48 protein-coding genes (1 of these 48 running past the window's edge) are annotated in these 57,671 nt (G+C 60.2%); 17 read left to right on the forward strand and 31 right to left on the reverse strand.

The window, feature by feature from the left end; genetic code table 11:
- The first annotated feature begins 548 nt into the window (after nucleotides 1–548).
- A complete protein-coding gene (locus tag OPC11_RS16875) occupies nucleotides 549–2,144 on the forward strand; it encodes a hypothetical protein (RefSeq protein WP_264782689.1) in 1,596 nt (531 codons plus the stop codon).
- An 826-nt stretch (nucleotides 2,145–2,970) separates the two neighbouring features.
- Here the strand turns inward: OPC11_RS16875 and OPC11_RS16880 are convergent.
- The 12 genes from OPC11_RS16880 to OPC11_RS16935 form a co-directional block, all read right to left on the reverse strand.
- Nucleotides 2,971–3,201, reverse strand: coding sequence for a hypothetical protein (locus OPC11_RS16880; RefSeq protein WP_007981321.1), 231 nt, complete (start codon nucleotides 3,199–3,201; stop codon nucleotides 2,971–2,973).
- A gap of 263 nt (nucleotides 3,202–3,464) precedes the next feature.
- A complete protein-coding gene (locus OPC11_RS16885) occupies nucleotides 3,465–4,598 on the reverse strand; it encodes an acyltransferase (RefSeq protein ID WP_264782690.1) in 1,134 nt (377 codons plus the stop codon).
- Between the two features lie 228 nt (nucleotides 4,599–4,826).
- The gene (locus OPC11_RS16890; RefSeq protein WP_306421028.1) at nucleotides 4,827–5,609 is read right to left on the reverse strand and encodes a serine protease; all 783 of its coding nucleotides are present in this window, start codon (nucleotides 5,607–5,609) and stop codon (nucleotides 4,827–4,829) included.
- Between the two features lie 345 nt (nucleotides 5,610–5,954).
- Nucleotides 5,955–7,253 carry a glutamate dehydrogenase GdhB gene (gdhB, locus tag OPC11_RS16895; protein WP_264782691.1) on the reverse strand — a complete coding sequence of 433 codons (1,299 nt, stop codon included), beginning with the start codon at nucleotides 7,251–7,253 and terminating at the stop codon, nucleotides 5,955–5,957.
- A complete protein-coding gene (locus OPC11_RS16900; RefSeq protein ID WP_007981314.1) occupies nucleotides 7,253–8,608 on the reverse strand; it encodes an aspartate aminotransferase family protein in 1,356 nt (451 codons plus the stop codon). The genes gdhB and OPC11_RS16900 overlap by 1 nt, the downstream gene beginning before the upstream one ends.
- 165 nt (nucleotides 8,609–8,773) lie before the next feature.
- A complete protein-coding gene (locus OPC11_RS16905; protein WP_264782692.1) occupies nucleotides 8,774–10,300 on the reverse strand; it encodes an aldehyde dehydrogenase family protein in 1,527 nt (508 codons plus the stop codon).
- A gap of 198 nt (nucleotides 10,301–10,498) precedes the next feature.
- Complete coding sequence (locus OPC11_RS16910) at nucleotides 10,499–10,918, reverse strand: Zn-ribbon domain-containing OB-fold protein (RefSeq protein WP_264782693.1); 420 nt, start codon at nucleotides 10,916–10,918, stop codon at nucleotides 10,499–10,501.
- Nucleotides 10,918–11,895, reverse strand: coding sequence for a 3-oxoacyl-[acyl-carrier-protein] synthase III C-terminal domain-containing protein (locus tag OPC11_RS16915; RefSeq protein ID WP_264782694.1), 978 nt, complete (start codon nucleotides 11,893–11,895; stop codon nucleotides 10,918–10,920). The genes OPC11_RS16910 and OPC11_RS16915 overlap by 1 nt, the downstream gene beginning before the upstream one ends.
- Nucleotides 11,892–13,055, reverse strand: coding sequence for a thiolase domain-containing protein (locus tag OPC11_RS16920; protein ID WP_264782695.1), 1,164 nt, complete (start codon nucleotides 13,053–13,055; stop codon nucleotides 11,892–11,894). Before OPC11_RS16920 ends, OPC11_RS16915 begins: the two co-directional genes overlap by 4 nt.
- The gene (locus OPC11_RS16925; protein ID WP_264782696.1) at nucleotides 13,055–13,828 is read right to left on the reverse strand and encodes a CoA-transferase; all 774 of its coding nucleotides are present in this window, start codon (nucleotides 13,826–13,828) and stop codon (nucleotides 13,055–13,057) included. The genes OPC11_RS16920 and OPC11_RS16925 overlap by 1 nt, the downstream gene beginning before the upstream one ends.
- Nucleotides 13,825–14,742 carry a CoA-transferase gene (locus tag OPC11_RS16930; RefSeq protein ID WP_007981303.1) on the reverse strand — a complete coding sequence of 306 codons (918 nt, stop codon included), beginning with the start codon at nucleotides 14,740–14,742 and terminating at the stop codon, nucleotides 13,825–13,827. Before OPC11_RS16930 ends, OPC11_RS16925 begins: the two co-directional genes overlap by 4 nt.
- 271 nt (nucleotides 14,743–15,013) lie before the next feature.
- Nucleotides 15,014–15,514, reverse strand: coding sequence for an Lrp/AsnC family transcriptional regulator (locus OPC11_RS16935; protein WP_007981301.1), 501 nt, complete (start codon nucleotides 15,512–15,514; stop codon nucleotides 15,014–15,016).
- A gap of 249 nt (nucleotides 15,515–15,763) precedes the next feature.
- On the opposite strand from OPC11_RS16935, the gene OPC11_RS16940 reads away from it, so the two are divergent.
- Both OPC11_RS16940 and OPC11_RS16945 read left to right on the forward strand, forming a co-directional pair.
- On the forward strand, nucleotides 15,764–17,101 hold the full coding sequence (locus tag OPC11_RS16940; RefSeq protein WP_264782697.1) for an acetyl ornithine aminotransferase family protein: 1,338 nt from the start codon (nucleotides 15,764–15,766) through the stop codon (nucleotides 17,099–17,101).
- Nucleotides 17,102–17,113: 12 nt separating this feature from the next.
- Nucleotides 17,114–18,343: a M20 family metallopeptidase gene (locus OPC11_RS16945; protein WP_264782698.1), complete on the forward strand. Its 1,230-nt coding sequence runs from the start codon at nucleotides 17,114–17,116 to the stop codon at nucleotides 18,341–18,343.
- 39 nt (nucleotides 18,344–18,382) lie between these two features.
- Here the strand turns inward: OPC11_RS16945 and OPC11_RS16950 are convergent, their stop codons facing one another.
- Complete coding sequence (locus OPC11_RS16950) at nucleotides 18,383–19,549, reverse strand: FAD-binding oxidoreductase (protein WP_007981295.1); 1,167 nt, start codon at nucleotides 19,547–19,549, stop codon at nucleotides 18,383–18,385.
- Between the two features lie 364 nt (nucleotides 19,550–19,913).
- Here OPC11_RS16950 and OPC11_RS16955 point away from each other — a divergent pair, with 364 nt between their 5' ends.
- From OPC11_RS16955 to OPC11_RS16975, 5 genes are all read left to right on the forward strand, one after another.
- Nucleotides 19,914–21,053, forward strand: a complete 1,140-nt coding sequence (locus tag OPC11_RS16955) for a PotD/PotF family extracellular solute-binding protein (RefSeq protein ID WP_264782699.1) — start codon at nucleotides 19,914–19,916, stop codon at nucleotides 21,051–21,053.
- 53 nt (nucleotides 21,054–21,106) lie between these two features.
- On the forward strand, nucleotides 21,107–22,195 hold the full coding sequence (locus tag OPC11_RS16960) for an ABC transporter ATP-binding protein (protein ID WP_007981293.1): 1,089 nt from the start codon (nucleotides 21,107–21,109) through the stop codon (nucleotides 22,193–22,195).
- A complete protein-coding gene (locus OPC11_RS16965) occupies nucleotides 22,192–23,217 on the forward strand; it encodes an ABC transporter permease (protein ID WP_007981292.1) in 1,026 nt (341 codons plus the stop codon). The genes OPC11_RS16960 and OPC11_RS16965 overlap by 4 nt, the downstream gene beginning before the upstream one ends.
- Entirely contained in the window at nucleotides 23,214–24,020 is an 807-nt protein-coding gene (locus OPC11_RS16970) for an ABC transporter permease (RefSeq protein WP_007981291.1), read from the forward strand. The genes OPC11_RS16965 and OPC11_RS16970 overlap by 4 nt, the downstream gene beginning before the upstream one ends.
- 471 nt (nucleotides 24,021–24,491) lie before the next feature.
- On the forward strand, nucleotides 24,492–25,508 hold the full coding sequence (locus OPC11_RS16975) for a MoxR family ATPase (protein ID WP_264782700.1): 1,017 nt from the start codon (nucleotides 24,492–24,494) through the stop codon (nucleotides 25,506–25,508).
- Between the two features lie 618 nt (nucleotides 25,509–26,126).
- On the opposite strand, the gene OPC11_RS16980 is transcribed toward OPC11_RS16975, so the two are convergent.
- From OPC11_RS16980 to OPC11_RS17000, 5 genes are all read right to left on the reverse strand, one after another.
- On the reverse strand, nucleotides 26,127–26,543 hold the full coding sequence (locus tag OPC11_RS16980; protein ID WP_007981289.1) for a hypothetical protein: 417 nt from the start codon (nucleotides 26,541–26,543) through the stop codon (nucleotides 26,127–26,129).
- The gene (locus OPC11_RS16985; RefSeq protein WP_264782701.1) at nucleotides 26,540–27,382 is read right to left on the reverse strand and encodes a ParA family protein; all 843 of its coding nucleotides are present in this window, start codon (nucleotides 27,380–27,382) and stop codon (nucleotides 26,540–26,542) included. The genes OPC11_RS16980 and OPC11_RS16985 overlap by 4 nt, the downstream gene beginning before the upstream one ends.
- An 808-nt stretch (nucleotides 27,383–28,190) precedes the next feature.
- The gene (locus OPC11_RS16990; RefSeq protein WP_007981287.1) at nucleotides 28,191–28,508 is read right to left on the reverse strand and encodes a hypothetical protein; all 318 of its coding nucleotides are present in this window, start codon (nucleotides 28,506–28,508) and stop codon (nucleotides 28,191–28,193) included.
- Nucleotides 28,509–29,830: 1,322 nt separating this feature from the next.
- Nucleotides 29,831–31,210 carry an orc1/cdc6 family replication initiation protein gene (locus OPC11_RS16995; protein ID WP_264782740.1) on the reverse strand — a complete coding sequence of 460 codons (1,380 nt, stop codon included), beginning with the start codon at nucleotides 31,208–31,210 and terminating at the stop codon, nucleotides 29,831–29,833.
- Between the two features lie 182 nt (nucleotides 31,211–31,392).
- A complete protein-coding gene (locus tag OPC11_RS17000) occupies nucleotides 31,393–31,581 on the reverse strand; it encodes a hypothetical protein (RefSeq protein WP_264782702.1) in 189 nt (62 codons plus the stop codon).
- 606 nt (nucleotides 31,582–32,187) lie between these two features.
- On the opposite strand from OPC11_RS17000, the gene OPC11_RS17005 reads away from it, so the two are divergent.
- Nucleotides 32,188–33,366 (forward strand): M24 family metallopeptidase, encoded by a 1,179-nt coding sequence (locus tag OPC11_RS17005; RefSeq protein ID WP_264782703.1) that lies wholly within the window; start codon nucleotides 32,188–32,190, stop codon nucleotides 33,364–33,366.
- Nucleotides 33,367–33,451: 85 nt separating this feature from the next.
- Here OPC11_RS17005 and OPC11_RS17010 read toward each other — a convergent pair whose 3' ends face one another.
- The gene (locus OPC11_RS17010; protein ID WP_264782704.1) at nucleotides 33,452–34,423 is read right to left on the reverse strand and encodes a D-2-hydroxyacid dehydrogenase; all 972 of its coding nucleotides are present in this window, start codon (nucleotides 34,421–34,423) and stop codon (nucleotides 33,452–33,454) included.
- A 129-nt stretch (nucleotides 34,424–34,552) separates the two neighbouring features.
- On the opposite strand from OPC11_RS17010, the gene OPC11_RS17015 reads away from it, so the two are divergent.
- Together OPC11_RS17015 and ilvA are read left to right on the forward strand one after the other, a co-directional pair.
- A complete protein-coding gene (locus OPC11_RS17015; RefSeq protein ID WP_264782705.1) occupies nucleotides 34,553–35,833 on the forward strand; it encodes an amidohydrolase in 1,281 nt (426 codons plus the stop codon).
- Nucleotides 35,830–37,104, forward strand: coding sequence for a threonine ammonia-lyase (gene ilvA, locus OPC11_RS17020; RefSeq protein ID WP_264782706.1), 1,275 nt, complete (start codon nucleotides 35,830–35,832; stop codon nucleotides 37,102–37,104). The genes OPC11_RS17015 and ilvA overlap by 4 nt, the downstream gene beginning before the upstream one ends.
- Nucleotides 37,105–37,163: 59 nt before the next feature.
- On the opposite strand, the gene OPC11_RS17025 is transcribed toward ilvA, so the two are convergent.
- Together OPC11_RS17025 and OPC11_RS17030 are read right to left on the reverse strand one after the other, a co-directional pair.
- The gene (locus OPC11_RS17025; protein WP_264782707.1) at nucleotides 37,164–38,528 is read right to left on the reverse strand and encodes an aminotransferase class III-fold pyridoxal phosphate-dependent enzyme; all 1,365 of its coding nucleotides are present in this window, start codon (nucleotides 38,526–38,528) and stop codon (nucleotides 37,164–37,166) included.
- Nucleotides 38,529–38,606: 78 nt separating this feature from the next.
- Nucleotides 38,607–40,241, reverse strand: a complete 1,635-nt coding sequence (locus OPC11_RS17030; protein WP_264782708.1) for a BCCT family transporter — start codon at nucleotides 40,239–40,241, stop codon at nucleotides 38,607–38,609.
- A gap of 527 nt (nucleotides 40,242–40,768) precedes the next feature.
- Between OPC11_RS17030 and OPC11_RS17035 the strand changes: the two genes are divergently transcribed.
- Entirely contained in the window at nucleotides 40,769–41,422 is a 654-nt protein-coding gene (locus tag OPC11_RS17035) for a hypothetical protein (RefSeq protein WP_007980825.1), read from the forward strand.
- Between the two features lie 10 nt (nucleotides 41,423–41,432).
- On the opposite strand, the gene OPC11_RS17040 is transcribed toward OPC11_RS17035, so the two are convergent.
- From OPC11_RS17040 to OPC11_RS17055, 4 genes are all read right to left on the reverse strand, one after another.
- Complete coding sequence (locus OPC11_RS17040) at nucleotides 41,433–41,822, reverse strand: Rid family detoxifying hydrolase (protein WP_069452758.1); 390 nt, start codon at nucleotides 41,820–41,822, stop codon at nucleotides 41,433–41,435.
- Between the two features lie 49 nt (nucleotides 41,823–41,871).
- Complete coding sequence (locus OPC11_RS17045; RefSeq protein ID WP_264782709.1) at nucleotides 41,872–43,254, reverse strand: aspartate aminotransferase family protein; 1,383 nt, start codon at nucleotides 43,252–43,254, stop codon at nucleotides 41,872–41,874.
- 252 nt (nucleotides 43,255–43,506) lie between these two features.
- Nucleotides 43,507–44,868 (reverse strand): NAD-dependent succinate-semialdehyde dehydrogenase, encoded by a 1,362-nt coding sequence (locus OPC11_RS17050; protein WP_007980819.1) that lies wholly within the window; start codon nucleotides 44,866–44,868, stop codon nucleotides 43,507–43,509.
- Between the two features lie 197 nt (nucleotides 44,869–45,065).
- Complete coding sequence (locus tag OPC11_RS17055) at nucleotides 45,066–45,479, reverse strand: winged helix-turn-helix domain-containing protein (protein WP_264782710.1); 414 nt, start codon at nucleotides 45,477–45,479, stop codon at nucleotides 45,066–45,068.
- A gap of 127 nt (nucleotides 45,480–45,606) precedes the next feature.
- Between OPC11_RS17055 and OPC11_RS17060 the strand changes: the two genes are divergently transcribed.
- Complete coding sequence (locus OPC11_RS17060; protein WP_264782711.1) at nucleotides 45,607–46,155, forward strand: hypothetical protein; 549 nt, start codon at nucleotides 45,607–45,609, stop codon at nucleotides 46,153–46,155.
- A 21-nt stretch (nucleotides 46,156–46,176) separates the two neighbouring features.
- Here the strand turns inward: OPC11_RS17060 and OPC11_RS17065 are convergent, their stop codons facing one another.
- Entirely contained in the window at nucleotides 46,177–46,749 is a 573-nt protein-coding gene (locus OPC11_RS17065) for a hypothetical protein (protein ID WP_264782712.1), read from the reverse strand.
- Between the two features lie 412 nt (nucleotides 46,750–47,161).
- On the reverse strand, nucleotides 47,162–47,527 hold the full coding sequence (locus OPC11_RS17070) for an SHOCT domain-containing protein (RefSeq protein WP_232423893.1): 366 nt from the start codon (nucleotides 47,525–47,527) through the stop codon (nucleotides 47,162–47,164).
- A 613-nt stretch (nucleotides 47,528–48,140) separates the two neighbouring features.
- Between OPC11_RS17070 and OPC11_RS17075 the strand changes: the two genes are divergently transcribed.
- Nucleotides 48,141–48,737: a hypothetical protein gene (locus OPC11_RS17075; RefSeq protein WP_264782713.1), complete on the forward strand. Its 597-nt coding sequence runs from the start codon at nucleotides 48,141–48,143 to the stop codon at nucleotides 48,735–48,737.
- Nucleotides 48,734–49,396 (forward strand): hypothetical protein, encoded by a 663-nt coding sequence (locus OPC11_RS17080; RefSeq protein ID WP_007980805.1) that lies wholly within the window; start codon nucleotides 48,734–48,736, stop codon nucleotides 49,394–49,396. The genes OPC11_RS17075 and OPC11_RS17080 overlap by 4 nt, the downstream gene beginning before the upstream one ends.
- 221 nt (nucleotides 49,397–49,617) lie before the next feature.
- On the opposite strand, the gene OPC11_RS17085 is transcribed toward OPC11_RS17080, so the two are convergent.
- The gene (locus OPC11_RS17085; protein WP_264782714.1) at nucleotides 49,618–50,475 is read right to left on the reverse strand and encodes a hypothetical protein; all 858 of its coding nucleotides are present in this window, start codon (nucleotides 50,473–50,475) and stop codon (nucleotides 49,618–49,620) included.
- 106 nt (nucleotides 50,476–50,581) lie between these two features.
- The gene (locus OPC11_RS17090; protein ID WP_007980799.1) at nucleotides 50,582–50,899 is read right to left on the reverse strand and encodes a thiamine-binding protein; all 318 of its coding nucleotides are present in this window, start codon (nucleotides 50,897–50,899) and stop codon (nucleotides 50,582–50,584) included.
- Nucleotides 50,900–51,053: 154 nt separating this feature from the next.
- On the opposite strand from OPC11_RS17090, the gene OPC11_RS17095 reads away from it, so the two are divergent.
- Nucleotides 51,054–51,476 (forward strand): GtrA family protein, encoded by a 423-nt coding sequence (locus OPC11_RS17095; RefSeq protein WP_264782715.1) that lies wholly within the window; start codon nucleotides 51,054–51,056, stop codon nucleotides 51,474–51,476.
- 512 nt (nucleotides 51,477–51,988) lie between these two features.
- Here OPC11_RS17095 and OPC11_RS17100 read toward each other — a convergent pair.
- Nucleotides 51,989–53,317: a PQQ-dependent sugar dehydrogenase gene (locus OPC11_RS17100; RefSeq protein WP_264782716.1), complete on the reverse strand. Its 1,329-nt coding sequence runs from the start codon at nucleotides 53,315–53,317 to the stop codon at nucleotides 51,989–51,991.
- 294 nt (nucleotides 53,318–53,611) lie between these two features.
- On the opposite strand from OPC11_RS17100, the gene OPC11_RS17105 reads away from it, so the two are divergent.
- Nucleotides 53,612–56,143, forward strand: coding sequence for a glycoside hydrolase family 3 N-terminal domain-containing protein (locus tag OPC11_RS17105; protein WP_264782717.1), 2,532 nt, complete (start codon nucleotides 53,612–53,614; stop codon nucleotides 56,141–56,143).
- A 230-nt stretch (nucleotides 56,144–56,373) separates the two neighbouring features.
- Here the strand turns inward: OPC11_RS17105 and OPC11_RS17110 are convergent, their stop codons facing one another.
- Nucleotides 56,374–57,671 carry the 3' portion of a sugar porter family MFS transporter gene (locus OPC11_RS17110; RefSeq protein WP_264782718.1) on the reverse strand. 121 nt of this gene lie beyond the right edge of the window, so 1,298 of the gene's 1,419 nt are visible here — the last part of the coding sequence; its start codon lies off the right edge, out of view — the gene reads right to left on this strand; the stop codon is at nucleotides 56,374–56,376.

Consider the following 57,671-nt stretch of genomic DNA (forward strand, 5'->3'; position numbering starts at 1 on the left):
AAGGAACGGGGTGAGGTCTATCCGACGTGGAAGTGCAAAGACTGCGGGACGCCGGTTCCTGGACAAATCGCCGAGAAAATAAAACACCAACATCCATCGTGACGCGGTTCAATCGTTCCCGTCAGGTCGATAAATCGTGGCGATTCCATTCGTTGACTACTCCGATGGTAATCGCCGCCCTGTTTAAGTCGTTCTCGCGATGACGAGTAGATACGAGGAGGATTTTCGCGGACTGTTGTCCTTCGTGCGATGAGAAAACGATACCGTCGGTGGGACAACCACGTCTGGGTTGTAAATAGTCGGGGGAAAAAAGTGCACCAGTGCGTACTATTTTCCTTCTGAATGAGAGATCGACAACAGCGAAGAGATGAGCCGAAAATAGCTGATTAAGGTGGCTATTGTACCTATTCCTTGGACCCACCACACCCCACGGAGCCATATCCTCCGCTCTCCCCGAAAGCGATGAAAAGAAACAGTGAGACGATGTCTCCACGGATAGGCCGCGATACCAGTAGACCCAATACCGGTCGTTGCAATCGACCAGACGAATGTCTCTCAAGGGCCGCGTCCGTGCGTCCTTCAGCACTGGGTGGGTGGAACGTGACGGTGTCTGGCTTTCTGTCGCTGTTACCGTCGGCACGCTGGTGTATCTGACATATCTTGCCATCTATCCATATCCGGCACACGGTGCGGGATTGTATCTCGCAATCGCAGAACAGATTAGCATGCACGGGTATCGGCTACCGGAAACGATTCCACACTACACTGCAGGAGGAGTTCCGTTCGCGTATCCACCGCTGATGTTTTACGTGATCGCGGTTCTTCACGATGCGCTCGGTCTCGATCCGATATCACTCACGCGATATCTCCCGGGACTCTTCACGGTCGTGTATCTGATTCCCTATTATTACCTCGCGAAAGAACTCCTCGAATCACCGGCGCAAGCAGGAAGTGCCACCGTCGTACTGGCTATAACACCGGTCGTCCTCAAATGGCACCTCGCGGCGGGCGGCATCGTCCGCGCGGCGGCGTTTCTCTTCGTTCTCACTGGCCTTTACACTGGCATACGAACGTTCAAAGCGAAGGATCGACGATGGCTTTTTCCGTCGATCGTATTGTTCACCCTTACGATTCTCACTCACCCCGTGTACACAGCGTTCTTTGGTCTTAGCTACCTCCTCATGGTCGGCTTTTTCGACCGATCGTGGAGCGGGATAGGACTCGGTGCATCGGTCGCAATTGGGGGAATCATACTAGCGGCTCCGTGGTGGTGGCACGTCGTTTCGATGCACGGGATATCGATTTTCACCGCTGCAGCCGGGACACACGACGGACTCGGCGGCGGAATCGCTCGTCTTTTCGACTCGTTCGTCAAACCGTTGTTATCACAGTCTCAATGGCTCTTCTATGCCCTCTCGGTCGCCGGGAGTTTGGCCCTCGTCCGACAGCGGAAATTGTTCGTACCGACTTGGATGCTACTGACGGGATATCTCCTTACGCAGGATCGACTGCTGTACGTCGCGGGGGCGATGGCGGCGGCAGTATTCATCTGCGAAGTTTGTCTGCCGATCGCCAAGAGGCAGCTGGGAGGTGAACTCCGGGAACGATACATTTCACTACTTCTGCTCGCACTGATCGGCAGTTCGATAGTCGCTGGCGGTGTCCTGATGACGACCGATAGTGCCACCGAGAATCGAATAGAAACACTCCTTCCCGCATCGTACATGGACCGACACGACGAACGCGCCATGGGGTGGGTAAAACGTCACACCCTCCCCTCGTCACGGTTCGTCGTACTCGGTGATGCTGCAGAACTATTTCCGTTCCTGACACACCGTACGAGCCTCATGAGTCCGTGGGGTGTCGAGTGGAAAGGAAATCCCCAGTTCGAGCGTCAAAAGAGGTTATACGACTCGACATCGGCTTGCAAGAGCGCTGGTTGTCTCACACAGTCGTTTCAGAACGCGGACCGACAGCCGGAGTACGTGTATGTTCCAAAAGGAGAATATACGATACGACGAGACGACCACGTCCAGTCGATTCGAATGCGCCGGTCGCTCGTGCGGTCGCCGGAGTACACGCTCGTATTCGAAAACCGGGGCGTGATGATTTACCGGGTGAGTCGTGTCACAGCGCGGACGTAACTTTCCCTACTCTACTCCCCCCACTTTAATCAGCGAGGGAATCCCGGCCTTGAGGCCGGGCGGAAATCGCGTAAGCGACACTGCACAGTCCACCGGGAGACGAGTGCGAAACCCGCACAGATGACGCTTTCGGCGTATTCGGACTGAAACCGACAGTATTGCCAGAATCCTACTGTTGTGGGAAGCTCCGCCGTTTCCCGCCGGGAAAATGTCACCGATGAATACTGATTTAAACAGTTTCGGCTTCGATTCCGAGATGCTGCCGTAAATCAATTCATGCGTGGTCTGACACCCATCTATGGAAGAACACCCTCCGATATCCATCCTCCTCCCGACTACAGTTGCTGTCGAACACTTGCGTTCGGAAGGAATCACTAATTAGTGCGTGTATATTTTCATGGCGGGAGGACTGCGGGAGCTAACGCCGTCACGCTTCAACCGTCGTTCACTGTGCCGTCTATGACTCTCGTCGATTCTCGGTTACCGCGTACCAGTAGAACCGTATTTGCCATCAGATGAAGATTCCGCTCGACCATCGGGGGGTTGATTTTGCAATGAAACGACGAGTGGTCGGTCACAGTAGAAGTATTCCATCTGGCGTACTAATTTTCACCTCAGTTAGCATACAATGTCATTCCTAACGGAGAAGTTGCCATCAAACACGGTGTCTTCCCTCGGATTTTGACGCTGTTTTCGGCTTGGTCGGATGATTTCTGACCCTTTTTCTGCCCGCTTTTCGACTTCGCTTTCCACGGAGATACCAATCACTCGATCAGAACTGGATGATACGGAGTGATGAACTGGAACGGTGATGGAATGCAGGAGGTTATCGCTCCGAATACCACGCCTGCTTTTGTTCGTCATCCAGGCTACGTCCGTTTTTCTCGATACCTTCCTCCAACTCCGCGACGCGCTGTTGAAGTTCCTCGATCTCCGTGCCAAGCGTGTTAATTGTTTCGCTGAGAATTCCGATTACTTTTCGCGTGTCGGGGTCGATACCGGATGCTGCCTGCATCTCGTTCACCTGCTGTAGCAGTTCACCGTGTGAGTCCGTCATAGAACGGGTATAGAATGGAACTACTACAAATCCTTTGGCACGTATCTAATATGACAGACTTTATATAAGGTGTAACTGAGTGTTGTGATTCTCAGCATCGAATGGGCCTCGTTCGTTGAATCGATCGCGGCGATGAAAAACTCCATTCGGAATGGCTGGCATTTAACACGGTATCAGCTGTGTATTTGGATTCGTCTGCAACTCGGCCAAGTCAATATCCCTCGTTCACTCCCCTCAAGCCAATCGGCATGGTCGACACGGCATCAGTTGTCATCTGGATGCTTATCGCGCACCAGAATCCGGCCACGTGACCGGAAACGGTTTAACCACGGGGTATGGCTTCCCCCGAGTTCTATGATGTGCACCTTCGCCAAGAAGAGATAGACCGCCAGCGAAAGAACGTATACCACCGGCGTTATCGCCAGTTGCCAGAGAATCGTCGACGTGAGGTCGACCCCGATAATCGGATGCCAAACTCTGTTCATCGTCCGGAAGAGACGAATCAATGGGACGTGGAGCAGATATATCCCGAGGGCGTGTCGCCCCACTTTCGGGAGAATCGTATTCTTTCCCAACTGTGGGTTCGAGAGCACGTATGCGAAGAGAGCGAGAACGAAGAATATCGTCGAGATGGTGTACTCCGTCAAGTATATCTCTTGGCGAAGAACGTTATTGCGAATGATGTAGCCGATAGCGTACTGCTCGACGAGTTGGACTCCCGCGAGAAGGCCGACCGCTCCGAGATAGATGTGGCGACGGTTCTCGTTCGGCGTCCAGTCGGACGAGTTGATGTGGTATCCGAGAGCGACGTAGAAGAAGCCGAAGAAGAGGGCGTCCCGCGTTCGGAACGGTACGTTCGCGATCATTTGATAATTCGTTCCGACGAGGCCAACGATGTGAACGAGCGCAGCGATGGGCAACAGATAACGGGTTTTTCGGAACTTGACGAAGCAAGCGACGAAACCGAGGGAGAAGATCAATGCCGTCAGAAACCACAGCGGAACGGCGAGTGCGTTTCCATAGTACAGTAGGTCGATGGTGGAGATGTCACCGAGGCCGTGAGCGATGAGAGCATTCGCTACGGGAACGCCTTGGAATAACGCGAGACCGATCACTGCCGTTATAGAGAGGAGTCTCCCGAACAGATAGATCGACCCGAGTTTCTGGACGGAGCCACTCACGGTAGATTTGACGTTGTTGACATTCACCGTCTCCGCGAGGAAGTATCCGGACGTTACGAAAAAGAACGGAACGTCGAACTGGCCGATAGTGTCCAGTACGAAGTAGACGTAATTCCCGCCCGTTCCGAAGCCCCGGAACGGTTGAACGTGTGCGATGACAATGAAGAATATAGCGATTGCTCGCAGCGTATCTATGCTGTGAATTCGATCACTCATCGTATCTCAAATATCCATTGAGAAGTCACTCCCTCCTATTTAAAACGCCTCCGATTATGACGGGAACGCAGAAATCAATCAGCGCCGTGCTCACAAATTATTTCTTCGCCCGTCTCACCGTTGTGTTGGAAATAGAAGCGATGCATAACGTCGGGATTCGCGGATTGGCGCACCATGTCCATCGCGTGACCTCCGCTTGAAAACAGAAGTGTGAGCTATCGGTCTATTTCATCGCCACCTCGACACCCATTTCGCGATGGTATCCGCTGGTATTGCAGTGGCGACCGTGAGTCGTCTCGGATACGTGGTGTACACGGTTTTCGGTCGATTTTTACGCGCTATCGTGTGTGTCTCCCGAGTCGTTCCATTGACACAGCCGATGACGCCCCCGTCCATCAGCAACAGCGGCGAGCCGCTGTTACCATCTCCGGTCGGAATCGTCGCTTCTATCCAATCCGAATGTGGGTTGTAGCGGTCGTACCGGCCCAAGGATGTCACCCAGTCACCCACCATTTTTGGATGTCCGACCGCGAGCACGACATCGTTCCGAGAGGGGTGTGCATTCGTCGCCAGTGAAAGCGGAGGCGGGGTTTCGAGGTCCGTCTTGAGCAAGGCGATGTCCGGAAAGAGGTCCCGGTGAAATCCGACGCGAGTAGCCGTTCCCGTTCGGTTATCGAACGTTTCGAACGCTACCGACGTCGCTTCTCGAACGATATGAGAATTCGTAAGGATGTATCCACTATCGACGACCCACCCGGTCCCACCCCCGGAATCGGTCGATAGTCGGACAACCGACCGTTGTACCGTTTCTCCGAGCGTACGGGCTCGGTCGCGGATTTCCTCGGAAAACGGCTCGGAATCACCGACAGCAGTGGTCCGATACTCGGACGTGAACGATTCGGCGCGCCGACAACTTCCGAAGCCGCCGACGAAAGGGGAGACGGAAGCGAGACCAGTCACGCGAAGAATCCCTCTTCGTGAATAGGAGGGCGTCATCCGCCCGAACTCCATCGTACAGCATCGGCCGTAACGGATGAATTCAGCCCCCCCGGATGTCTTTTGGCTCGTTTCGAGCGCATTCTCATCCGCTAGAACTAGACGGATTCATCCCAAAGGGTTGTGGCTGTGAGTGCTTTTCGTGACCGGAGGGCCGCTTCGTCCATCGGATGAACTGCATACGAAATTTTTTATCGCATATCTTCGAGAGCGTCGTACTCCCTGTCGGCGGTTCGCTCGTTCTCGTCGTGAGTACGCTCATCCCGACGACCGGTATTGTTCGAGCAACCAACCGTGTTCGTCGTGCTGGAAGGACTGAGACGGCCCTTCGACAGTTTTGTTTGACGCGGCGGTGCTGACTCAGGGCCACAGTCCGCGGGATTCTTTGGCCTCGGCGATTCGAGAGAGGGCGACCACGTAGGCGGCATCGCGCCACGTCACGTCGAATTCCGCTTTGGCATCGGACACGTCGTCCCACGCGCGGAGCATCGCCGTCTCCAGTTCGTCGTTCACGCGTTTGAGCGACCACGACCGACGGTTGATGTTCTGGAGCCACTCGAAGTACGAGACGGTCACACCGCCCGCGTTGGCGAGGATGTCGGGAACGACGGCGACATCATTCGATTCGAGGATTTCCGCGGCTGCGAACGTTGTCGGCCCGTTGGCACCCTCGATCACGATGTCGGCTCGGACGTCTTCCGCGTTCTCCGCGGTGATGACGTCGCCGATGGCGGCGGGAATGAGAACGTCCACGTCGAGTTCGAGGAGGTCCTCGTTCGAAATCTCCGCGGGCGAATCGTACTTCATAACGCCTTCTGGCTGTTCCTCGTGGGTCGGTACGGCGTGGGTATCGAGGCCATCGGGGTCGTATATGCCACCGTTCACGTCCGAGACGGCGACGATGGTCGCGCCGTAATCGTCGAGGATACGGGCGGCGTTCGCACCGACGGAACCGAATCCTTGGACCGCGACGGTCGTCTCTTCGATGTCCATCTCGTAGTGGTCGATGACCTCACGAGCGATGATAGCAACCGACCGGCCGGGTGCGGCCGCGCGACCGTAACTTCCGCCGAGAACGGGCGGCTTGCCGGTGACGACGCCGGGTTGGGTTTCTCCTTCCTGCATCGAGTAGGCGTCCATGAACCACGCCATCGTCTGCGCGTCGGTCCCCATGTCCGGTGCGGGGATGTCCTTCTCCGGGCCGACGAAATCGCGCACCTCTTCGGCGAACCGACGGGTGAGCCGTTCTTTCTCGCCGAGCGAGAGGTCCTTCGGGTCCACGACGATGCCGCCCTTCCCGCCGCCGAAGGGGAGGTCCATCACGGCGCACTTCCACGTCATCCACATCGAAAGACCGACGCACTCGTCTTCGGTGACGTTCGGGTGGTAGCGAAGGCCGCCCTTGTACGGCCCGCGAACGTCGTCGTGCTGGGAGCGGTAGCCGGTGTAGACTGTAACGGTGCCGTCGTCGCGCTTCAGCGGGACCGCCACCCGTTGGACCTTCGTCGGATGTTTCAACCGTTCGATGATACCCGGGTTCACGTCCACGAGTCCCGCGGCGCGCTCCAGTTGCCGCCGGGCCGTTTCGAGCGCCGTCTCGGATTCGGGTTCCGCGTTCGACTCCTCGGCCGCGACCGCGTTCTCCTCGCTCTGCGCCATCAGGTGGTCACCTCCGGCTTGATGCGGCGGTAGACCGTTTCAACCGAATCGATGACGGCGTCGGCGATTCGAGAGGCCGAGGCCTCACTGAGTGTCAGCGGCGGAGCGAGCATCAGGTGGTCGCCCGCCAACCCATCGACCGACCCCTTTCCGGGGTACGTATAGACGCCGCGGTCGAGTGCGGCGTCGTAGACCCGCTTGTAGACCTTCGAGGAGGGGTCGAAGGGCTCTTTCGTCGCCCTATCGGCGACGAACTCCAGTCCGACCATCGGCCCCATCGCGCGGAAATCGCCGACCATCGGGTGGTCTCGGAGCGCGTCGAGTTCGGAGACGAGTTGGCGGCCGCGAGCGCGACCCTGTTCGAGCACGTCGTCCGTGTACCGGTCCACGACGAAGTTCGCCACGGCCGCGGACAGCGGATTTCCGGCGAACGTGTGGCCGTGGGCGAACGAGGCACCGTCGTGGGTGAACTCCTCGGCCACGTGGTCACGAACGAGCACGGCACTCATCGGCGTGTAGCCGCTCGTGAGACCCTTTCCGAGCGTCATCATGTCGGGAACGACGCCGTAGTGTTCCATGGCGAACAGCGGTCCGGTTCGGCCGAATCCGGTCATCACCTCGTCCGCGATAAAGAGCACGTCGTACTCGTCACAGATGTCGCGGACTTCCTCGTAGTAAGCGGGGTGCGGTGCGGTCGCGGGGATGCTGGCGCCGCCGACCGGTTCGGCGATGAAGGCTGCGACCGTCTCGGGACCGCGTTGGCGAATCGTCGTTTCGAGTTCACGCGCGGCGGCGCGGGCCTGCTCCTCGGGCGTTCCCTCGAACGACCACCGGTACGGATACGCCGGCGAAATGTGCTCCCAATCGGCCAGGAACGATTCGTAGCCCCGCCGTCGAAGCGTGTTCCCGGTCGCGGACAGTGCACCGAACGTTGCGCCGTGATACGACTGCCAACGGGAGATCACGACGGACTTCTCGGTCTTCCCACGCGAACGAAAGTACTCGCGTGCGAGCTTGAACGCCGCCTCGTTTGCCTCGCTCCCCGAGTTCGTATAAAACACTTTGGAGAGATCACCGGGAGAACGCGTTGCGAGCGTGCGCGCGAGTTCCTCGGGTGCGTCGTGGGAGAAGTGAGACAGACTGAGATACGAGACGTTCGACGACTGTGACTCGAATATCTGGTCGATGCCCGGAACCGAGTGGCCGAGATTAGTCACGGCAGCGCCCGACGCGGCGTCGATGAGTTGCTCGCCGTCTTCGGTCACGAGAAACTCGTCTGTGGCGTGGTCTATCCTCGGTAGGTCGGGCTCGATTCCCCCTCCCCACTTGTAGAAGATGTGGTTCTGATGTGCCATCTATCACGATTGACTGCACCCCATAATAAAATAAGTCTTACTAAGAAATCCGAATTTTGTAGAGGTTCCAAAACACACCGGAGTAATCTAAACCAGTACCAGACAGACTCGCGTCACGGGATCGGTGTGAACGGAATAGGTAGGAGGCCAGAATCGACGGTGAATTCAGAGTGTCGGGTCCTGGTCGATGGGGACGTGGACCGTCTTCTCTTGGGTGTAGGCGTTGAGCGTATCGCGGGAGCACTCGCGGCCCATGCCGGAGCGTTTGAACCCGCCGAACGGGCTACCGGTGACGGTGCGTCCGTAGAACTTGTTGACCCAGACGCTTCCCGCGTCGATGTCGGCGGCCGCGCGGTGGGCGAGCGAACCGTTCTCCGTTGCCACGCCCGCGGCGAGGCCGAACTCCACGTCGTTAGCGAGTTCGATGGCCTCGTCGTAGTCGCTGAAGGTGATGACCGTCTCGACCGGGCCGAATATCTCCTCTTGCGCGATTCGCATGTCGTTGTCGGCGTCCACGAAGACTGCGGGTTCGACGAACCACCCGTCGTCGGTGCCCTCGGCTTCGACGGCGTTTCTGCCGGTCGCGAGGGTGGCACCTTCTTCGACGCCGAGTTCGAGGTACGAGGTCACCTTCTCGTACTGCGCTTCGGAGACGAGCGGGCCGAAGGTGGTCCCCTCGGCGAGCGTGTCGCCGATTGTGTGAGACTCCATCTCCTCGACCAACTTCTCGACGAACTCGTCACGAACGTCCTCGTGGACGAGCGCGCGTGAACAGGCGTCGCACGACTGGCCGGTGTTGTACGTGATGCTCCCGGCGACGGTCTCGGCGGCCTGTTCGATATCCGCGTCGGGAAAGACGACGAACGGCGATTTGCCACCGAGTTCCAGCGTGACGGGCGTGATGTTCGAGGCGGCCGACTTCATCACTTCCTCGCCGGTCACGTCCTCGCCGGTGAACGAAACCTTCTGCACGTCGGAGTGACCCGTGAGGGGCGCGCCCGCCTCTTGGCCGAAGCCGGGGACGACGTTGAAAACGCCATCGGGCAGGACGCCCTCGGAGAGTTCGGCGATTCGGAGCGCCGTGAGCGGACTCTGCTCGGCGGGTTTCAGGACGACGGCGTTGCCAGCGGCGAGCGCCGGGCCGATCTTCCACGAGGTGAGGACGAGGGGGTAGTTCCACGGCGTGACGCAGCCGACGACGCCGTAGGGCTCACGACGGGTGTAGATGTGCGCGTCGTTCGCCGCCGCAATCTCCTTGCCGCCCTCGGCGCGGCAGATGTTCGCGTAGTACTCGATGAAGTCGATGCCCTTGTTGACCTCGCCCTTGGCGTACGACAGCGGCTTGCCCACGTCGAGGCTCTCGAGAAGCGCGAGTTCTTCGATGTTGTCGCGGAGGACGGAGACCCATTCGAGGAGGGCTTCCGACCGCTCCGCGGGCGTCGCATTGCCCCACTCGTTCTCGAAGGCGTCCTGTGCGGCCTCGACGGCCGCGTCCACGTCAACCTCGTCGCAGCGAGGTACCGAGAGAATGGGTTCGTCTACGACGGGGTCTCGCGTCTCGAACGTCTCGCCGCTTTCCGCTGGGTGAGACGACCCACCGATCCACGCTTCGAACGTCCCGAATGACTGTGCCTCCTCGCTCGCTTGCTGATGGTTCTCCTGAACCGAGCCGGTGTAGTGTTCTAGTTCCATGGTTACTGTGCTCGTTCGTCATGCACCTCGAATCGGGCGCTAATAAAACTAACTAGATAACAAAATGGAAGTGGATATATTGTGATGATTCTAATTTAGGATGCGCTTGTTAGCTCAGAGATGAATCAGTGGGTGGTGGCGTGGTTCGGGACGGGCAATCGACGACCCGATTATCGCGCCCTCATCGCGGGGCGAGACTCACTCCGTCGCGGGGACGAACTTGAACCCGTATCTGACGATTCCCTCCTCCTCGTAGATGCGACGAATGCGACCCGAAACGGGCATACCGACCGCCACCTCGGTCGGGTCGACATCCGTGACCTGTGCGGTGATTCGCGGTCCTTCGTCGAGTTCGACGATGGCGACGACGTACCGCCCCTCCGCCTGCGCCTGCCCGGCGAACTCCGGCGGCGCACCACCCGGCGAGAGAACGGTATAGGAGTAGATGGTGCCCTCTTCCGAGAGGTCGACCGTCTCGAACTCGTCGTTTCGGCAGTCGGGACACGCCCCCTTCGGAGGGAACGCGATGGTCCCGCAGTCGGTACAGCGTTCGCCCTCGAACGCCAATCGTTGCCCCACGGTTCGCTCGTACATCGGAATCGAGATGTGTGCACCCATCAGTTCGACACCTCCTGCAATCGCGCGTACTCGGCGTAACTCAACTCCTCGGCCGCGTCGAGTGCGGCACCGACGCCAGCCGACGCGCCCTCGTCTTCGACTCTATCGGTCGTCTCGAAGACGAACGCGCTAGCGCCGTGGCCGTACCCGTATCCGGCGACGAGGATTGTAGAACCCGACTCCGCGGCGTCGAGAGCCGCGGCGAGACCAACGAGGGGCGAGGCGACGCCCGCGAATCCCATGCGCTTGACGACGAACCCGGCACTCATCTGGTCGGCGTCGAATCCGAGTCGAGCGCCGCCGCGCCACGACATCTTCACGTCGTCCTGCGGGAACACCGCGTGGTCGATATCCTCGACAGCGCAGTTCGCTTCCTCGAGGGCGTCGTCCACGACGGCCGAGAGCGCTTCCACGAAGCCTTCGGTCGTGTATCCGCCGAGCGAGAGGTCGGTCACCTGCCCGTCCGTTCGGAACTTCGCCGGGAGGTAGGCGTCCACGTAGTGGGCGCTTCCGACGCGGACCGCGAGCGGGTCGTCGCCGACGACGAACGCCGCGGACCCGGCACCGAGGACGTGCTCTGCGTCCTCATCTCGGGGGGCGTCGGGCGCATCGGATGCGACCACGAGGGACGACCCGAACGAGAGTCCGACGTCGAGTGCTTCGAGACCCGCCTTCCACGAGTTGCCGAACTCCAGCGTCCGGCGTGCCCCGTCGATACCGAGCGCACGCGAGAGCGGTCCACTCGCCAACGACCCCGACTGCGGGTTCGACGTGGTGGCGAACGCGAGCGTCTCCGTGCCGTCTCCATCGACTGCCCGCCCCGACTCCGTGGCCATCGTGATGGCGTCCTCGTCGTAGGCGAGGACGGTCTTGCGGTCGATTCTCGCGGCGAATCGACCCCAAACCTCCTCGTACGCCTCGGCGGTGACGTGGTAGGACGGAAGCGAGACGGCGTAGTCGGTTATGCCGACGCTCATGCGTCCACCTCGTAGATGAAGACGGTCGCCGCACCGCCGGACCCGCCGACGTTGTGCGAGAGTGCGACGCTGCCATCGACCTGTCGTTCGCCCGCGTCGCCGCGGAGTTGGTCGAACACTTCCACGACCTGTCCGATACCGGTCGCTCCCAGCGGGTGACCCTTCGACTTCAACCCGCCGCTCGTGTTGACGGGCAGGTCGCCGTCTCGTCGCGTCCGACCCTCGTCGATGAGTCGCCACCCCTCGCCGCGGTCGGCGAATCCGAGGTCCTCGTAGGCGAGGAGTTCCGCGATGGTGAAACAATCGTGGACCTCCGCGAAGTCGATGTCGTCGGCGGTTCTCCCCGCACGGTCGTAGGCGTCGTTCGCGGCCTCGCGGACCGCCGAGAGCGACGTGATGGTGTCCCGGTCGTGGAGCGCGAGGTGGTCGCTGCCGCCGCCGAATCCGGTGATGTACACCGGGTCGTCGGTGTACTCGTGCGCTTCGTCGGCCGGGACGACCATCGCACAGGCCGCGCCGTCGGTCGTCGGGCAGGCGTCGTAGAGGTTCAGCGGATCGGCGATCTCCGGCGCACCCTGTGCCTTCTCCAGCGAGACTTCGCGCTGGAACTGGGCTTTGGGATTCACCGCGCCGTTCTCGTGGTTCTTGACGGCGACCTTCGAGAGGTGCTCGTGTTCGGCATCGGTCTCGTGGAGATATCGCTGGGCGGCGATGGCGTAGACGCCCGCGAACGTCATACCCGCGAGACGCTCGTACTCGGTGTCGCCGCTGACGCCCAACCAGTACTTCGACCGGTCGCCGCTGAGGTCCAGCATCTTCTCGACCCCGCCCGCGAGGACGGCCTCGCTCGCGCCCGCCCCGACGGCGTGAACCGCGTCGAGCAGGGCGAAGCCGCCGGAGGCGCAGGCGTTTTCGACGCGCTGGACCGGCAGACCGGTCAGTCCGAGGTGCGACGTGAGCGATGCGCCCGTGATGCCGAGTTGGTAACCGCCGACGCCGAGACTGCCGACGTAGGCTCCGTCGAGGTCGTCCGCGTCGAATCTGCGGTCGACCGACTCGACCATCGCGTCGTAGGCCGACTCGAACAGTTCCTTGATGCCAGCGTCGGGGTGTTCCCCGTAGGGACTTTGGCCCGCGCCGACGAGTGCCACGTCGCGCACTAGTCGCCACCACCCGTGTAGATGCCGTCGGGGTCGAGTTCCTCGCGGATGAGTCGAATCTCCTCGTCGTCGGGGGTCGGCGTCTCGGTCACGTCGTCGGCGAACTGGACCTCCCAGCCGGTGGCCTCCTGTACTTCGTCGCGGGTGACGCCGACGTGAAGCGTGTCCACGTACATCTCCCCGTTGTCGTCGAATTTCATCACTGCCTTATCGGTGATGACCGCCTCGGGGCCGCCGCGGAGTCCCATCTCCTCGCGGCCCTCGCGTCCTTCGACGTACCCCGGCGAGGTGATGAAATCGACCTCCTCGGGGAATCGGCGCTTCTGATGGGGCGTGATGATGAGCGTCCGGTGGGCGTTACTGGAGATTTCGCAGGCTCCACCGCTCCCCGGAAGCCGCACCTTCGGGTCGTCGTAGTCGCCGATGACGGTCGAGTTGATGTTACCGCGTTTGTCGATCTGTGCGCCGCCGAGGAAGCCCACGTCGATGCGGCCGGACTGCAGATAGCGACTGAAACCTTCGTACATCGGAACGATGCTTCGCGCCCCCGTTGCGAGGACCGGGTCACCGATGGAGAGCGGGAGCGCGTCGGGGTTCGAATCGACGGTCCCCGATTCGTATATCATCTGGAGATCCGGCGCGTGCGTCCGCTTGGCGAGGTTACACGCGAGGTTGGGGACGCCGACGCCGACGAGAACGGTGTCGTCGTTCCGCAGTTCGAGCGCCGCGCGCGTTATCATCAGCTCCGTGTCGGTGTAGTCGAGGTCGCTCATGCGTATCGCCCCATGTCGATGGGTTCGGCGTAGTCGTGGGTCGGTTCGAGGTCCAGCAGGCGCTCGGCACCGAGTTTCTCGACGTACTCGCGGCGGTCTTCGACGCCGTAGACCCACTCGTCGAGCCACTCTTGGGTTGACTCGTGCGTCTTCGACATCTCGTCCCATTCGAGATACGCGGCGTTGTCGCGGCCGTAGTAGCCCTGCGTATAGGACGGATGCGACCCGTAGGGCGCTTCGACCACGTAATCGACGACGGTCCCCGGAATTTCGGTCCGGTTGGGGTCGCTGCGGAGCGTCTCGGTGTCCACGATTTCCTCGACGCAGAGGACGACGGTATCGGCGGCAAAGGCCGCGTCGACTACATCGCCGGTGATACCCCAGAGGTGCGCGTCGCCCTCGGGACTCGCGCGCTGCCCCCGGACGATTGAAACGTCGGGATTCAACGGCGGGACGACGCAGACCTGCTCGTCGGGGGCGAACGGATTCTTGACGGTTCGGATACTGTCGTTGTGCTCCGGGAGACTCGACCCGACGAGGCTCCGAAGGGGAACGAACGGCATGTCCCGCGCGCCAGCGAAGAGGCGCGAGACGAGGCCGAAGTGCGAATACTCGTCGATAGTTATCTCGTTCGGAACGCCGTCTTCGACGGCGCGCCGGAAGGCCCGAAGACTCCCGACGCCGGGGTTGCCCGCCCACGAGAAGGTGACCGCCGAGGCGCATCCGGCGGCAATCATCTGGTCGAAGACGAGATCCGGTGTCGCCCGCATGAGGTGGAGATCCTCGTACTCCTGTCTGATTATCTCGTGGCCCGCGGCGAAGGGAATGAGATGCGTGAACCCACCGAGGTAGACGCTATCCCCGTCGTCGACGGCACCCGATATCGCGTTCGCCAAGTCTGTTACCTTCGTCATCGTTGCCCAGGTTTGTAGTAGTCCTATATTTACCTTCCCCTCACAAGAGTAGTTACAAATCAAGACCAGATATTTTGATTCTATAGCAATGCACGAGACCTGTTGACAGTCGTCTTGACGGTGGTGCGCATGCGGGATAGGGAAGGAAAGCAATGCGAGAGAAAAGGGGGAGAGCAATGCGAGAGAAGAGGAAACGAAAGTGTGGGGAGAAGAAAGGAAAGGGATACGAGGTCGTTTCGAATGACGGTTCGTCGAGAACGAACTTCGAGGCTCAGGAACGAAGCGCTTCGAGGTCCTCGTCGTCGTAGTTGACGAGGAGACGAGGTTCATCCTTGAACGTCTTGAGGACGATGTTCGTGGCCGAGTGAGCGACGCCATCGGTGTGGATGATGTCGTCGATGAACTGCTGGAGGTGGTCGTGGTCGCGGAGGTGGGCGATGAGGATGAACGACTTCTCACCGACCATGAAGTACGCCGTCTGGACGCCGGAGATGTTCGAGAGACGCTCGCCGATGTCGTCGTATCCGGGACCGTACTCACTCTTGATTTCGCTGATGACGGTGAGGTTCAGTCCGAGTTCCTTCCGGTCCAATTGCGGCACCTTCCCCGTGACGATGCCCTGCTCGCGGTACTTCTCAATGCGGTAGTAGACCGTCGAGGGACTGATTCCGAGTTTGTCGCTCAGTTCGTCGACGCCCAAGTCCACGTCGCCTTCTCGGTCCAACCAGCGGAGTATCTCGAAATCTTTCTCATCGAGGTTTACGTCGGCCATGATTGTAGTAAGTCGAATAGAGTACATAAATGCTTTCCAATTTGTTGAGTTTCCTTCGGTGTTTGTCGAGCAGTGGTCGCGGACGGCGGTCGTATCCGGGACTCATTCACGCTACGGCGCGAGAACCGTCGCCGCTACCCGCGCGCAGTCCCGCCATACGACAAAATAGACCAATAATATCCACCCATATTTCCAACTGGTGCAATCTTTTCCCAATAATTTAATACCCACCACAACACACCCCGTGCCATGAGCAAGCAAGACGGTCGGTCAGTAGAGGGACCAAACATCGTGACGGACCTGCCGGGCACGAAGGCGAAGCAACTCGTCGAGGCGGACGGCGAAGTCGTCTCGCCGAGTTCGCCGCGGGCGTACCCGCTCGCCGTCGAGAGTGCGCAGGGACTGAACGTGACCGACGTGGACGGCAACCGCTTTTGGGACTTCGCCAGCGGTATCGCGGTGACGAACGTCGGCCACCGCCACCCGAAGGTCGTGGAGGCGGCGAAGGACCAACTCGACGTGCTGGTCCACCCGGCGTTCTGCGACTACTACTCGCCGGAGCCGACGCGACTGGCCGAACGACTCGAAGCGATTGCCCCCGGCGACTCCCCGAAGAAGGTGTTCTTCGGCAACAGCGGCGCGGAGGCGGTCGAAGCGGGAATGAAACTCGCGCGGCACCACACGGGCCGCCACCGATTCATCGCCTTCGAAGGCGGGTTCCACGGACGGACGATGGGCGCGCTTTCGCTCACCGCGAGCAAGACGAAGTACAAGCGCGGGTTCGGCCCGCTCGTTCCCGGCGTGGACCACATTCCGTACCCGAAGCCCAGGAAGTACGGTAGCGACGAGGCCGCGATGGAAGCGACGTTCGACGCCTTCGAGGACCTGATTCGAACGCGCGTTCCCGTGGACGAAATCGCGGGTATCGTCGTCGAACCCGTACAGGGAGAGGGAGGCTACGTCGTGCCACCGGAGGGATTCCACCAACGCCTCCGCGAGTTCGCGGATGACCACGGTATCCTCCTCATCGCCGACGAGGTGCAGGCCGGATTCGGCCGCACCGGCGAGTGGTTCGGGATGGACAACTGGGCCGTCGAACCCGACATCACCCTGATGGGCAAGGGCATCGCCAACGGCCTCCCGATGTCCGCGATGGTCGCCAAAGAATCGGTGATGACGTGGGGAGCGGGAACGCACGCGAGCACGTACCACGGAAATCCCGTGGCCGCCGCCGCCGCGAACGCCGTCATCGACGTCATCGAAGAGGAGAACCTCCTGGACAACGCGACCGATGTCGGCGCGCACCTGATGGACGAACTCGACGCGCTCGCGGAGGAGTTCCCGCAAATCGCGGAGGTGCGCGGCCTCGGCTTGATGATCGGTGCCGAATTCGTCGACCCCGAGACGGGCGAACCCGACGGCGACCTCTCCGAGGCGGTCATGCACACCGCGTGGGAACACGGCCTGATGATTCTCCCGTGCGGCCAGAGCACGGTCAGATTCGCGCCGCCGCTCACCATCACGAAAGAACAAGCCACGGTCGGTGTCGAACTCTTCGGCGAGGCGCTCGCGGAGGCGCTGGAGTAACCCACCCCATCTATGTCTTCCGACATCTCATCCGACACAGCCGACGGTATCGAAACCGAGATAGACCCCGACGAGACGGTCGAGTTGCTCCAGGACGTGGTTCGGATTCCGAGCCCGTTCTTCGAGGAAGAAGCGGTCGCCGCGTACATCTTCGACTGGTTGGACCAACGCGACCTCGACCCTGAGTATCACGCGGTCTCCGAACCGGCCATCACCGGCTTCGAGGGAAACAACGTCGTCGCCCGCCTCGAAGGCTCCGACCCCGACGCGCCGACCGTCCTCCTGAACGGGCACATGGACACCGTGCAGCACGTCGACGGTTGGGAAGAAGACCCCTGTTCGGGCCGCATCGAGGACGGCAAACTGTACGGACAGGGTTCGTGCGACATGAAAGGCGGCCTCGCCTCGCTCCTCGTCGCCTTCGAGGCCCTCTCGAAGCGCGACCTCCGCGGCGACGTGATTCTCACGGCGGTCGTGGACGAAGAGGGGCCGTTCGGCCTCGGGACCGACGCGACGATTCGAGACGGTCTCACCGACGACTGCGACCTCGCCGTCGTCACCGAACCTGCGCCGACCATCACCCAACAGACCATCGAAAACCCGGCAATCGTCCTCGGCGCGCGCGGCCGCTTCCTCTACGAGGTAACTGTTACCGGAACGGCCGCACACGGGTCGCAACCGGACATGGGCGTGAACGCTGCACTCGACGCCGCGCGTCTCGCAGCGGCCTTCGAAGGGATGGAACTCGGCCAGCACCCGAAACTCGGGTCCGGTTCCGTCTGCCTGCTCTCCATCGAGGGGGGAGGAGAACCGCTCTCGGTCCCCGACCGCTGTGAGATGGAGATAGACCGCCACGTTGTGCCCGGCGAGACGGCCGAATCCGTCCTCGCGGACGCGGAGCAACTCGTCGCCAGCCTCGACTTGGAGAGCGACGTGGACGTTTCACTTCGGGAGACGCCGGAGCCGGGCATGTACTTTCAGCCCTACGTGACCGACGAGGACGACCCGCTCGTGCGGCCGTTCTTCGAGAGCATCCGCACGCTGTTCGACACCGACCCCGACGTGGGCTACTTCTCCAGCATCGGTGATTTCAACCACCTCGGCGGCCGCGCCGGGATTCCGACCGTCATCGTCGGACCCAGCGGCGCGAACGTCCACGGGACGGGCGAGTACGTCCAACTGGACGAAGTAGTCGAGACCGCACAGGTCGTCGCCGACGCAGTGAATCGGTTGGTCGAGTGAGCGTCTGGAACAATCAGGGAGTTCGAGGTGACTGACGCCTCATGCCTCCCGCTCACGAAACACGTCGGAGAAGCCATCGAACCGCGAGAGACGAACCGCGTCGTAGTAATCCGTCGGATTTCCGCGAAGGAGCTGTTCTGCGACGACGTGTCCGATGACCGGCGCGAGTTGGATACCGGCGGCGTTGAAGCCCGTGACGTAGAATCCGTCTACCTCGGTCCACCCGGCAATCGCGCCCGCGTCCGGCGTCAGCGAACGCACGCCGACCCACTCGTCCGCGACGCGCGCGCCCTCGGTCCACGGAAAGTACGTTTCGACCACGCGCCGAATCTTCTCGCGGAGGTCCGCGGGGACCGCAGTCGGCGCGTCGTCGGGGTCGATGTCGCGTCCGGCCTCGTCGTAGCCGCCGGGGTAGTGTCCCGCGAAGACGGTTCCGTCGGGTTGCTGGCGGAAATAGACGCCGCTCTCGGCGTGTTTGACGCTGAACGTGTCGTACGGGACGCCAGCGGGCGGGTCGAAGATGAGAATCGGGCCGAGGGTGTGTCGAATCGGGAGGTCGAGGCCGACCAATCCCGCGATACGGGTGTTCCACGGTCCGGCCGCGGCGACGACGGCGTCGAACTCGCGGTGTTCGCCGTCGGCGACGAGACCCGTAACGGAGCCGTCAGCCGTCGTCACGTCCTCGACTCTGGTGTCTATCTCGAAGGTCACACCTCGATTCCGCGCTCGTGTGACGAACTCCGCGGCGAGTTCGGTCGCGTCGAGAAATCCGATGTTCGGACGGTAAAGTGCACCCTCGACGGTGGACGTGTCCACTCCCGGATGGAGGAGTTCCGCGTCGAGTCTGTCGCCGGGAACGTACTCGACCGGTCCGTGGGCGCACTCGCGGGCCTCGGCTCGCAGTTTTCGGGCTTCCTCCGGTGTTGAAGCGATTCCGAGTCGGGGCGCGAGCGTGTACGGCGAGTTCATCCGCGGGGCCTCGAAGAACTCGTTGTAGAGGCGAACGCCGTACGCTTTGAGGCGGCGATACGCCGGCGGTTCATCGCCCCAGAGGCCGCAGAACGCTCCCGAGGCGGCCGTCGTCTCACCCGCGAGTTCACCCTGTTCGAAGACAGTCACGTCCGCGTCGGCCGTCTCGCCGAGGTGGTACGCGACGCTCGAACCGACGATTCCGCCACCGATTACCGCGGTTCGTGTCGTTTGCATGGAAATGGTCGCTACGCCGACCCGGATGGTCGCGCGGCAGTCTCGTAGTCGTAGATGGTGAGGTATTAACAATGCTTCCGATTATTCGGCACGAGATAGGAGAGTCTATAGACTGAGCTACTAATTCTATAAGCAAGCAGCAACAATCGCGGTCGCACTCGGATGCCCTCGTCGGCGAGGAGGCGGCGAATCTCTGGGGCATACTCGGATTCGGCGAGCGATTTGTGGGACAGCCTTGATTCAACCCACTCCATTAATCGGCACTCCATTTTAGAATTTGGACGAAAGAACCATCCAAATGTTCTACTGTGACCACCATGACACGAAAAATTTAAGTATTAGTAATGGGATTGCCCGATAGAGTATGATAGAGAAACTCAACCGCCGTTCGTTCCTGAAATCCACCGGGACGACGGCGGCAATCGGTTCTTTGGCTCTGGCAGGGTGCACGGAGAACGGAGGGACGAAAGACGGCTCGTCCTCCGGCGATGAGGAGATGACCGATACGCTGAAGTTCTACTCGTGGGGAGGGTCGACCCAAGAGGCCCTCAACAAGCACGTCATCGAACCGTTCGAAGAGGAGTACGACGTCACGGTCAAGCAGTCGAGCTTCGGCGGGCAGGACAAGATGCTGGCCAACGTCCGGTCGAGTCCGGAGGGCTCCTACGACATCATCATGCCCTCGACCGCGAGTTCCTACGCGGCGGCGAAGCAGGGCCTCGTCGAACCGCTCCGTCTCGACAACATCGAGACGTGGTCGAACCTCATGCCGGTGTTCAAGGACTTCATCGTCGACCCCGGCGAGGAGATCCACACCGCACCGCTGTACTACGGCACCATCGGGATGGCATACAACACCGACCACATCGACGATTCCAACGGCCTCTCGTGGGACATGACCTTCGACCAGCAGTTCAAAGGCAACGTCGCCATGGAGGGCGTCCCGTACATCCGGACGTTCACCACGGCGCTCAAACTCGGCATGGACCCGAACAAGATGGCGGGCGACGCCGGGTCCTACGAGGACGGCGTACAGAATGTGTACGACGCGATGGCCGAACAGCACAAACTCGTCAAGAAGTACTGGACGAGCGGACAGGAACTGACGTCGCTGTTCTCCAACGAGACCGCCTACGTCGGCGAGGCGTGGGGCGGTCGCATCCTCTCGCTTCAGGACGAGGGGTACGACAACCTCAAGTACGGTATCCCGAAGGAAGGAGCCATGGGCTGGACGGACACGCTCGCCATCGCCAAGGGTTCGAAGAACCGGTACACCGCAGAGAAGTTCATCGAATTCGCCTACCGCGACGACGTCATCAAGAACCTCGCGCCCGAAATCGGGTATCCGCCAGCGACGAAAGTCACCTCAAGCGACATCAAGGCGCTCCCGGACTTCGACTCGTCCGGCGGTGAGAACCTGAAATTCCAGGATATGAAGTTCAAGAACGAACACCAACAAGAGTGGTCCCAAACGTTCGAGCAGATCAAGCTTGGGAACTACTGAGCCGTCGCAGACAGCCCCGATTATATTCAAATACACGATTACCCCGAAATAACATGAGCTACGTACAAATCTCCGGTGTTACGAAGCGGTTTGGTGACGTACGTGCGGTCAATGACGTCAGTTTCGAGGCCGAGCGCGGTGAGTTCGTCTCGCTTCTCGGTCCGTCAGGGTGCGGCAAGACGACGACGCTCCGTATGATTGCCGGACTCGAAACGCCGACGTCGGGAACCATCGAAATCGGTGGTGAGGTGGTGACCGAACAACCCCCTTACGAGCGCGACATCGGCATGGTGTTCCAGCACTACGCGCTCTTCCCGCACAAGACCGTCGGCGAGAACGTCGGGTTCCCGCTGAAGATGCGCGGCGTCGATAAAGAAGAACGGCGAACCCGTGTCGAGGAAGCCCTCGAAATGGTCCGACTGCCCGGCATGGTGGACCGCTCCCCGACCGAACTCTCCGGCGGCCAACAACAGCGCGTCGCCCTCGCGCGGGCGCTCGTGTTCGAGCCGAACGTCCTCTTGATGGACGAACCCCTCTCCGCGCTCGACCGCGTTCTTCGACAGAAAATGCGCATCGAACTGGAACGCATCCAAGAGGAGATCGGCATCACGACCATCTACGTCACCCACGACCAGATGGAGGCGTTTTCGCTGTCCGACCGCGTCATCGTCCTCGACAGCGGCGAACTCTCCCAACAGGGCAGTCCGCTCGACATCTACGAGAACCCACAGTCCGAGTTCGTCGGCGAGTTCATCGGTCAATCGACCAAACTCGCGGGGACTGTCACCGCCGAAGACGACAGTGTTACACTCCAGACCGACTCCGGCCTGACGCTCGAATCGACCGAACAGACGCTCTCGCCGAACGACCCCGCGCTGGCCTTCCTCCGGGCGGAGAAACTCAGCATCTCGAAGGTTTCGACCGGGGCCGCGAACGAACTGTCGGCGACGGTGACGACGATGAGTTATCTCGGCGAGAAGACGCTGTTCTTCTGTACCCTCTCGACCGGCGAGGAGGTGACAGTCGCTGAACACGGCTTCACCGGCGTCGAAGAGTACGAGTCTGGAGACGAGGTGTTCATCACGATTCCGGCGGAAGAACTCCTCCTCGTAAACGATAAGCCCGAGAGAGAACCCGCATGAGTAGCGAGCAAGAGTCGTTCGGAAACGGTGTTCAGTCGGCCTCGACTGGAGCCGACGGCCTCCGCGAGCGGGCGTTCAAAATCAGGACCGCGATACTTCGGTCCGGCCCCGTCACCGGCACGTTCGACCGAATCAAGCGGCACGAGAGCATCCTCGCAAGCGTGCAAGCGGGCCTCGGTCTCGGCTGGATGTTTCTGTTCCTCTTCGCCCCGCTTCTGTACATTGTAACGCTGTCTTTCTGGCAGCGCGGCACAGGGGGCGTCATCATCCAGCAGTTCTCGCTGAGCAACTACGAGTTCATCCTCACCCAGAACGTCGACCTCGCAACGCTGACGTTCAACAACCTGTATCTGACCATCCTCTGGCAGTCCCTGAAGTACGGCGTGTTCGTCACGCTGGGCGCGCTCGCCCTCGGATACGTGCCCGCGTACTTCCTGGGTCGGACCGTCTCGAAGTGGAAGGCGGCGTTCCTCCTCCTCGTCGTGCTTCCCTTCTGGGTGCCGCTCATCATCCGATACTACGCGTGGATTCTCGTCCTCGGGAACAAGGGCCTCCTCGTGTCGATGCTCGGGTGGGTCGGCATCGAGAGCGGCGGGTTCCTCTACTCGGACCTCGCGGTCATCTCGGGGCTCACGCAAGCGTTGCTACCATTCATGATACTCCCGATTTACAACAGCGTCAACGAGATAGACGACTCGCTCATCGAGAGCGCGAAGACGATGGGTGCGACGCCGCTGCGGGCGTTCTACGAGGTGACGCTCCCGCTGACGCTCCCGGGCATCAGCGCGGGCGTGATTCTCGTGTTCATCCTCTCGGTCGGGAGTTACATGGCACCGGCGCTGCTGGGCGCCCCGTCGAACACGATGGTCGCCAACCTCATCGAGACGACCTTCGGTCAGAACCTCGACTGGCCGCTGGCGAGCGCCATGGGCGTCGTCTACCTGCTCGTGTTGTTCGTCCTCATCAGCCTGTTCAACCGATTCGTTGGCCTCGACGACGTGTTCGGAGGTGGTTCCGAATGAGCACCCGCGACGAACTCGGATGGAACGCAATCAGGGGGACGACCGGGTTAGTGTACCTGTTCCTCTTGTTCCCGCTCCTCGCGGTGGTCATCATCTCGTTCCAACCGTCGAAGTTTCCGACGTTCCCACCAGAGGGATTCAGTCTCAAATGGTACGAGACGTTCCTCAACAGCGACCGGATGCTCACGGCGCTCAAGAACAGTTTCATCGTCGCGCTCGGCGCGTCGGTGTGTGCGGGCATCGTCGGCACCATAACCGCCCTCGGCTTCGTCCGGCGGTCGTTCCCCAAGAAGAACATCCTATCGAGCGTGCTCTTCCTGCCGATGATAATCAGCCCGGTCGTCATCGGCGTGGCGCTGACGGCCTTCCTCACGAAAATGGGGTTTCAGAAGAACTACCTGTTCCTCATCGCGGGCCACACGACGCTCGTGTTACCCTACATTTTCGTGACCGTCAGAGCCCAACTCTACGGATTCGACCAGTCGGTCGAGGAGGCCGCGATGACGCTCGGCGCGAACGAACTGGAAACCTTCTTCGAGGTGACCCTGCCACTCATCGCGCCGGGGCTCGCCGCGGGAATGCTCCTCGCGTTCGTCATCAGTTTCGGCGAGTTCACGGCGACCCAGTTCTGGGTCCAACCGGCGACCTCGACCGCGCCCATCGAGATTTACACGATGGTTCGCACCAGTATCACGCCGATGATCAACGCGATGGCGACGGTGCTGATGCTCATCACCGTGGCCGTCCCGCTCACATTGGACCTCCTCCTCGGCAAGAACCTCATCCTCAAATCGGGGCTTTGAGACGTCGCCGGGAGTTTTCCGTTTCTCGCTGGAAAAACGCCAGCTGAGTCCGAAGAGCATAGACTTGGACGACAAAGGGTGACACGTAGACAGCACAGAGTGATGGGAACGGAACCTCACCCGTGCCATTTTCGTTCGCTATCGAACTGCCCATCTCCACGCATATCATCCACAGCGGTACGCAGTCCCTTCGGGTCTTCTGAGGGTCGAAAATCACGGATGAATGAACTCGGGTCAGGCTGCCAGCTTTGCGAGTGAACCTGCTAGTCTCCGAAAGCAGTTGCGAGCAGCGGAGACGGTACAAGAACACCGTGAGGTGATGCGTGCGATGGCAGTACTTGAGCGAAAATAGCAGTCCGAGACGTGCGTATCGATACGACGCACCGTGAAGCAGTCCGAGTAACGGATAGACCTTGAGTTTATCTACTGGGCCATTGATTTATCCATATTGCTCCCGAAGTTCCGGTAAAGATGGATCCCCAAGAAATCTACTCTACGCTCACGGAGGAGATGAACACTATTCTCATCGGTAATGACGATGTTATCGAGGGAATCGCTATCGCGCTATTCACACGAGGCCATATCCTTCTCGAAGGGGTTCCCGGTGTTGCCAAAACGACGATTGCGAACGCATTCGCGCACACGACCGGATTTGAATTCAATCGGATTCAGATGACGCCGGATCTGCTCCCAGCGGATATTACAGGCACTCACGTCTATCGAGAAAGGACTGGCGAATTTAGCCTCCAGCGGGGTCCGATTTTTTCGAATTTACTCGTCGCCGACGAGATCAACCGCGCCACGCCGAAAACACAGAGCGCACTGCTCGAAGGCATGCAGGAACGGACCGTCACCATCGAGGGCGACACGCTTTCATTGCCAACACCGTTCATGGTCATCGCCACCCAGAACCCCATCGAGATGGAGGGCACGTACGAGCTTCCCGAAGCGCAACGCGACCGATTCCAGTGCAAGCTCACCGTGGACCTCCCCTCCGATGAGGACGAGATACAGCTCATCGACCGCTTTAACGAGACGCCGAATCTCAATCCGACGGACCTCTCTCAGGTCGTCAGCGCCGACGACATCCTCGACGCGCGCGAGCGGGTGCGAACCGTGCACGTCGCCGAGTCGGTCAAATCCTACATCCAATCGCTCGTGAGCGCGTCCCGGACGCATTCGGACCTCGCGCACGGCGGGTCGCCGCGCGCGACGCTCGCACTGCTCCACACCGCGAAGGCCCGCGCCGCGATTCACGGCCGCGACTACGTGATTCCCGACGACGTGAAGGCGCTGGCGGTCCCCGTGATGCGCCACCGCCTCGTCTTGAGCACCGAGGCGGAGTTGAGCGACCGCTCGCCGGTCGATGTCGTCCGTGATTTGTTGGACAGCGTCGCCCCACCGAGTAGTGTAACCGACGACAGTAGTGAAAACGGAGACACGATCGACACCGATGTCGGAACCGCAAAATTATCCAATATCGACTGAAAATTCGAATCACAGGTGCTCAATCCGGTCGTGTGCAGCTACGAAGGCGTCACTTTGTTTTGTCACGATCTAGAACTCACAACGACTCGATTCGTGATAGCTCGGGGTCGACTCGTCCCGCTCGTCACCGTCGCTCGTCCCCGCCGGGGAGCCACCGGCTTCCGGGAAGAGTGCGGCGATGAAGGTGTATCCAGGGGGAACAGAACGAACGCGAAGCCGACGAAAGTCCGAATGGGGGTCGCGTTGAGACCGGGGCCAGTCGATTTTTCCACGTATACGTGATTCCTGACGGGGGCGTTTTTTCCGACGGGGACGTTTTCAGAATAGCGCGAGTGTCGGATAGAAATCCCCAACCAAGTCGATAACTGCGCCAAAATTAGCGTACCTTCGAAGTTGTGGTCTATCACGATAGCGAGCAACGGTATATCAAATAGAGCTATAGAATCTATTGCCGTTCTCGCCAGCCCGTGATTTCCGGCGATTAGGTCCCCTATCCGAGACGGTGACATCTGTTCCGGATTTCAACCAAGACGATATTCCGAAAAACACTCGAACACCGCTGCATCGAACACCGCTGCAGCGGTACCGAACCGCACTTCGAATAGCAAGCTACGCCGTCTATGATCGGTGTCTTCGCTCGGCGATGATTTCGACGAGACGCTCGGGTTCTTCCGCTGCAAGCGTCAGGACGGCATCGTGGATTTCACGCTTTTCCTCATCTCGGATTCCTTGGCGTCGAAGTTCCGGAACGACCGTAATCCCGACTGCATCTTCGAATTCGTCCCACGTGTCGCCTCGCGCGTACAGTGGTCGTTGTCGAACCTCCGAATATTCGAACGCCGGCCCGGACGACGTCGCCGACTCGTTCGTGGATCGTGCCTGCGTCGCCTCTGGGGAGTTCTCCTCGGGAGGAGCATCGGTTTCCGATTTCACGGAGGGTTCGTGGGAAGACTCGGATGCCCCCTGACCAGCCCCCTGATCGGTCTCATCGCTTTCGACGGCACCCAAATCGTCGAAGGGATTCGCATCGGTCATCGCTCGACACCACCGTTGACGACGATGGAGGCCAGTTCCTCGAAGTTCTCGAGTTGGCTGTTTTCGGGGTTGTAATCTAGGAGCGGTTGATGTTCTTTCAGCGATTTCGAAAGCGATGCACTGTATCGGATACCGGGTTTCGGCGGCTGTATCTCGCCCTCGTCGATCGCCTCGAACTCGTCGACCGTGATTCGCGCAAAGTTCGGAACTTTCCCTTCCGTCGCCTCGGCCGTATTCAGGTTTTCGAGAAGTTCGCGGTCTTCGGTTCGCTGGTCGATTCGCTCACGGAGTTTGTTCGGGACGAGCGCAAGAACGTCGATATCGATGTACTCCCGCGAGGGAGTGATAAGCCGCTCCATCGTCCGTTTGTACCCACCGATGGAGCTGGACCCCGGTTCGAGGGGGATCATTACGTTTCCAGATGCGACCAGCGCGTTGTTGTTGAGCATTCCGGGATAGGCCGGGCAGTCGAACACGATGTAGTCGTATCGCTCCCCGAGAAGCGGGTCGACGATTTTCGTTTTAACCCGTGCAGACCCCTGAAGCGCACCTGCAAGGTCTTTTTCGACATCTTCGAGCGAATCAGAGGACGGGAGGAGGTCGAAACCGAAATCGGTCTCCTGAACGAGGTCGGCGGCGGTCGCATTGCCGTGGTCGAGGATGACATCGCCGAGGTTGGTCTCACCTCGGTAGACATCACCGAAGCCGAGACCGTTGGTTGCGTGGCCGTTTGGATCGAGATCGGCAAACAACACTCGGCCACGCTCTGTCAGTTGGCGTGCAAGATTCATCGAAATCGTTGATTTGCCGACGCCGCCTTTCAAGATGACTACGCTCACAGCGCGTGGAGTGTCTACGTTAGCTACCATTGTGTCCCCGGCCGCCGGAATGTCGTTTTTAATAGGTACCTCATTTACACCAGTCACCTATTGTATGGTATTTGCCTACTTCGGCGGTTGAGATAGCCATCTCGCCAAGGAGACATAAACTTGCCGCAAGTAGATGGTTGAACTACAATAGGTAGCTTAGGGGAGATAGGTTCAGTAGCTGAGTTACCTATTGGAGCTACCATCGGTGCCCGACCATTGAATACGAACGGAGGAGATTAGCCACCGAAGTTAGCGAAGATAGATGGCTAGGCGAGAATAGGTGGTACAGGAATAGAAGCAAAGGTACCGGAGGCACCTATTGTAAGTTAGGGAGACCTATTGTAACGAAGGAGAGTGGACAAAATATCAGTGAACCATTATCAGTGAACACGGTATCAGTGAGGGTGTATCGGTCGTGCTCGTTCAAACGGTCGGTCTAGTCTCGAAACAGGCCAACAAAAAGGGATAGGTGGCTAAATGTCAATAGTTACAATAGGTAGAGAGGCTACCTCGTGAATCTACACCAGAGAGGTCAGCTGGACAGTGTGCAGTAACACCATCGTCGAAACGCGGTCTTCGCAACACGGTGCACCCGAGGAGGTACCCCGGAGAAAATCTCTACAGGGATATCCCGACGCATCGACCGAATGGCCACTGTTAGAGTAAAGGGAAAGAAGTTCGTAGGTGGCTAAATTGAAGTCTTACCGCTCTCGATTTTTCTGACAGCACGATTTCCCTCAACAGCAACCGCTTCTACTCACTACTGTCACTCCTTGTTTTACGCATCGAATTCGACCGGTCCTTTGTATTTGGATTTGATTTTGTCGCCCTCGCGCCACTGCCAGTAGTAGCGATTGTCGTTGATCTCTTTCACCGTAATCGTAGCTCTGGAAGGAACATCGTCGGGGAGGTCATCAGGTCGCTCCTGAGCATGTTCCTCCTCTCGCTCGGCCAGTCGTCGTTCGCGCTCTCGATACTCGGCCAACTCCGTGGCGTATCTGGCAACGTATCGGAGCAGTTCGGGTGAGCACTCGTCGAGCGTTTCGGCGAAATCAGTCGGAAGGTCTTGCGGTGGAGTTGGTGGCGAGTAGGTCATGGATGAATGGATGACGGGTGTTTGGCGTGTGTTTGACGGGAGTTTAACCAACACGGATGGCAGACTCGTTGCGTTGTTGGTTAAACCGAGCGGTGAAAGCCGGGTTCTCGTCGAGGCCATCGACGCTCACGCCCAAAGCGACACGCTTCCTTGGAACGTTACGCGTGGAATCCGCTGACCTGCCGGCCTGTCGGAATCCACCCGAATTCGGCCGCAACCCCCTCCCCCCGTTATCGAAGTGTAAACGGACGAGTGATGGGGGGAGGTGTTGAGAACGGAAGGGCGGATGAGAAAGAGGAAAAGACGGTGCTGTGGACGTATTGGAGACAGATGGATTCTAAAATGAGTTCTAAGACGGGTACTAAGTGGTTCTAAGGCCGAAAAACAGCATATTCAACTATAGCATATAGAAAGGGAAGGTTTAAGCCAATAGAGATAAAACAATATCCACAAACTAGAATTCGTAATAGTTAAAATGAGTTTGGAGAGGGTTCTAGAGAGACGAGAGCAGCGTATTGTCACCCCCACCTCTCCAAACGAGAGTTACACTTCGATAACGGGGTGGGGGTGACGTCACTCTCCGTTTCTTTCAAGGGGTCGCCTCGATTTTAGGCCGAGATCCGCTCATCGAACGATGGCCCTCTACTGCCAACGCCTCTAGTTTTACTCATCGCCTCATCGACATCCTCATCAGTAGGCGGTATACAACTGTTCGTCGGACCGTTCTTCGAAACGTGCCCTAGGAGAACCTGTGGACAACACGTTGCAACCGTCGATCGTGGTTCCCCGGCGTATCTCGCTCACGAATCGGCTGTTACACTTCGACAACGGGGTGGGTGTTCGAACGTGCCTTCTTCATACCGACAATGACCGTTGAAAGCAAGAACACGATGTATCACAACCACTGGGTGGGTGTTGAGTTACACTTCGATAACGGGGTTGACAACGACCAGTAAGTCGATGCTTGCTGTCGGTTTCTTCTCCAATTTACACTTCGATAACGGGGTAAGCGGTGTGACGGGACGAGAATTGCAGCGGCGTCTCGACGTCGCAGTCCGTTACACTTCGATAACGGGGTCTTTTCGTCCATCGTTACACTTCGGCGACGGGGTGAGTTGGGCCGAGAACCGGCACCTATCTCCTGATTTCGGGTTTATTCACTTTTCGACATTCCCGTTGGCGTGGAAAACGATACACTTCGAACACGGGGTGGTAACGAACGATTCCGAGATTGTCACCGACTGCTGTTGGCAGTTACACTTCGACACAGGGGTTTGTAACCGTCTGCTATCCGTCGTTCACGAACTCTTGAATCCTCGCGTTCACGAACTCTTGAATCTCTGCATCTTCGTTTGCGCGATGGTCTTGAGGTGGTCCGTTTCGTCGGCTATCGCCGAAAGTCGGGAATCTTCCGCGAGCAGATCGAGAATTGGTTGGGGATTATCCGAAAAAGAAAACTCCATGTGCATTCCCTGACCGCGGCCACGGCTTTTCCGCTCGGCGTCAACGATTCCGTACGTGTTGAGCTCTTTGACGTACTTGATGTACGTTTCGCGCGTCATCTGGTCGGCGTCCAACAGCTCCGTGATCCACTTGTAGACTTGATACCCGACGGGACTCGGGACGGACGTCGTGGCGTGGGCCGTATGTACCGCGACGGCCGCCGTTGCATAGAGTGAGATCTTCTTTTGCGTGGAGAGCCCTTCGATTTGGGTCAGCATGCGGTCTTTATCGACTTCGTCCTGTGAGTCTCGGACGTGCGATTCCGTTACCATCTCGTCGTTTTGTCGGTCGGCGAGGTCACCGGCTTTCCGGAAGAGGTCGATTCCTTTGCGGGCATCACCGTGACTTTGGGCGGCGAACGCCGCGACCAACGGAATAACATCATCACTGAGGGCCCCAGCTCGGAAGGCGTCGCGACGATGTTCGAGGATTTCTCGAAGCTGGTTCGCGTCGTAGTCGGAAAAGGGGATGTCTTCGGGGTTGAACGAACTCTCCGAGCGCCCGTCGACGTTCTCCATGAACTTGGGGTCGTTCGTCAGGGCGGCGACGGACACCGTCCCGTGAATGGTGTCCGTCTTCCCCGCGCGCGACAGTTGATAGAGCAGTTTCGAATACGCGGGCTCGTCTTCCCGACCGACGAGGAGGTCGATTTCGTCGAGGATGAAGATGACCGAATCGTAGTACGTGTTGATAAGGTCGTAGAGTCGTTCGTACTTCTGTTCGGTGGAGACGCCGGTTGCCGGAACGCCGGTTTTGACGCCCACGTCTTTCGCGACCGTTTCGACGAGTTTGTAGACCGCACGGTCGAGGGTGGTGATCGGCTGGCAGTTGAGACTGATAACACCGAAGTTGATATCCTGTGATTCACAGAGCTCGACGATTTGTCCGCAGACGGCATTGACGATGAGGGACTTCCCGGTACCGGAGGGACCGTAGAGAAGCATATTGGGGGGTCGCTCATCACGCAAGGCCGGTTTGAGATAGGCGACGACCGCTTGGAGTTGGTCGTCACGGCCGACGATACGTTCTTCGTCGATGATGGTATCCGGTTCGACGAGGTTCCGGTTCACGAAAACCGATTTACCGGAGTCCTCCTCGAGGAGCTCACGAATCGTTTTTTGACCGGAGCCGTCGGCCGTCGGTGGGTCGGTCGCGGTTCCCTCGATGCTATCCGAGAGAGCGTCGTCCGGTGTCCCCATGTCATCGTCTGGCATATCAAAAAGCAACAAGACTACGGATAAAAAACTACCTATGTCGAAGTCTAACTGCTCGAAGAGAGTAGTTTTACCATCTCAAATGGTGGACTTGTAATACTGGGTACGGACCGCAACCGAAGTCTAAAACCGTGAACCGAAGAACCGGCGAAATATCACCGTGCGAGCTAATCCGTGATACGCAAGTTGTCGCCGACTTCGTAGAGATACCCTCGAAGCAACAGCGTTTCGAGCAGGTCGTCGACGAGTACGCTCTCGATATCGTGCTCTCGAAGCACTCGACCTGCTTGCTCGTAGGTAAACGACTCACTTGAACCGAAGCGAGTACGCAGATGTGTGAGCGCTTCCGTTGCCATCGGTGATAATGGCGTGTAGTCGGAATCCCGGTGGGGCATCGTGGACAGTAATCCCTTCGACTCTCGGGGTGTTAAGAATTCGTCCCATCGAGATTCCCTCCGGATTACAATTTTCCACGTTCGCAACTGAATCGATACCTGAACGGACCACAGACGGGTACCCGAAGCCGCCATCGTGTTTGTCGATAGACCAGTGATTTGCTCTGCAATCATCGTCTCGTTGTCTTCGAGTACGGAAGAATGGGAGAAGTAGAGCGTATAGGGAATTGGCAGAGAAAGCGGTGGGAGAGAAAGAGGTGGGAGAGAAAGAGGTGGGAGAGAAAGCGGTGACAGAGATGGTCCCCGGAGAATGGATGGAGTAGTTAACTCCTTGGAAATAGGTGAAATAGTTAGAATAGGTGGAATAGGTGGATGGCGAGAATAGAAACAGAGCGTATCGGGAGAATTGGAAACTACCCACTTCCGTTTCGTCTCGAATTCGTCACGTGGGCGATGGCTAGAACGCTATGCGGTCAAGCCAAGCCGCAGTGTACACACGTTCTGTTTCCTTCGTACACAAAAAAGTTAAACAGCTATTCCACGATTGGTTAGATGAGTGTCGTTAGCATGCAACGAACTATCTTCGACGACAGCGAGTACGAACGGCGTTTAGAACGGACGAAAGAGCGACTGCGCGAAGCGGAACTCGACGCGCTCGTCGTGGCCGACCCCGCGAACATGAACTATCTCACGGGGTACGACGGCTGGTCGTTCTACGTCCATCAGGCTGTCGTGGTCTCCCTGGAACGTGACGAACCCGTGTGGGTCGGTCGCGGCATGGACGCCAACGGCGCACGGGCAACCACGTGGCTCGACGAGGAGAGCATTCGGGCGTACGACGACGACTACGTTCACTCGCCGTACGACCGTCATCCGATGGATTACTTGAGCGCGGTTCTCGAAGACCTCGACGTGGACGACGGCGACATCGGGTTGGAGATGGACGCCTACTACTTTACCGCGAAATCCTACACGCGACTCCAGAAGAACCTCCCCGAAGCCGACTTCGAGGACGCGACGCTCCTCGTCAACTGGCTTCGAATCAAGAAGAGCGAGCAGGAACTCGACTACATGCGCGAGGCGGCGCGCATCTCCGAGGAGGCGATGCTGGCCGGACTCGACGCCATCGAGGAGGGCGTTCCCGAGTACGAGGCAGCCGCCGCCATCTACGACGGTCTCATCCGCGGTACCGACGATTTCGGCGGCGACTATCCCTCCATCGTTCCGCTGATGCCCTCGGGCGACCACACGGGGACACCCCACCTCACGTGGACCGACCGGGAGTTCGAGGACGGCGACCCCGTTATCATCGAACTCTCCGGGTGTCGGCACCGCTATCACTCGCCGCTCGCCCGGACGACGTTCGTCGGCGACCCTCCGGTCGAGATTCAGCGAACGGCGGATGTGGTGGTCGAAGGACTCGAAGCCGCGCTCGATGCCGTCGAACCCGGCGTCACCTGCGAGTCGGTCGAGAAGGTTTGGCGGGACACCATCGCACAATACGACCTCGAAAAGGAGGACCGAATCGCCTACACGATGGGACTGGGATACCCGCCGGACTGGGGTGAGCACACCGCCAGCATGCGTCCCGGCGACGAAACGGTGCTGGAGAAGGACATGACCTTCCACATGATTCCGGGCCTCTGGTTCGACGATTTCGGGGTCGAGCTGAGCGAGACGTTCCGCGTCACCTCGAACGGTGCCGAAGTGCTGGCCGATTTCCCGCGACGCCTCTTTACGTCGTAATCGAGGACTCGGAAAGGGGGTGTTTCGAAGAATCGGAAAGAGGTGTGGTGAATCGGAAAGGAGGACCGTCAACGGGAGATGTGATTCAGTTCGGCTCCGGCGCGAGGACCTGATTTTCCAACGGTTCGCCCGTTTCGAGGCGTTCGAGGTTCCCCGCAACGATGTCGGCGAGCCGGTCCCAGTGGAGCGGCGTGTGTCCGCCGGTGTGCGGCGTGATGAGGCAGTTCTCCAAGTCCCATAGCGGATGGTCGGCCGGGAGGGGTTCGGGGTCGGTCACGTCGAGCGCCGCCCCGCGAATCTTGTTCGACCGGAGCGCGGCGACCAGTGCGTCGGTATCGACGATTGGGCCGCGAGCGGTGTTGACGAGAACGGCGTCCGTCGGCATCGTCGCGAGCTCCGACTCCCCGATGAGGCCGCGCGTCGCCTCCGTGAGCGGACAGGCGACGACGACGTACCGACTGCGAGAGAGGGCGTCGTGGATGGCGTCCTCGTCGAAGCCGACGACTTCGTTTGTCGGGCCGCCCTTCTCCGGCGTGTACCGAACGCCGATGGTCTCTACCTCGAACCCCTGAAGACGTTGGGTGACCGCCTGTCCGATGGACCCGAGACCGATGACGGTGACGGTGCTCCCGGTGAGTTCCCCGGATTGGAAATGTCGCCACTCGGAGCGCCGCTTCCGTCGCCATCCTTCGTGTAGACGGCGGGAGAAAACGAGCATGTTGCCGACGGCCTGCTCGGCGATGCCGGGCGCGTGGATGCCCCCCGCGTTCGTCACCGCGACGCCGCGTTCCCCGAGTACGTCCATGGGAACGTGGTCGGTGCCCGCGAACGTACACGCGAACAGTTCGAGTCGGTCGGCGCGGGCGAGCAGCGCTTCGTCTACGGTGATGCCGGTGACGACTCGGGCATCCGCGACGAGTTCGCGCTCCATCTTCGGCGTCCGAGCGTGAACGACGGTTCGGTCGGGGAGACGTTCGCGCAACGCCTCTGCGTACGATTCCATCGAGAGTCCTTCGGTCCCCTCGCGGAGGACGACGATATCCGGGTTTTCACTCATGTGCACCACCGCGTCTGCTGACGCGAATCGACGGTCGAACGATTGTCAGGCCCCACCTTAGTCCTTTTGTGTAGTCGCTGTCAACGAATTGCGTTTACAATTAAGTGGCTGGGCGTGCCAGTACCACGCATGGCGGAACCAATACGCGACCGACTCGCCGACGTGCGGCGGGAGTTTCATCGGTACCCGGAACCGGCGTGGCGCGAGTTCTACACGACGCATCGACTCGTCGAGGAGATTCGGGAGATCGGCGCCGACGAACTCGCCGTCGGCACGGAGGCGTACGACAGCGACGACAGGATGGCCGTCCCAGACGCCGAGGACATCGAGGAGTGGTCCGAGCGCGCCCGCGAACGCGGTGCCGACCCCGAACTTCTCGACAGCATGGAGGGTGGAAACACTGGGGTCGTTGCGGTCCTGAATCGAGGGTCAGGACCGACGGTCGGCCTACGGGTGGACATCGACGGCCTGTTCATCGAGGAATCGACGGACGGCGACCACGTACCCGTCGCCGAGGAGTTCAGGTCCGAAGGGGACGGGACGATGCACGCCTGCGGTCACGACTCCCACATGACGTGGGGGTTGGCGACGCTCGAAGCCATCGCGGAGAGCGACTTCGAGGGGACGCTCGTCGTCTTCTTCCAACCCGCCGAGGAGGTGTCGGGTGGCGGCCACCCGATGGCGGAGAGTCGGTTCGCCGACGACCTCGATTACCTCTTTGCCGTCCACGTCGGATTGGACCATCCGACCGGCGAGGTCGTCGCCGGAATCGAGCGACCGCTCGCCATGTGCCACGTCGACGTGACGTTCGAGGGAACCTCCGCACACGCCGGAAAAGCGCCGCAGGACGGCGATAACGCGATGCAGGCGCTCGGAACCGCCATCCAGAACGCCTACGCGATTCCGCGGCACGAGGACGGGATGACCCGCGTCAACCTCGGATGGGCGGAAGCCGGGACGTCGAGCAACGTCATCGCCGATTTCGCACACGTCGAAGCGGAGGCGCGCGGCGAGACGACCGAACTCATGGAGTACATGCAATCCCGCCTGAACCGGACGCTCGAAACCGCCGCCGAGATGCACGGCTGTGACGTTGACATCGACGTGCGGAGTAAATCCCCGCGCGCGGACAGCGACCCCGAACTCGCCGACGTCGTGGCGAACGTCGCCCGCGACGCCGATGGCGTCGAGTCGGTCCTTCCGGCCGCGGACTTCGGCGCGAGCGAGGACGCCACGTTCCTGATGCGACGGGTACAGGAGAACGGCGGTCTCGCCACGTATCTCATCGTCGGCACCGACCACCCGACGAGCCATCACACGCCGACGTTCGACGTCGACGAACGGAGCCTCGAAATCGGCGTGGACGTGTTGGTCGAATCCATCCGTTCCGTCCCGGGGACCGAAGCGTGAACTCCGAACGGACGAACGACGAGGACGTGTACCCGTCCGCCGACGATATCGTGGGCGTGAACGACGTGAACGCCGCTCGAACGCGTCTCGACGGCGTGATTCACCGGACGCCGCTCGACCGCTCGACGACGTTCGCGGAGCGAAGCGGGGCGGCCTCTGTGGGCCTCAAACTGGAGAACATGCAACGAACGGGGTCGTTCAAGAGTCGCGGCGCGTACAACACGATGGCGCAGTTGTCGTCGTCTGAGCGCGAGCGCGGCGTCGTCGCGTCGAGCGCGGGCAATCACGCGCAGGGCGTCGCCTTTGTCGGGGGATTGCTCGGCATCGACACGACCATCGTCGTCCCCGAGGTGACCCCCTCCGCGAAGATAGAAGCGACCAGAGGATACGGCGCGGAAGTCCTCGTCGAAGGCGATATCTACGAACGGTCCTACGAGCACGCCCTCGAACTCGCGGACGAGGAGGGGTTGCGATTCGTCCACCCGTTCAACGACGAGGAGATAATCGCGGGACAGGGAACCGTCGGCCTCGAACTGCTCGACCAGTATCCGGAACTGGATACCGTCCTCGTCTCCATCGGCGGCGGCGGCCTGATTTCGGGAATCGCAACCGTTCTCAAGGCGCACGACCCGGACATCCGTGTCGTCGGCGTGCAACCGGAGGGCGCGTTCCACGCCAAGCCGTCGCTCGAACGCGACGAAATCCACGAACTGTCGGACGTGGACACCGTGGCCGAAGGCATCGCCGACACTCGACTGCTCGACAAGACCTTCGCCGTCATCCGCGAGCGAGTGGACGACGTGGTGAGCGTCAGCGACCGCGAGATGAGCGTCGCCGTCGCGCTCCTCGCCGAGCGGGCGAAAACGGTCGCGGAAACCGCTGGCGCAGCGCCGCTCGCGGCGCTGCTCTCCGGCGCGGTGGACGTCACGAACGAACACGTCGCGGTAATCGTCTCCGGGGGCAACGTGAACCTCTCCGACCACGCCGAGCGTACCCGCTCCGGTTTGATGCGACTCGGCCGGTACGCGGAGGCTCGCCTTTCGGTCGCGGACTGGCCGAGCGGACTCGACGCGCTCACTGAAACCCTCGAACGACACGGCGCGGAACTGGAGGAACTGGAGCGGGCGCGCCGAACCGACGCGGACGACCCGAATCGAACGCCGGTGACCATCGGCGTGGCGGGAGGCGGACGGGACCATCTTTCGACGGTGTTCGACGCGCTGGACGACCGGGACGGCATCGCGGTGGAGAACGGTCCGTTGGACGGGTGAAGTCGGTCGCAAATCGTCGTCGGGCGGCGATTCGACCGCCGGAATTCGGTTCGAACCTTTTAGGCCGGTTTCGCGGACGGCGTTCCCGCCGCCTCGATGGCTTCGTTCAGGATGCCGACGCCGAGTTCGATTTCGCGCTCTGTCGAGTCCAGCGGCGGGAGGAGCCGGATTGTCTTCGACCCACAGCCGAGGGTGAGGAGTCCGCGTTTCAGCGCTTCGCGGACGACATCATCGCGTCGGTCCGCGGTATCGAACTCCACGGCGAGCATCAGCCCTTTTCCGCGCACGTCATCGACGTGTGCCGGTGCGCCATCGCGGAGCAACTCCTTGGCTTGCCTGCCGCGTTCCGTCGCGTTGTCGAGCAGGTCGTACTCCTCGATGGCTTCGAGCGTGAACGCGCCCTGCATCGACGCGAGGAGGTCGCCGCCGCCGAACGTCGACCCCAACCGGTTCTTCTCGGACGGGAAGAGGTCCGACCGCGAGATTGTCGCGCCGGTTCGAAGCGCCTTCGCGCTGGCGATGACGTCGGGTTCGATGGGGTAGTGGTCGGACGCCCACATCTCTCCCGTGCGACCCACGCCGGACTGGATTTCGTCGACGACGAGCGGGATGTCGTACGTCTCGCACACGTCGTCGATTTCGGCCATGAATTCGGTGTTCGGGAACCGATAGCCCCCCACTCCCTGAATCGGTTCGATGGTGACGAACGCCACTTCGTCGGGGTTGACGTGGCCGCCTTCCGGTTGGAGCGCGTTCCGTAGCTGTGAGCCGTTCTCGGTGAAAAAGCCACAGTCACAAGCGTCGTCGGTGTCGCCGGACGCCTCGCAGAACGGGACCATCCGAACGCCGCCGATTTCCGGGTAGTGGCGCGTGTACACCTCGTTGGAACGGGTCAGCGAGAGGGTCCCGAGCGTTCGTCCGTGAAAGCTCCCGTCGAACGTGTAGGCGTACTTGGCGGCGGGCTTGTGGTCGTGGGTTATCTTCATCGCGTTCTCCATGGCCTCGGCCCCGGAGTTCGAGAGGAAGACGGTGTCCATTCCGTACTGGCTGGAGACGTCGACGAGTTTCTCGACGAGGTGGCTCGACGCGGGGAACTCCGCCGTTTCCGGGTCCGGTCCCGCGCCGAAGTACATGTCCTGCCCGGCGACTTTCATCGGTTCGACGAGCGAGAACTCGCGCAGTTTGTCCAGAATCTTCTCGTTGTTGTAGCCGAGCGGTGCCGCGCCGATGTGGCAGGTAAAATCGAGCAACACGTTGCCGTCGACGTCGGTGACGAACGGGCCGTCCGCCTCGCCCGTCACGTCCCAGACGAACTCGTGTGAGAACTCGCTCGGCGCGGAGTGTTCGTGATGAAAATCGATCCACTTCTGTGCGTTCGGACCGGGCAGCGTGACCACGTCGGGATTCGCCGTGTCCCTATCCATACACAATGTTCGTATATACCGTTATTAAAACTTGTTGTCGTTGCAGGATTGGACGATGGTTGTCGGTCGGGTGGCCGGTCAGTCGTCGTCTTGACCAGCCACATTCGCCCCGTCCGTCGTTTCCTCCCGTACCGTCGGCGCGCCGATGAGTTTCGTCCGGTCCTGGAGGAGGATGCCACCGGATTCCTCCTGGAACGTTTTCACGAGTCCGAGCATGGCGAGCAGACAGACGACGGCGAAGGGTGCACCTGTGATGATGGACGCGGATTGGAGCGCATCGACACCACCGACCACCATGAGAATGGACGCGACTGTCCCCTGAAGCACCGCCCAGAAGATGCGGTTGATGGACGAGGGGTGTTCCTTCCCGCCGGTCGTTATCATCGACACCGCCAGCGTCGAGGAGTCGGCGGACGTGACGAAGAACGTCGTCACGAGGATGAGGAACGCGGCGAGGAGAAGCGGTCCGATGACCGGAACCGCGTTGAACAGGACGAACCCGGCGACCGACTCATCGTACTGTGCGATGGGTCCGAGGATTTGTGCAACGCCCGTGTTCTGCATCGTGACGGCCGTCCCGCCGACGATGATGAACCACGGAACGGTGGCCATCGACGTCGCCCCGATTCCGGCGAACGCGACTTCGCGGACGCTCCGACCGCGCGAGATGCGGGCGATGAACAGCCCAGCGAACGGCGACCACGCGAGGGGCCACAACCAGTAGAAGACGGTCCACTTGTTCACCCACTTGTCGTAGGTGGGTGGTTGGGCCGCTTCGGTGAAGAGACTCATCCTGAAGAAATCGGTCACGAACCGACCGAACGCCTGTGACCCGAGTTCGAGGATGCGGAACGTCGGGCCGAAGACGAGGGTGGCGACCATCACGAGGAAGAACAACACCATGTTGAAGTTCGAGAGCCACCTGATACCCTTGTTGACCCCGAGGACGAGCGAGGTGGTGAAGACCACGGTCATGCCCGTGATAACCAAGATGGTCCCCACGTCACCGAGTTCGATGCCCCATTGGAAGCTCAGCCCCGTGATGAATTGGCTTCCGACGAACCCCAACGACGTGGCGACGCCGCCCAGCGTCGCGAAGACGGCGAGGATGTCGACGGCCTTCCCTATCGGTCCGTCGACGTTGTCGGCACCGAGTATCGGCGTCAACACCGCCGACACCCTGAGCGGGGCGTCGTAGTTATAGACGAAGTAGCCGATGGCGAGTCCCATCACGGTGAAACACGACCACTGGGTGAGACTCCAGTGGAAGATGGCGTACTGCACCGCGACGGGCATCGCGGCCGCCGACTTGTCAGGTACGTCGTATAGCGGCGGCACGCTCCCGTAGTGCGTGAGCGCCTCCGCCGGACCCCAAAAGACGATGCCCGCCGCGAGTCCGGCCGAATACATCATGGCGAAGTACGAGAGATAGCTGTATTCTGGGTCTTCGTCGCCTAACCGGAGTTTTCCCCACGGGCCGAAGATGAGGAACGCGAGGAAGAGGACGAAGGCCAACATCACGATGAGGAAGTACCAGTTGAAGTACTCCAGAATCCAGAACTGTATTCCCTCGACGAACTCGTACGAGTCAGCCGGGTTCAACACGAACGCGCCGACGAAGACGAGCGTGACCGCCGCACCGGCCCCGAAGATGGTCGGTTCGATTTCCTCGCGGAACTCGGCGATTGCACCTTGGTCGTCGGAGTTGCTCATTCGAACCCACCCCCCAGCCGTCGGGCCGACGGCTGTGTTTTCGACCCGGTATTCGTCGTCTTCGGTCGCCGAACGGTCATTCCGCCGTCCACGATGGTCAATCCGTCCTTCCCGTAACGGCCGTGTGATTTGTGTCTCATGGATGATGATTGATGGCAATAGCCATGGTGTATGGTGGCATACATAGCATGCATCGTGAATGACGGTGATAAATATTACGGATATTGATGCTAGCGCATACAGTATATGTTTATAAGATTGACGTGAGAACGTTATCTGTGTACGACTACAACAGTTATAAGATATGTGATGGTATAACGTGCTTTATGGAAAATGGATGGTGGCCGTTCTCCCAGAAGGAATTCGACAACGGGGCCATTCCCGTTCGAAACTCGCGGTGGTGAAGAGCTAATCGGGGTTACTCCCGTACTTACCGGGGATAAAGCCGGTTTTCCCGCCGTTTCGAATTGGGGTCCGAAAACCGCACCTTCGTAACCCTTAATCGCTGTCGTACACAATTTCCGTTTATGAGTGATGAACCATCCGAGCGCGAGGCGAGATACGACCTCGCCTACTCCGCAGATCGGGACCGAGGCATCCTCACGCCGAGCGACAGGGAGTTCCTTATCGGGCGAAAGTCCGACTACACGGAGCACTCCAAAAAGCAGAAGCGAAATCGGATTCGCCGTCGCCTCCGGAACGCCATTCTCGACTTTACTCTTCTCTTCGAACACCTCGAAGACCGTGACCGGGAGACGGTCTTCAACCCCGACGACGACGCGAGGGACGCCTACACGCAGGGAATCACCGACATGCTCGCGTTCCTCCATCTCGGGACGATGGGCTACTACACCCCGTTCAAGGACATGCTCGCCCAAGGCGTCAACGAGGCCGAACAGGAACTGGCGGGGTCGGACTACCGCATGGTCACGGTGGATTTCAACGTCGAACCGGTCGGTCAAATAGACGTGGACGAGGTCATCGACAAACTCGAATTCGGCGACTTCGAGGAGATAACCGACGAGGAACTCCGCGCGTTCATCCGCCTCCTCACCGAATCCGACGAGTTCTCCGCCACGTCCATGCGCTCGGAGATGAAAGAACAGATGCACTCGTTCATCGAGAAGGTCAACGCCGCGGCGGAACAGCGCGACCAGCGCGTCGAAGAGCTGAACGACTGACGATATCGAGTCAGCCGAGGTACGCGATAGCGTCCATTTCGACCCGTACGTCACCCGGAAGCCGTGCGACTTCGACGCAGACCCGCGCCGGTGGGGTGCCGGGAACCCGTGCGCCGTACGCGTCGTTGACCGCATCGTAGTCGTCGAGGTCGGTCAGATAGACGGTCGTTTTTACAACGTCGTCGAGACCGTCGCCGCCCGCCTCATCGACGACGGCGGCGATGTTATCCAACACGCGCTCGGTCTGCGTTCGGATGTCGCCCTCGATATCGTCACCGGTTTCGGGGTCAACGGGACCGTACCCGGAGACGTACAGCGTGTCGCCCGCGTGGACGCCTTGCGAATACGGGTTCTCGTTGCGCGGTGCCTCGTCCGTGATGATTCGGTCGGTATCACTCATGGTGGTTCGAAATCGTTCGGAGGTTCGAAGAGTCGGTCGAAGGTTCGTTCTACGCGGTCGCCTGCCGTTCCGCGGTCACTTCCCGGACGGCCTCGACGATGACGTCCATCGCGATTTCGGCCAGTTCCTCCGTGAGGACCAGCGGCGGGAGGAGGCGGAGGACGTTGCCGTGACGTCCGGCCTTCCACACGAGAACGCCCTGTTCGTAGCAGTACTGTTGAATCGCATCGACGGTTTCCCCGTCCGGGTTCCCATTCGCGTCCACGAACTCGGCCCCGACGAACAGTCCTTTTCCGCGAACCTCGCCGATGCTGCCGGTCTCGGTTGCGGCCTCGTTCAGTCGGCCGCGGACGTACTCGCCGAGGTCGCGGCCGTGCGCCAGCAGGTCGTGATCTTGAATGTACTCGATGGCGCGCGTTCCGGCCCGCATCGCCACGACGTGTCCGCGGTAGGTGCCCGCGTGGTCGCCCGACCCCCACGTGTCGAGGTCCTCGTGGTACATCGTTCCCGAGAGCGGGAACCCGACGCCGCCGAGCGCCTTTGCCGTCGTCATCACGTCCGGCGTGACGTCGTACCACTCGCTGGCCCACCACTGCCCGGTGCGGCCGAGTCCGCTCTGAATCTCGTCGAACACGAGCACCACGTCGTTGTCGTCGGCGATTTCCCGAAGTCCGGTAAGGAACCCTTCCGGCGGCGTGATGATGCCGCCTTCGCCCTGAATCGGTTCGACGAAGATACCCGCCGGGTTCGCCAGTCCGCCGTAGGGGTCTTCGAGGATGGCTCGAACCTCTTCGAGCGCGTGGTCGACCGCTTCCTCCGGCGTCTTGTCCTGCCCGAACGGATGGGGATAGGGCGCGTGAACGACGTCCGAGAGGAGGGGCGTGTAATCGCCCTTGAAACCCTTGTTTCCGGTGAGGCTCATCGCGCCGCTGGTCGCGCCGTGGTACGCCCCCCGAAATGCGATGAGGCCGTCGCCGCCCGTGTTGTACTTGGCGAGCTTTATCGCGGCCTCGATGGCGTCGCTCCCGGTCGGGCCGCCGAAGACGAACTTGTTGTTGCCCTGAAGCGCCCCGGGCGCGATTTCGTCGAGCTTCTCGATGAGATCGAGGCGCGCCTCGCTCGGAAAGTCCACGGTGTGGACGAGTTTGTCCGCCTGTTCGTGCACCGCATCGAGAACGTACGGGTTGGCGTGTCCCACGTTCAGCACGCCGATGCCGGCGAACATGTCGATGTACGTGTTCCCGTCCGCGTCACGAACCGTCGCACCCTTGCCCGATTCGAAGGCTATCGGAATGTCCTCCGGGTACGAAACCGCGCTGCTGTCGATGTCGCGTTGTTTGTCCAGCAATTCCCGCGTGTTCGGTCCCGGAACGGTTCCGACGTCCGGTGCGTCCTCGAAATGGAGTTCGTCTATCGGTGGACTCGCCGTCATATGGGATACCATGTGAAAGAATTATAAATAAGTTGTCCACGATTTCTATATTCGGCATAAACGAAATTTGAATTCGGAACCCGTACACGGTTTTCGTACTGAGGGGCAATAAAGACAATCAATTGATATTTACTCGCAGGAATTATCCACTGTAGAAGATGCGCGGGCCGGAGAAACGGCTCCGTTCATCCACCTACCTCGAGTGCAGAAACGACCGTTCGAGTGACGATTCGACGGGAAAGATGGGATTCGCTATTCGACCCAGATGGTCTTTCGGTTGACGAACTCCTGAATGCCGATTTCGGAGAGTTCGCGCCCGTAGCCGGATTCCTTGACGCCGCCGAACGGAACCCGCGGATCCGATTTCACGAGTTGGTTGACGTACACGCAGCCCGCGTCGATTTCGTGGGTGAGTCGTTCGCCGCGCTCCCGGTCTTCCGTCCAGATGCTCGCGCCGAGGCCGAACTCCGTGTCGTTCGCCTTCGTAATTGCGTCCTCCTCGTCGGCGACGCGGTAGACGGATGCCACGGGGCCGAACAGTTCCTCCGCGTCCGCGGGACAGCCCTCCGGGACGTCGGTGAGAATCGTCGGCGGATAGAACGCACCCTCGCGGTCGAGCGGTTCGCCGCCGAGTTCGACGGTCGCGCCCGCGTCCACGCTCTCGGTCACCTGCTCGTGGAGTTCCTCCATCAGGTCCGCGCGGGCCTGCGGGCCGACGTCGGTGTCTTCGTCCATCGGGTCGCCGACAGTCAGCGCGTCGAACTCGTCGATGAGTCGGTCGATGAACTCGTCGTATATCGCGTCGTGGACGATGAAGCGTTTCCCCGCGATACACGACTGGCCGCCGTTCTGATTGCGCGCCCACGCGCCGGTCTCCGCCGCCGCGTCCAAGTCCGCGTCGTCGAGCACGACGAACGGGTCGCTGCCGCCGAGTTCGAGAACGGTCTTTTTGAGGTGTTCCCCGGCCGTCGATGCGATGGCTCGACCCGCGGGGCCGCTCCCGGTGAGGGTCGCCGCCTTCACCCGGTCGTCGGCGAGCAGGTCCTCGACGGACGACGAGGGAAGGAGCAGGGACTGGAAGACGCCCTCGGGATACCCCGCGTCGCGGAATATCTCCTCGATGGCCAGCGCACACCCCGGCACGTTGGAGGCGTGCTTCAGAATCCCGACGTTCCCCGCGGTGAGGTACGGGGCCGCGAAGCGGAACACCTGCCAGAACGGGAAGTTCCACGGCATCACCGCGAGAACGGTTCCCAACGGCTCGTACGACGTTTTCACGGCGGAACCGGCCGGACTCGGGTGATACTCGTCGGCGAGGTACGCGTCCGCGTGTTCCGCGTAGTGGTTACAGAGCCATTCGCACTTCTCGACCTCCGCTTTCGCTTGCGAGATGGGTTTTCCCATCTCCCGCGTCATCAGCTCAGCGTACTTCTGTTTTCGCTCGCCGAGGATATCCGCAACGTCCGAGAGGAGTTCCTCGCGCTCCCGAAGCGGACGGGTTCGCCACGAATCGAACGCGTCCGTCGCGGTGTCGAGCGCCGCCTTGGCCTCGGTGATGTCCTCGTCTTCGTACGTTTCGATCTGGTTGCCGGTTGCGGGATTGATGACGTTCATAGTCCTTTTTCGTTGATGACGTCTACAAATGCTGTGTTCGTAACTGGCATAAAGCTACCGCCGGGGCGGGTCGGCGCTCGGTACCGCCCGTCGGTGCCATCGCGGTCGATACGTGACGGACGAAGATAGTAAACCGTTACACCGACGGAATACGTTCGAGATATCCCGGATGAAAAAGCGCGGAATTCCGCGTTCGATTACCCGTCGTCGGGTCGCGGGGCGTTTTCGTACTTGACCATCTTCTCGGGTTTGTCGGTAATCGTCTCGTAGATGCGTTGGAGCGTCTCCTCGGCTTCGAGGAGGTTGTGGTCTTCGAGAAATGCGCGGCCCTCGTCGGTCAGACCGTAGAACTTCCAGGGATAGCCTTGGCGGCGCTGTGCGTCCGGCAGCGCGACCTCCGTTACGATTCCCGCGTCGATCAACTTTTGAACGTGCTTGTAGACGGTTGCCTCGCTGATGCTCGGGTTGAGCTGTTCGAGCTCGTACATCGACGGGAGTTGCCGTGGGTGCTGTAGGATATTCGTGACCAGTGCGAACCGGGTCTGTTGGGTCACGAAGTGGACCAACTCACGGGCCTCCGTGCTCTCACCCGTCCCCAAATCGGTACTCATACTGCAAGCTACGCACCGGCACGACAAGTAGTTTACCCTGGAGTAAATTACTCCAGAGTAAATTCGAATACCTTACTCGGTAAATCACTTCGTAAATATTATGCTGAACACGCGACGTGCGTGTACTATGTCCGATGAAGAGTCGCCAGTTCCGGAGGGTATTCTCACGAGCGCAACTGCTCGACTCGACCGGGACGAGATTTCGCTGGCCGACAACGAGGAAATCGTCCGGACGCTGGCCGAGCTCACACCCGTTTACGAAAACGACCGCTCGTACTTCGTCCTCGGAAACTACGACAGAGACCCGATTCGACGGTTGAACCTCGTGACCGACCGTCTGAATCGTCGGGAGGACGCCTACGCGTTCCGGATGGTCGATATTCGCGGCGAATGGGACAACAGCATCCAGAAATTCTGCCTCATCGCCGACCTCGTTACGTACCTCGTCGGTGTTGCAGAGAAGGACCCGAGCGATTTCCTCGTCGAACAGGGCCTGCTCGTCGGTACCACGGAGTTCTTCTCGAAGAGTCACGTTCTCAAACGGGAGTACGACGACGAAACGCATCCGTTCGGTTGGATGCAAGATGGCGTCTTCGACCTCTTCGAAAAAGAGGGACGGTTGTATCGGTGGCGGACGGACGAGGAACTCCTCGAAGCGGCCGAGTCGCTCCCGTGAACGTCCCCGCGAAGACGGGAATCACTCGGCATGTCGATAGAGGTTTCGAAGAAAACGGTCTCCAAATACGAGGACGAGCACCGCACCCACGAGATCGAACAGGAGGTCGAGGAGGATATCCGATCTGCCGTAGGAAACGAGAATGGGTTCGAGACCGAAGCGGTCGGCGACGGCGTGAATCGTATACTCCATGAGTTCCCACAAAGCCCCGAGACCGACGACGACGGCCAGGACGCGCGGACGGGGGTCGCGTCCGTTGTGGCGAGCGGTAACGAAGACGAGTCCGCCGAGGAGTGTCGCGGAATGCGTGTGAGTGAGATGGTCCCACCACCACACGTCGTCGTACGGGCCGAGCATTCCGACGGTGTGGGTCAGCATCGCGGCGTCCGAATAGACGCGTTGCCACGGTCCGAAGGTGATGTCGTACTCGCGTTCGATGGCATCGGGGAGATACGTCGCTGCGAACGCGACCAGCGCGTTGACGATTGCGCCGGGGTTCCGTCGGCGAAGGCCGACGACGAACGCGGCGAGAATCGCGTACCTGACTCCTCGTTCCGTCTCCCGCGCCGCCCGGTGGTGGTTGCTCTCGGCCACGGCTCTCAATCACGAGTGATGAAGGTTGCTTTGCACAAATACTATGTGCTCTGCCGTGTGTTCGCGTCACAGATGGTCGGCGTGGGAAATGCGACCCCACCGATTCCAAGCGCTGGCTGCTCGCAATCTTCGCCGTGGACGATATCGGTGCAATCGGTACCGGGCGCTTCCCCCTGGATACAGGCGATATCCACGGTCTGTTCGCGCTGATCGCGTTTCTGTTCTTCAACGTTCAGACCATCGCGAGATTGCCGTCTCCGTGCTCGTCCACACGGTCTCGTACGTCGCTTTCGAGACCGACGGAAGTGTCCCGCTCGGAGTATCTACTCCGTGCGATTCGCATCCGAAGTTTCGAGAACGAGTCGCCGACGGGTCCCGTTCGAGAGGCGACCCATCGAAACGGAAGGGACGTTCACGTGAGCTTCGCGCGCAGCGTCTCGAACTCCTCGTCGTCGATTTCGCCGCGGGCATATCGCTCACGGACTGTCTCCATCGCTGGGTCGGTCGATTCCTCGGGAACGCGACGAGTCATCAGGTAGTACACGAGCGCGAGCGGAACCGCGACGAGGAGTACCATCCAGAGGAGTCCCCAAAGGCCCATCGAACCGGCACCCGCCATCCAGCCATCGCCCCACATATGGCCACCGTCCCACATATGTGCACTGCCAATCGCGCCAGTGGCGCGAGCGGCAACGGTTCCGGTCGCGGTGGTGACGAGCGTCGTCGCGATGGCAGTCAGCCTCACGGTTCCAATTTCGATTCGACGTGTACGAGTCATGTGTAGCTCACCTTCACATCTATTCCTACGATGTCTATCGAATTATATTCGAAGCCAGATTACCATCGTTTGAGAACGAGAACGCGACACCGCTGTCAGATGTGACGAATCAGAAACGATGACCGGAACATCGATTATGCGTTTTCCCGTCGCTATCGCTCGATACAGCGTCGCCAGAGGTTACAGACAGTTCGCTCGCACCAAGCGAATAGCAACCCTCGCAGACCGATACCGGCAGTAGTGCCGCGCGGATGACCGAACCCGACCGCCGCGACGACAACCGAAGTCGAGACGACGCCCGAACCGATGATCGATGCGTCTCACCGTTTGTGACCACGAGGGACGTATTGTGCGATAGAGACAGTGTGGAGAGTTATTTCGTCCGGCTTCACACTGTCTTCAGACGCATCACGGCGATTGACAAACGTTCTCGTCCCTTTCGGGACGGATTACCATGGGTTCGATATGGAACTAAACCTGCCGATTAAACAGACCGCCCTGTCTGTTTCCCCCCTCGACCGGTACAACAGATAAGTCGATGCGGGTCGTCAATAACGGTGGAACCACTAGAGCACTGAATTCATCGCCGTGTGGTCTCTTGGGGGGACGAGGGATGAGTCAATCACTTCCGGAAGAATGGTTTATCAGAGATACGCGAGTGAACGCGACGATTGCGTGGGTTCTCGCGGTCGTCTTCGTTGCGATTGCCGTCGTGAGCTTCTTGAATATCCTGTTCGTCGAGGCGACGATGGCCGCGATTGCGGCGTTCGTCGCTATTTCACCCGCGGTCGTCTACCGGTCGTGGACCCGAACGGTTCCGTGGCCACTGCTCCTCGTCGCATCGCTTCCGCTCTTTGTTGCAACGGCTCGGCCGGTGTTCCTCGACGATATCGTGACCGGGATTAGCGTTGCGACCCTCGCGATGCTCGTCGTCGTCGCACTCGAACTGACGACGGCGGTCCGAATGACGCCGCAGTTCGCGGTCGTCTTCACCGTCATCGTGACGCTCGCGACTGCCGGGTTCTGGGCCGTCGGGTCGGCGGCCTCGGCGACGTATCTCGGGACGAGGTTCATCGAGACGAACACCGAACTCATGACCATATTCACCGCGACGTTCGTTGCGGGCATCGCCGCTGGTGTGCTCTTCTGGTTGTACTTCCGGCGTCGGCTCGCCGCGAACGTCGAACGACCACGGGAGCGTGGCGCATGAGTTTCCACACCCCCGTCAGCCTCTCGGCGCGCCGGGAGAGTCAGTTGGTTCGACTCCTCCAAGCGGCGATAATCGGCATCTTAGCGGTCGGCCTCTGGCAAGGGAACGCCGGTATCGCCGTGAATGCGAGCGTCGGACTCCTCGTCACGTTTCTCCCGGCGTTTTTCGACCGGAACTACAGTATCACGATGAACGGCGGCATCGTCCTCTGGATTACGCTCGCGATGTTCCTGCACGCGCTCGGGACCCTCTCGTTGCCCGCGCTGGGTTTCATCAGTCCCTACAAGTCGACGTGGTGGTGGGACCACATGACGCACGCGCTGTCGTCGTCGCTCGTCGCTGGCGTGGCATACGCGGTGACGCGAGCGCTCGAAGAGCACACGGAGTACATCTCGATGCCACCGACGTTCATGTTCGTCTATCTGTTGCTGTTCGTGATGGCGTTCGGCGTCATCTGGGAACTCATCGAGTTCTACGTCGCCGTCGTCTCGAACCTCGTCGGCATCGGAAAGGTGCTCACCCAGTACGGGTTGGACGATACGATTCTCGACCTGTTCTACAATACCATCGGTGGACTCCTCGTCGCGGTCTTTGGCACCGCCCATTTGACGGACCTCTCCGACCAACTTCGAGCGAAATTCGAATCCCCGAATCGATAACGGGTGCCGCTCTCGTCCCGATTCGCATCGGTCGAAGTTCCACGACGATTCGGTGATACTCGATCGGGTATCGTCCTTCCTACAAACCGAGGCGGATTACAGGGACGGACCACACAGTAGCGGATTGCGCGATTCTTCGCCGACCGGCATACGTTCGTTCGAACCTTCCGCACTGACATCCGGTGTCGGCACGTTCGCCTCGAAATCCCCGAGGATGGTCGTCACCATTCGGCGTAGGTGATATACTCGGCGCGTTCGTACTCGACGAGCCACGTTCCAAAGGTATCTGCCACGTCTATCCCCTCGTGTCCCCGGATGCGGTCGATCACCGACCGGAAGGCGTCGTCGTCTTCGAAGTACCCTCCGTCGGTCGCTTCCTCGACGACCGCACGTTCGGCATCGGAGAGGTCCGTAAGTTCGAACGAGTACCGCTCCCGAATCCGGTCGGCGAACGTATCGACGTCAGGTGCGACCTCCGTCACCTCGTATCGGTACTCCGCTTCGGTTACCGTTCGAGTGTCGACTCCAACCCGATATCGATTCTCACCGCGGATGATGATGTCGTACCGTTGCCTCGGAACGAACACCGATTCGTTTCCCACCTCCTCGGCGGTCCCGTAGTGGATACCGATATCGCGTCGCCCTCGGTCGGACGTGTTTTCCTCGGACGGGATGGAATCGAGGCGGTTACGGTCCGCGGCTGGCAGGTCGTCGTATTCTATCGCACCGAGCTCCGGCGTCGAATCGTCCGGGTCGAAATCGATGCGGACATCGTAAACGGTCGTCTCGTCGCTTTCGAGCCGCGTCTCCGAAACCTCGTAGAAGGCGTCTCCCATCCGGACGATGTTGGTGGCGTCGAACAGCTCGTACGCCCCGCTCCGCGTCGCCGATCCGTTCCCGCGAGCCGACGTGACGAGCGTATATTCTTCGGAATCGGGCTCGGGGGCCATCGAAACTTCGTCTGCGATATCGTTCGCCGTCGCGCCGTCCATATCCAAAACGACGGGTGGATGGCCACATCCAGCGATGAAGACGGAGAGAAGGGCGGTTCCGTTTGCGAGGAACTGGCGGCGTCTCATACATTCTCTGATAAGTAGAGTTATGAATGTTTTCTGATTCGAATCACGATACACTCCAACACCGGGCCGGTTCGGTGGTCGAAACGGAATCTCGGATCCCCGCCGCTCAGCGGTCGCTTCGTGCGGGCCGCTGGAGGTGTTGCTCGACGCGTTCTACCTTTTCGTCTACGTCGAGCGTCTCCTCTCGGAAGTGGTCTATCTTCAACGTCGTCAGCGTCCGTGACGCATCGACGGCCTCCGTCGCCGCCTGGGCCGCGGCGAACACCTCCGACAGTTCGTCGGCCTGAATCGTCGTTTCCATCGGGTGCGTCTCGTACCGAACGTCGAAGTCGTCCAGCGCGTCGATGGCCTTCGCGATTTCCGCGTCGAAATCCGCGGTCGCGTCGTCGAGCGGCGCGACGGTGAGCATTGCCGTGACGGTCATAGCCCGACGTTCGAATCCCCGGGTAATATAACCGAGTGATGGTCGAATCGGACTGGTCCACTGTGATACCCGAATCGCCGTCGATTTCACGGACCGAAACGCTCGAGTGAGAAGCGACAGGGATACACCGTCTGAACCACTGGTGTATGTAGAGATGCTTCGGGAGTTCCTTCGTGACCTCCGGCGCGGCACACTGCTCCCACAGTTACGACGCTTCGTAATCGTCGGAAGCGTCGCCGCGGGCGTGCAGATGGTCCTCCTCTGGATGTTCGTCGATAGAGCCGGTCTCAATTACCTGTTTGGCGCGTTGATAGCCATCGAGATCACGATTCTATTTCAGTATACGCTCAACAACGCGTGGACGTTCCACGCGTCCCGAAACTCCACGACCAGCGACTACCTCACTGGATTGTTCAAAACGAACGTCGTCCGTGGATCGGCCATCCCGATTCAACTCGGCATCCTCTACGTCCTCGTGAACACGGGGGATATCCTGTATCTCATCGCCAACGCCGTTGCCATCGCTATCAGCGGCGTCTATCGGTACGTTCTCGATGCCCGTTGGACGTGGGGGTGAACGCGGAGGAAACGAGCGCCGCATTCGACGATTCGAGACCGATTCAGACCGAGCGCGGACCGGTGTGACCCAACAGCCAGCTCGCGTCACGAGAGTGTGGACGAGGGTGCGAGTGAAACGGACGACGGGACCGGGGTCGAATCACTCTCTCACAAGACATATGACACGTGTTACCATCTTTCGCATGTGGGTTACTACAATTAGTTTTTGTGCTACCGTAACGAGTTTTAACCTCCCGTCTAATGATTCAGATGCACTCTCACAACCAGTCACAGTGTTTCCCCGAAGTCAGCTATGCGACGCTGCCGCGCTTGGCTGGTTGTGGGAGTTCTGCGGTTCGAACTTCTCCCCAGTAGCAGTCCCACGTTCTCATCCGGAGCCTTAGCTTCCGAAGAGCGGCCGCTTCTGCATGACGATCACGTTCGGGTCGGCTTCCTCGATCTCTCACTCACGAACTAATCGCGCTACCGTGACTTCGCCATCCGTCGATCGCTGCTCCCACCGCAAACTCCTCATCCGGCGGGGACGATACGATGGAGCCCGCCGTCGCCATCGGCCCCGCTGCCGAGGACGTACAGTTCCCCCGCGGCGTCACGGCCGAACGAGAATAGTTGCTCTATCTTCCGTCCGTCGTCCCCGGCCACCGTGACGACCCGCGTCGGCCACTGACCGCCCCCGTCGGGTCGCGTCGCGGCGAACAGTCGCCCGCCAGCCTGCAGATCGCCGAAGATGTACGCTCCTTCCATCGCCCGAAGCGCCGACCCGCGGTAGACGTAGCCGCCGATAACCGAGATTCCGCTGACGGAACCGCCCGAGTGGGGATATTCGATGATGGGCGAGACGAGCGGTTCGCCGCCTCGGACGCTGCCGGGTGTCCCGTCGGGGCAGTTATCCGCCTCGTAGCAGTGGGTTCCCTCCTTTACGTTCCACCCGTAGTTGCCTCCCCGTTGAACCAGATTCACTTCTTCGTAGCTGCTCTGTCCGACGTCGCTGACGAAGAACTCGCCGCGGTCGAAGGAAAACCGCCACGGGTTCCGGAATCCCCACGCGTAGTGTTCGTCGAGACCGTCGGTACCGACCAGCGGGTTATCGTCGGGGATACCGTAGCCCTTCCCGTTCGCCCGAGTATCGACGTCGATACGAAGGATGCTCCCGAGGAGGTTCTCTGTCACGTCCTGTCCGTTGCCGCCACCGACGGCGCCGTACCAGTCGGAGACGTGCCCCGTTCCTTGGTCGCCTCCACCACCGCCGTCGCCCACCGCCACGTAGAGGTACCCGTCCGCTCCGAACGTGATGTCCCCGGCGTTGTGGTTGCTCTGTGGCTCCGGTATTTCCAAGACGACGCGTTCCGAGTCGCGCTTCGCCCGGCCGCCGTCTTCGGTCGCCACAAACTCCGAGAGGACAAACGTGTGGCTGAAGTTGGCTGGCGCTCCGGACCGTCGCGGAGCGCTGTATCGAACGAACAAGCGGCGGTTCTCGGCGAAGTTCGGGTGGAGCGCGATTCCCAGCAGTCCCTTCTCTCCCCCTGCTTCGACGGTATCCCGTAGGTCCAGGAACGGTTTCTCTCGGAGACCGTTCGCCCCGTGAAGATGGATGAGACCGGTCTGCTCGGCGACGTAGCGACGGTCGGCGTCGGGTGAGAAGGCGACGTCCAGCGGCGTTTGCATGCCGCTGGCCAGCGTCTGAAGACCGACCGCATTCGGAAGGCTTCCTCTCGTCGTCGCTGTCTCGGATGCGTCAGTCGTGTTCGATTGACCGTCGCGCCCGGGCGGTCGTCCACAGCCGGCCAGTCCGGTCGTCGAACCGGCGAGCACCGCTTTGAGAAACCGTCGCCGCTTCATGGTCACTGATTCGAGCTCCGATGCAAAAAGAAATCCGGGTAGTTCATCGCTTTCAGTTGTAGACAGGCCGTCTTCCTATCGGACCTGAATCGTTTCACTTCCTTCGGGAACATTGCTATCGCTCCAATCGCGGGTCCAATTGCGGTTTCCTCGATGGGTACGATTCGCTGATTACGAACGAAGACTGTACCGGTATCGGAGAGTACTATCAGAATTCATAATATGCTCAGAATATAGATTAATTATTATAATTTGGGTAATATTAATTAATATTCATCCACATGGTGGACACGGATGCGAGAAACTAACAATAATAGTAGTGAAGGTCACTCTCGTCGGACGTTTATGAAAGCGACCGGTGCTGCAACTGCCGCGACTACGGTCGGTCTGACCGCACAGGGCGTGGCGGCGGATGAACACACGGTCGGCGCGATGCTGAACGATATGTCCATCGCCGAGAAGGCCGGGCAGATGATCCAGCCCGTGGTCAACAGTCTCGACCCGGAGGCGGATTCGACCTTCCAGGACGTCTCGGAAATCGGAGACCTCATCTCGGAGGTCGCCGCCGGGTCGTTGCTCTCCGGCGGGTCGCTTCCGCCGACGACGGACCCACAGGAACTCGTCGAAAAGGTCAACGCGCTTCAGGAGTACATGATCGACAACTCCCCGCACGGGATTCCGTTCTTCTACGGCGTCGATGCCGTCCACGGCGCCTGTTACCTCGACGGTGCGACCGTGTTCCCGAACCGGCTCAACATGGGTGCGACTCGTGACCCCGAAACCATCGAACGGGCCGAGCGACACACGGCGGCGGTGCTCGAAGCCACCAGTTGTCACGAGACGTTCGCTCCGACTATCGAACTCCAACGCGACCCGCGCTGGGGGCGGTTTTTCGAGGGAATCAGCGAAGACCCGAAGGTGCTTTCGGACATCTCGGCGGCCCGGACTCGGGCCCTCGAAAGCAACGACCGCGTGACGTCTACGGTCAAACACTTCGCGGGGTACGAAGTCCCCCACAACGGCAACGACCGGGCGGCAGCCAACGTCTCGATGCGCGACCTTCGAGAAACGCTGCTCCCGCCGTTCGAGGTCGCCATCGCGGAAGGCCCCGGAATGGTCATGGTCAACAGCGGTTCCGTGAACGGCATCCCGGCGCACGCCTCGCGGTGGCTGTTGACCGACGTCCTCAGGGAGGAGTACGACTTCGATGGCGTCGTCATCTCCGACTGGAACGACCTCTTCCGCATGATCGACCGCCATCAGTACTTCCCGGACACCGAGGACGGCCGACGGAGTGCGGTCGAGGCCGCTATCGAGGCGGGGTTGGACATGGTAATGCTCGGCGGCGGCGGTCTCACCCCACCCGAGTTCATCGCTCACGTTCAGACCCTCGTCTCCAACGGCGACCTCTCCGAGAAGCGCATCGACCAGTCCGTCAGGCGAATTCTTCAGCTCAAGCGGAGTCTCGGGCTGTTCGAGAACCCGTACGCCGATTCGTCGAATCTCGCCTCCCTCGTCGGCAACGACGAGTCGATGGAGGTGGCGACCGACCTCGCCCGCGAGTCGATGGTTCTGCTGAAAAACGACCCGGTGACGGAGGGTGGTCCCTCGGCGCTGCCGCTTTCGGGCACCGAAAACGTCCTCGTCACGGGACCGGGAATCGACCCCGAGACGGGTATCGAGAACCGTATCCTGATGCAGTACGGCGGCTGGACCCTCGGTTGGCAGGGAATCGAAGGCGGCTCGCTCACGGACGGCGGCCCTCGTCCGACCGGTACGACGATGGTAGCGGAACTGGAGAACGCACTCGGCAGGGGCCAACTCACGCACGTCCCGACGAACTTCGACCGCTCGCAATGGTGGTCGATTCCCGAGGACTCGACCAACGAAAACGGTGAGTACGGCTTCACCGACGAGCAGCGCAGTGCCGTCGAGAGTGCCGCTCCTGACGCAGACGTCGCCGTCGTCGTTCTCGGCGAAGGTCCACACAACGAAGGATTCGGCGACCGTGACACACTTCGACTCCCGGAGACGCAGCGGGAAATTCTCCAGACCGTCGTCGAGAACACCAGCGACGACACGACCATCGTCGGCGTGGAGTACGCGGGCAGTCCGCGCGGCAACGACGAGACCTTCCAGCATCTCGACGCACTGCTGTTCGCCGGTGAACCCGGCAGTGGCGGCGGCAAAGCCGTCGTCGAGACGCTCCTCGGAGAAAACAACCCCTCCGGGAGGCTCGGGTTCACGTGGCCGAAGCAGGTCGGCCACGTTCCGAACTACCACAATGCGTGGCCGTCGAGTCGGCACGAACCGCTGTATCCCTACGGGCACGGGTTGAGCTATACGGACTTCGAGTACTCCGACCTCTCCGTTTCGCCGTCGAACGTCGGCAATCCCCGCGCGGGCCGAACAGTGACCGTTACCGTCGACGTTACGAACACGGGCGACGTGGCGGGTGATCACGTCGTGGAGGTGTTCAACACCGAATTCTACGGTTCGGTCATCACCCGCGACCGCCGAGTCGTCGGCTACGAGCGCGTTCACCTCGATTCCGGCGAGAGAAAAACCGTCGAGGTCGAAGTCGATATGGAAGCCTTGGAAGTCGTCCCGGGCGATGTCCCAGCATTGGGTCCGAAAGCCGTCGAGGCCGGGGAGTACGAGCTGACCGTCGGGACGAACAGCGATATGACGAGTACGCTTACCGTTCGGACTACCTGCGGCGTGGGTCGCGTGCGTCACCTCCCCGGTCGATTCGACGCCGACGGTGACGGCGAAGTCACCGTCTCGGACGTTCTCGAAATCTACCGACTTTCGAAGGGGGAGTAACGCTCCTCGTTCTCACGGACGGCACCACAATCCGTTCGCTCGCGGGTGGTCGGCGACGAGCGAATGGCGATTTATCGCTATAATGAGGGACTCTCGTGGATGCGGCGCTGCAAAATCGGATCGGCGGTTCGGAACGATATCTCGTAATAGTGTCGCTGTGATGGGAGCGTCACACGCGAGACCTTCCGTACGGATGGAGAGAGCCCGTACTGACGGAGAGAGCCGCCCTTCTACTCGCGAGAGGCCGCAGATGCTCCCTCTCCGGTTCCGGCAACCGGGTCGGTGATGCTCTCACGAAGATCGGCTTCGATCTCCTCAAGCGACCTTCCTTTCGTCTCCGGAACGAGTCTGTGGGCGAACACAAACGCCATGAGGCTACAAATACCGAACAGCCAGAACGTGGACGATTCCCCGATATTTGCCGTCAGCATCGGGAACGCCAGCGACACGAGCAAATTCGCACCCCAATTGGCGACGGTAACCGTCCCCATCGCACTCCCACGAACGGAGAGCGGATAGATTTCGGAGATGAGCAGCCAAAAGACCGGTCCGAGCCCGATGGCGAAGAACGCCACGAACAGCATCAAACTGCCGGTCGCGACCCACCCGAGAATCCCGCTGAAGCCGGGGACGTAGAAGACGACACCGAGAATACTAAGCGTGACAATCATCCCACCGGTTCCGACCAACAACAGCTTCCGCCGACCCACGCGGTCGATAAGCGCGATGGCGACAATCGTCATGACGACGTTGATGACGCCGATTCCGGTGGTCGCAAGAATCGACGTCGCGCTTCCGAATCCGGTCGATTCGAGAATCGTCGGCGCATAGTACATGACGGCGTTGATTCCGGTAATCTGCTGGAAGACGGCGAGTCCGAGTCCGACGATCAGTGCTGGGCGCAGCCAGGGTTCGAGCAGGTCGGTAAAACCACTGTCGGATTGCTTTTCGACCGTTTTCTCGATTTCGGCGAGTTCGGCATCGACGCCGGTTTTTCGAGTCCGTTTCAGAACCGTCCGGGCATCGTCCGTCCGACCGTTTTCGTAGAGCCAGCGGGGGCTTTCGGGCATCTTCACCATGCCGATAGCGAGGACGACGGCCGGAATCATTCCGGTACCGAGCATCATCCGCCAATCGCCGGTATCGGCGAAAGCGTAGTTAACGAAGTACGAGATGAGGATACCGAGCGTCACCATGAGTTGATTCAGCGAGGTCAGTGCTCCTCGAATCTTTGGCGGTGCTATTTCGGAGATGTAGAGCGGCCCGACGATGGACGCGAATCCGATCCCGACACCATCGATGAGACGGCCCGCGACCAACACGGGTACATTCGGCGCGATTGCCATCGTTAGCGACCCGATAAAGAACACGATGGCCCCGAGAAAGATGAGTCGACGACGACCTATCTTATCGGCCAGCTTTCCACCAGTAGCAGCACCGAGTGCGGCGCCAGCCATCGCCCCGGACATGACGATACCTTTGACGAGTGGAGACATGGCGAAGGTATCATTGATGTACAGGAACGCAC

The sequence above is a fragment of the Haladaptatus sp. T7 genome (assembly GCF_026008575.1).
Classification (GTDB): domain Archaea; phylum Halobacteriota; class Halobacteria; order Halobacteriales; family Haladaptataceae; genus Haladaptatus; species Haladaptatus paucihalophilus.

Bases quoted from the DNA above. Each gene is read 5' to 3' on its own strand.
- OPC11_RS16875 (WP_264782689.1), top strand. From the start codon at position 549: ATGTCTCTCAAGGGCCGCGTCCGTGCGTCCTTCAGCACTGGGTGGGTG.
- OPC11_RS16880 (WP_007981321.1), bottom strand. From the start codon at position 3,201: ATGACGGACTCACACGGTGAACTGCTACAGCAGGTGAACGAGATGCAG.
- OPC11_RS16885 (WP_264782690.1), bottom strand. From the start codon at position 4,598: ATGAGTGATCGAATTCACAGCATAGATACGCTGCGAGCAATCGCTATA.
- OPC11_RS16890 (WP_306421028.1), bottom strand. From the start codon at position 5,609: ATGGAGTTCGGGCGGATGACGCCCTCCTATTCACGAAGAGGGATTCTT.
- gdhB (WP_264782691.1), bottom strand. From the start codon at position 7,253: ATGGCGCAGAGCGAGGAGAACGCGGTCGCGGCCGAGGAGTCGAACGCG.
- OPC11_RS16900 (WP_007981314.1), bottom strand. From the start codon at position 8,608: ATGGCACATCAGAACCACATCTTCTACAAGTGGGGAGGGGGAATCGAG.
- OPC11_RS16905 (WP_264782692.1), bottom strand. From the start codon at position 10,300: ATGGAACTAGAACACTACACCGGCTCGGTTCAGGAGAACCATCAGCAA.
- OPC11_RS16910 (WP_264782693.1), bottom strand. From the start codon at position 10,918: ATGGGTGCACACATCTCGATTCCGATGTACGAGCGAACCGTGGGGCAA.
- OPC11_RS16915 (WP_264782694.1), bottom strand. From the start codon at position 11,895: ATGAGCGTCGGCATAACCGACTACGCCGTCTCGCTTCCGTCCTACCAC.
- OPC11_RS16925 (WP_264782696.1), bottom strand. From the start codon at position 13,828: ATGAGCGACCTCGACTACACCGACACGGAGCTGATGATAACGCGCGCG.
- OPC11_RS16930 (WP_007981303.1), bottom strand. From the start codon at position 14,742: ATGACGAAGGTAACAGACTTGGCGAACGCGATATCGGGTGCCGTCGAC.
- OPC11_RS16935 (WP_007981301.1), bottom strand. From the start codon at position 15,514: ATGGCCGACGTAAACCTCGATGAGAAAGATTTCGAGATACTCCGCTGG.
- OPC11_RS16940 (WP_264782697.1), top strand. From the start codon at position 15,764: ATGAGCAAGCAAGACGGTCGGTCAGTAGAGGGACCAAACATCGTGACG.
- OPC11_RS16945 (WP_264782698.1), top strand. From the start codon at position 17,114: ATGTCTTCCGACATCTCATCCGACACAGCCGACGGTATCGAAACCGAG.
- OPC11_RS16950 (WP_007981295.1), bottom strand. From the start codon at position 19,549: ATGCAAACGACACGAACCGCGGTAATCGGTGGCGGAATCGTCGGTTCG.
- OPC11_RS16955 (WP_264782699.1), top strand. From the start codon at position 19,914: ATGATAGAGAAACTCAACCGCCGTTCGTTCCTGAAATCCACCGGGACG.
- OPC11_RS16960 (WP_007981293.1), top strand. From the start codon at position 21,107: ATGAGCTACGTACAAATCTCCGGTGTTACGAAGCGGTTTGGTGACGTA.
- OPC11_RS16965 (WP_007981292.1), top strand. From the start codon at position 22,192: ATGAGTAGCGAGCAAGAGTCGTTCGGAAACGGTGTTCAGTCGGCCTCG.
- OPC11_RS16970 (WP_007981291.1), top strand. From the start codon at position 23,214: ATGAGCACCCGCGACGAACTCGGATGGAACGCAATCAGGGGGACGACC.
- OPC11_RS16975 (WP_264782700.1), top strand. From the start codon at position 24,492: ATGGATCCCCAAGAAATCTACTCTACGCTCACGGAGGAGATGAACACT.
- OPC11_RS16980 (WP_007981289.1), bottom strand. From the start codon at position 26,543: ATGACCGATGCGAATCCCTTCGACGATTTGGGTGCCGTCGAAAGCGAT.
- OPC11_RS16990 (WP_007981287.1), bottom strand. From the start codon at position 28,508: ATGACCTACTCGCCACCAACTCCACCGCAAGACCTTCCGACTGATTTC.
- OPC11_RS16995 (WP_264782740.1), bottom strand. From the start codon at position 31,210: ATGGGGACACCGGACGACGCTCTCTCGGATAGCATCGAGGGAACCGCG.
- OPC11_RS17000 (WP_264782702.1), bottom strand. From the start codon at position 31,581: ATGGCAACGGAAGCGCTCACACATCTGCGTACTCGCTTCGGTTCAAGT.
- OPC11_RS17005 (WP_264782703.1), top strand. From the start codon at position 32,188: ATGCAACGAACTATCTTCGACGACAGCGAGTACGAACGGCGTTTAGAA.
- OPC11_RS17010 (WP_264782704.1), bottom strand. From the start codon at position 34,423: ATGAGTGAAAACCCGGATATCGTCGTCCTCCGCGAGGGGACCGAAGGA.
- OPC11_RS17015 (WP_264782705.1), top strand. From the start codon at position 34,553: ATGGCGGAACCAATACGCGACCGACTCGCCGACGTGCGGCGGGAGTTT.
- OPC11_RS17025 (WP_264782707.1), bottom strand. From the start codon at position 38,528: ATGGATAGGGACACGGCGAATCCCGACGTGGTCACGCTGCCCGGTCCG.
- OPC11_RS17030 (WP_264782708.1), bottom strand. From the start codon at position 40,241: ATGAGCAACTCCGACGACCAAGGTGCAATCGCCGAGTTCCGCGAGGAA.
- OPC11_RS17035 (WP_007980825.1), top strand. From the start codon at position 40,769: ATGAGTGATGAACCATCCGAGCGCGAGGCGAGATACGACCTCGCCTAC.
- OPC11_RS17040 (WP_069452758.1), bottom strand. From the start codon at position 41,822: ATGAGTGATACCGACCGAATCATCACGGACGAGGCACCGCGCAACGAG.
- OPC11_RS17045 (WP_264782709.1), bottom strand. From the start codon at position 43,254: ATGACGGCGAGTCCACCGATAGACGAACTCCATTTCGAGGACGCACCG.
- OPC11_RS17050 (WP_007980819.1), bottom strand. From the start codon at position 44,868: ATGAACGTCATCAATCCCGCAACCGGCAACCAGATCGAAACGTACGAA.
- OPC11_RS17055 (WP_264782710.1), bottom strand. From the start codon at position 45,479: ATGAGTACCGATTTGGGGACGGGTGAGAGCACGGAGGCCCGTGAGTTG.
- OPC11_RS17060 (WP_264782711.1), top strand. From the start codon at position 45,607: ATGTCCGATGAAGAGTCGCCAGTTCCGGAGGGTATTCTCACGAGCGCA.
- OPC11_RS17070 (WP_232423893.1), bottom strand. From the start codon at position 47,527: ATGACTCGTACACGTCGAATCGAAATTGGAACCGTGAGGCTGACTGCC.
- OPC11_RS17075 (WP_264782713.1), top strand. From the start codon at position 48,141: ATGAGTCAATCACTTCCGGAAGAATGGTTTATCAGAGATACGCGAGTG.
- OPC11_RS17080 (WP_007980805.1), top strand. From the start codon at position 48,734: ATGAGTTTCCACACCCCCGTCAGCCTCTCGGCGCGCCGGGAGAGTCAG.
- OPC11_RS17085 (WP_264782714.1), bottom strand. From the start codon at position 50,475: ATGAGACGCCGCCAGTTCCTCGCAAACGGAACCGCCCTTCTCTCCGTC.
- OPC11_RS17090 (WP_007980799.1), bottom strand. From the start codon at position 50,899: ATGACCGTCACGGCAATGCTCACCGTCGCGCCGCTCGACGACGCGACC.
- OPC11_RS17095 (WP_264782715.1), top strand. From the start codon at position 51,054: ATGCTTCGGGAGTTCCTTCGTGACCTCCGGCGCGGCACACTGCTCCCA.
- OPC11_RS17100 (WP_264782716.1), bottom strand. From the start codon at position 53,317: ATGAAGCGGCGACGGTTTCTCAAAGCGGTGCTCGCCGGTTCGACGACC.
- OPC11_RS17105 (WP_264782717.1), top strand. From the start codon at position 53,612: ATGCGAGAAACTAACAATAATAGTAGTGAAGGTCACTCTCGTCGGACG.